Annotated in this window: 47 protein-coding genes, 2 tRNA genes and 1 pseudogene; 21 read left to right on the forward strand and 29 right to left on the reverse strand. The window is 69.4% G+C overall.

Annotation, left to right across the window (positions count from 1 at the left end; genetic code table 11):
* From AC1DXK_RS11125 to AC1DXK_RS11140, 4 genes are all read left to right on the forward strand, one after another.
* A partial coding sequence (locus AC1DXK_RS11125) for an OmpA family protein (RefSeq protein WP_477297766.1) occupies nt 1-1428 on the forward strand: 1428 nt, incomplete at its 5' end.
* Between the two features lie 80 nt (nt 1429-1508).
* Complete coding sequence (locus AC1DXK_RS11130; protein WP_457106970.1) at nt 1509-2717, forward strand: MFS transporter; 1209 nt, start codon at nt 1509-1511, stop codon at nt 2715-2717.
* Nucleotides 2718-2732: 15 nt separating this feature from the next.
* Nucleotides 2733-3509, forward strand: coding sequence for a class I SAM-dependent methyltransferase (locus AC1DXK_RS11135; RefSeq protein ID WP_457106971.1), 777 nt, complete (start codon nt 2733-2735; stop codon nt 3507-3509).
* Nucleotides 3510-3597: 88 nt separating this feature from the next.
* Nucleotides 3598-4884 (forward strand): hemolysin family protein, encoded by a 1287-nt coding sequence (locus AC1DXK_RS11140; RefSeq protein WP_457107014.1) that lies wholly within the window; start codon nt 3598-3600, stop codon nt 4882-4884.
* 1 nt (nt 4885) lies between these two features.
* Here AC1DXK_RS11140 and gltX read toward each other — a convergent pair whose 3' ends face one another.
* Nucleotides 4886-6226, reverse strand: coding sequence for a glutamate--tRNA ligase (gltX, locus tag AC1DXK_RS11145; protein ID WP_457106972.1), 1341 nt, complete (start codon nt 6224-6226; stop codon nt 4886-4888).
* A gap of 136 nt (nt 6227-6362) precedes the next feature.
* Between gltX and AC1DXK_RS11150 the strand changes: the two genes are divergently transcribed.
* Complete coding sequence (locus AC1DXK_RS11150; RefSeq protein ID WP_457106973.1) at nt 6363-7640, forward strand: NAD(P)/FAD-dependent oxidoreductase; 1278 nt, start codon at nt 6363-6365, stop codon at nt 7638-7640.
* A 3-nt stretch (nt 7641-7643) separates the two neighbouring features.
* Here AC1DXK_RS11150 and AC1DXK_RS11155 read toward each other — a convergent pair whose 3' ends face one another.
* On the reverse strand, nt 7644-8114 hold the full coding sequence (locus AC1DXK_RS11155; RefSeq protein ID WP_477297769.1) for a hypothetical protein: 471 nt from the start codon (nt 8112-8114) through the stop codon (nt 7644-7646).
* Nucleotides 8111-8512, reverse strand: a complete 402-nt coding sequence (locus AC1DXK_RS11160) for a hypothetical protein (RefSeq protein ID WP_457106975.1) — start codon at nt 8510-8512, stop codon at nt 8111-8113. Before AC1DXK_RS11160 ends, AC1DXK_RS11155 begins: the two co-directional genes overlap by 4 nt.
* A 250-nt stretch (nt 8513-8762) precedes the next feature.
* Between AC1DXK_RS11160 and AC1DXK_RS11165 the strand changes: the two genes are divergently transcribed.
* From AC1DXK_RS11165 to AC1DXK_RS11175, 3 genes are read left to right on the forward strand one after another with little or no spacing between them, the layout of a single operon-like run.
* Nucleotides 8763-9365, forward strand: a complete 603-nt coding sequence (locus tag AC1DXK_RS11165; protein WP_457106976.1) for a TadE/TadG family type IV pilus assembly protein — start codon at nt 8763-8765, stop codon at nt 9363-9365.
* Nucleotides 9353-10009: a TadE/TadG family type IV pilus assembly protein gene (locus AC1DXK_RS11170; protein WP_457106977.1), complete on the forward strand. Its 657-nt coding sequence runs from the start codon at nt 9353-9355 to the stop codon at nt 10007-10009. The genes AC1DXK_RS11165 and AC1DXK_RS11170 overlap by 13 nt, the downstream gene beginning before the upstream one ends.
* Nucleotides 9981-11690 (forward strand): TadE/TadG family type IV pilus assembly protein, encoded by a 1710-nt coding sequence (locus AC1DXK_RS11175; RefSeq protein ID WP_457106978.1) that lies wholly within the window; start codon nt 9981-9983, stop codon nt 11688-11690. Before AC1DXK_RS11170 ends, AC1DXK_RS11175 begins: the two co-directional genes overlap by 29 nt.
* A gap of 48 nt (nt 11691-11738) precedes the next feature.
* Here AC1DXK_RS11175 and dksA read toward each other — a convergent pair whose 3' ends face one another.
* From dksA to AC1DXK_RS11200, 5 genes are all read right to left on the reverse strand, one after another.
* A complete protein-coding gene (gene dksA, locus AC1DXK_RS11180) occupies nt 11739-12158 on the reverse strand; it encodes an RNA polymerase-binding protein DksA (RefSeq protein WP_012322444.1) in 420 nt (139 codons plus the stop codon).
* A gap of 183 nt (nt 12159-12341) precedes the next feature.
* Nucleotides 12342-13349, reverse strand: coding sequence for a hypothetical protein (locus AC1DXK_RS11185; protein ID WP_457106979.1), 1008 nt, complete (start codon nt 13347-13349; stop codon nt 12342-12344).
* 2 nt (nt 13350-13351) lie between these two features.
* The gene (locus AC1DXK_RS11190) at nt 13352-14725 is read right to left on the reverse strand and encodes an MBOAT family O-acyltransferase (RefSeq protein ID WP_457106980.1); all 1374 of its coding nucleotides are present in this window, start codon (nt 14723-14725) and stop codon (nt 13352-13354) included.
* A 181-nt stretch (nt 14726-14906) separates the two neighbouring features.
* Nucleotides 14907-15317, reverse strand: a complete 411-nt coding sequence (locus AC1DXK_RS11195) for a cupin domain-containing protein (RefSeq protein ID WP_457106981.1) — start codon at nt 15315-15317, stop codon at nt 14907-14909.
* A 466-nt stretch (nt 15318-15783) separates the two neighbouring features.
* Nucleotides 15784-17031, reverse strand: a complete 1248-nt coding sequence (locus AC1DXK_RS11200) for an Hsp70 family protein (protein WP_457106982.1) — start codon at nt 17029-17031, stop codon at nt 15784-15786.
* Between the two features lie 154 nt (nt 17032-17185).
* On the opposite strand from AC1DXK_RS11200, the gene AC1DXK_RS11205 reads away from it, so the two are divergent.
* The 4 genes from AC1DXK_RS11205 to AC1DXK_RS11220 all read left to right on the forward strand — a co-directional run bounded on the left by AC1DXK_RS11205 (nt 17186) and on the right by AC1DXK_RS11220 (nt 22926).
* Nucleotides 17186-18682, forward strand: coding sequence for a helicase HerA domain-containing protein (locus AC1DXK_RS11205; RefSeq protein WP_457106983.1), 1497 nt, complete (start codon nt 17186-17188; stop codon nt 18680-18682).
* Nucleotides 18683-18887: 205 nt separating this feature from the next.
* On the forward strand, nt 18888-20636 hold the full coding sequence (locus AC1DXK_RS11210; protein WP_477297775.1) for a heparinase II/III family protein: 1749 nt from the start codon (nt 18888-18890) through the stop codon (nt 20634-20636).
* A gap of 72 nt (nt 20637-20708) precedes the next feature.
* Nucleotides 20709-22307 (forward strand): bifunctional phosphoribosylaminoimidazolecarboxamide formyltransferase/IMP cyclohydrolase, encoded by a 1599-nt coding sequence (gene purH, locus AC1DXK_RS11215; RefSeq protein ID WP_457106985.1) that lies wholly within the window; start codon nt 20709-20711, stop codon nt 22305-22307.
* A 376-nt stretch (nt 22308-22683) separates the two neighbouring features.
* Complete coding sequence (locus AC1DXK_RS11220; RefSeq protein ID WP_457106986.1) at nt 22684-22926, forward strand: hypothetical protein; 243 nt, start codon at nt 22684-22686, stop codon at nt 22924-22926.
* A 634-nt stretch (nt 22927-23560) separates the two neighbouring features.
* Here AC1DXK_RS11220 and AC1DXK_RS11225 read toward each other — a convergent pair.
* From AC1DXK_RS11225 to AC1DXK_RS11245, 5 genes are all read right to left on the reverse strand, one after another.
* On the reverse strand, nt 23561-25195 hold the full coding sequence (locus AC1DXK_RS11225) for an MFS transporter (RefSeq protein WP_457106987.1): 1635 nt from the start codon (nt 25193-25195) through the stop codon (nt 23561-23563).
* A 292-nt stretch (nt 25196-25487) separates the two neighbouring features.
* Nucleotides 25488-27170: a cation acetate symporter gene (locus AC1DXK_RS11230; RefSeq protein WP_457106988.1), complete on the reverse strand. Its 1683-nt coding sequence runs from the start codon at nt 27168-27170 to the stop codon at nt 25488-25490.
* Nucleotides 27167-27538 (reverse strand): DUF485 domain-containing protein, encoded by a 372-nt coding sequence (locus AC1DXK_RS11235; RefSeq protein WP_457106989.1) that lies wholly within the window; start codon nt 27536-27538, stop codon nt 27167-27169. Before AC1DXK_RS11235 ends, AC1DXK_RS11230 begins: the two co-directional genes overlap by 4 nt.
* A 127-nt stretch (nt 27539-27665) precedes the next feature.
* Nucleotides 27666-29612, reverse strand: a complete 1947-nt coding sequence (gene acs / locus AC1DXK_RS11240) for an acetate--CoA ligase (RefSeq protein WP_457106990.1) — start codon at nt 29610-29612, stop codon at nt 27666-27668.
* A 509-nt stretch (nt 29613-30121) separates the two neighbouring features.
* A complete protein-coding gene (locus tag AC1DXK_RS11245; RefSeq protein ID WP_457106991.1) occupies nt 30122-32650 on the reverse strand; it encodes a PAS domain-containing sensor histidine kinase in 2529 nt (842 codons plus the stop codon).
* A gap of 259 nt (nt 32651-32909) precedes the next feature.
* On the opposite strand from AC1DXK_RS11245, the gene AC1DXK_RS11250 reads away from it, so the two are divergent.
* Both AC1DXK_RS11250 and AC1DXK_RS11255 read left to right on the forward strand, forming a co-directional pair.
* Complete coding sequence (locus tag AC1DXK_RS11250; RefSeq protein ID WP_457106992.1) at nt 32910-33398, forward strand: phasin; 489 nt, start codon at nt 32910-32912, stop codon at nt 33396-33398.
* A gap of 131 nt (nt 33399-33529) precedes the next feature.
* Nucleotides 33530-33865: a hypothetical protein gene (locus tag AC1DXK_RS11255; RefSeq protein WP_457106993.1), complete on the forward strand. Its 336-nt coding sequence runs from the start codon at nt 33530-33532 to the stop codon at nt 33863-33865.
* A gap of 90 nt (nt 33866-33955) precedes the next feature.
* Here the strand turns inward: AC1DXK_RS11255 and AC1DXK_RS11260 are convergent, their stop codons facing one another.
* The 5 genes from AC1DXK_RS11260 to AC1DXK_RS11280 all read right to left on the reverse strand — a co-directional run bounded on the left by AC1DXK_RS11260 (nt 33956) and on the right by AC1DXK_RS11280 (nt 38621).
* Complete coding sequence (locus AC1DXK_RS11260; protein WP_457106994.1) at nt 33956-34603, reverse strand: L,D-transpeptidase; 648 nt, start codon at nt 34601-34603, stop codon at nt 33956-33958.
* A gap of 127 nt (nt 34604-34730) precedes the next feature.
* The gene (locus AC1DXK_RS11265; protein WP_457106995.1) at nt 34731-35549 is read right to left on the reverse strand and encodes a transglutaminase-like domain-containing protein; all 819 of its coding nucleotides are present in this window, start codon (nt 35547-35549) and stop codon (nt 34731-34733) included.
* Nucleotides 35550-35613: 64 nt separating this feature from the next.
* Nucleotides 35614-36537: a transglutaminase family protein gene (locus AC1DXK_RS11270; RefSeq protein ID WP_457106996.1), complete on the reverse strand. Its 924-nt coding sequence runs from the start codon at nt 36535-36537 to the stop codon at nt 35614-35616.
* Between the two features lie 201 nt (nt 36538-36738).
* Complete coding sequence (locus AC1DXK_RS11275; RefSeq protein ID WP_477297780.1) at nt 36739-37335, reverse strand: response regulator; 597 nt, start codon at nt 37333-37335, stop codon at nt 36739-36741.
* 119 nt (nt 37336-37454) lie between these two features.
* Complete coding sequence (locus tag AC1DXK_RS11280; protein ID WP_457106998.1) at nt 37455-38621, reverse strand: transglycosylase SLT domain-containing protein; 1167 nt, start codon at nt 38619-38621, stop codon at nt 37455-37457.
* Between the two features lie 230 nt (nt 38622-38851).
* Here AC1DXK_RS11280 and alaS point away from each other — a divergent pair, with 230 nt between their 5' ends.
* Nucleotides 38852-41530: an alanine--tRNA ligase gene (gene alaS, locus AC1DXK_RS11285; protein ID WP_457106999.1), complete on the forward strand. Its 2679-nt coding sequence runs from the start codon at nt 38852-38854 to the stop codon at nt 41528-41530.
* A gap of 87 nt (nt 41531-41617) precedes the next feature.
* Here the strand turns inward: alaS and AC1DXK_RS11290 are convergent, their stop codons facing one another.
* The 6 genes from AC1DXK_RS11290 to mdeB all read right to left on the reverse strand — a co-directional run bounded on the left by AC1DXK_RS11290 (nt 41618) and on the right by mdeB (nt 49090).
* Nucleotides 41618-41779, reverse strand: coding sequence for a hypothetical protein (locus tag AC1DXK_RS11290; RefSeq protein ID WP_457107000.1), 162 nt, complete (start codon nt 41777-41779; stop codon nt 41618-41620).
* A 96-nt stretch (nt 41780-41875) separates the two neighbouring features.
* Nucleotides 41876-42286 (reverse strand): DUF2147 domain-containing protein, encoded by a 411-nt coding sequence (locus AC1DXK_RS11295; RefSeq protein WP_457107001.1) that lies wholly within the window; start codon nt 42284-42286, stop codon nt 41876-41878.
* A gap of 35 nt (nt 42287-42321) precedes the next feature.
* Nucleotides 42322-43071 carry a hypothetical protein gene (locus AC1DXK_RS11300; RefSeq protein ID WP_457107002.1) on the reverse strand — a complete coding sequence of 250 codons (750 nt, stop codon included), beginning with the start codon at nt 43069-43071 and terminating at the stop codon, nt 42322-42324.
* A 180-nt stretch (nt 43072-43251) separates the two neighbouring features.
* Complete coding sequence (gene lpdA, locus AC1DXK_RS11305) at nt 43252-44955, reverse strand: dihydrolipoyl dehydrogenase (protein ID WP_457107003.1); 1704 nt, start codon at nt 44953-44955, stop codon at nt 43252-43254.
* An 11-nt stretch (nt 44956-44966) separates the two neighbouring features.
* Nucleotides 44967-46343 (reverse strand): 2-oxo acid dehydrogenase subunit E2, encoded by a 1377-nt coding sequence (locus tag AC1DXK_RS11310; RefSeq protein WP_477297784.1) that lies wholly within the window; start codon nt 46341-46343, stop codon nt 44967-44969.
* Between the two features lie 71 nt (nt 46344-46414).
* Nucleotides 46415-49090 (reverse strand): alpha-ketoglutarate dehydrogenase, encoded by a 2676-nt coding sequence (mdeB, locus tag AC1DXK_RS11315; protein WP_457107005.1) that lies wholly within the window; start codon nt 49088-49090, stop codon nt 46415-46417.
* Between the two features lie 207 nt (nt 49091-49297).
* Here mdeB and AC1DXK_RS11320 point away from each other — a divergent pair, with 207 nt between their 5' ends.
* Complete coding sequence (locus tag AC1DXK_RS11320; protein ID WP_457107006.1) at nt 49298-49786, forward strand: Lrp/AsnC family transcriptional regulator; 489 nt, start codon at nt 49298-49300, stop codon at nt 49784-49786.
* A gap of 113 nt (nt 49787-49899) precedes the next feature.
* Here the strand turns inward: AC1DXK_RS11320 and AC1DXK_RS11325 are convergent.
* Nucleotides 49900-49975: transfer RNA gene (locus tag AC1DXK_RS11325), tRNA-Ala, on the reverse strand.
* A gap of 151 nt (nt 49976-50126) precedes the next feature.
* Entirely contained in the window at nt 50127-50513 is a 387-nt protein-coding gene (locus AC1DXK_RS11330) for a TIGR02300 family protein (RefSeq protein ID WP_477297787.1), read from the reverse strand.
* 254 nt (nt 50514-50767) lie between these two features.
* On the opposite strand from AC1DXK_RS11330, the gene aroA reads away from it, so the two are divergent.
* From aroA to AC1DXK_RS11355, 5 genes are all read left to right on the forward strand, one after another.
* Nucleotides 50768-52117 (forward strand): 3-phosphoshikimate 1-carboxyvinyltransferase, encoded by a 1350-nt coding sequence (gene aroA, locus AC1DXK_RS11335; RefSeq protein WP_477297789.1) that lies wholly within the window; start codon nt 50768-50770, stop codon nt 52115-52117.
* Nucleotides 52118-52122: 5 nt separating this feature from the next.
* Complete coding sequence (cmk, locus tag AC1DXK_RS11340) at nt 52123-52761, forward strand: (d)CMP kinase (RefSeq protein WP_457107009.1); 639 nt, start codon at nt 52123-52125, stop codon at nt 52759-52761.
* 93 nt (nt 52762-52854) lie between these two features.
* Nucleotides 52855-52930, forward strand: a tRNA-Lys gene (locus AC1DXK_RS11345).
* Between the two features lie 413 nt (nt 52931-53343).
* Nucleotides 53344-53604 carry a hypothetical protein gene (locus tag AC1DXK_RS11350; RefSeq protein WP_457107010.1) on the forward strand — a complete coding sequence of 87 codons (261 nt, stop codon included), beginning with the start codon at nt 53344-53346 and terminating at the stop codon, nt 53602-53604.
* 183 nt (nt 53605-53787) lie between these two features.
* Entirely contained in the window at nt 53788-54045 is a 258-nt protein-coding gene (locus AC1DXK_RS11355) for a hypothetical protein (protein ID WP_457107011.1), read from the forward strand.
* A gap of 229 nt (nt 54046-54274) precedes the next feature.
* Here AC1DXK_RS11355 and AC1DXK_RS11360 read toward each other — a convergent pair whose 3' ends face one another.
* From AC1DXK_RS11360 to AC1DXK_RS11370, 3 genes and pseudogenes are all read right to left on the reverse strand, one after another.
* A complete protein-coding gene (locus AC1DXK_RS11360) occupies nt 54275-54670 on the reverse strand; it encodes a response regulator (protein ID WP_457107012.1) in 396 nt (131 codons plus the stop codon).
* Between the two features lie 146 nt (nt 54671-54816).
* Nucleotides 54817-54993 carry a hypothetical protein gene (locus AC1DXK_RS11365; protein ID WP_457107013.1) on the reverse strand — a complete coding sequence of 59 codons (177 nt, stop codon included), beginning with the start codon at nt 54991-54993 and terminating at the stop codon, nt 54817-54819.
* A gap of 125 nt (nt 54994-55118) precedes the next feature.
* Nucleotides 55119-55253, reverse strand: a pseudogene (locus AC1DXK_RS11370) (IS481 family transposase); the annotation flags it as partial.

Genomic DNA, 55253 nt, shown 5'->3' on the forward strand with positions numbered 1-55253 from the left:
CAACACCCGCCCCCGACAACACCCGCCCCCGAGACACGATCGCCGCCTCCGAACGCCGCCCCCGGCGCGGGTCCGAATGTGGCGCCCGGCGCGCCGGGCCGGCCGGATCGGCGGCCGGATGCGCAGCCCGAAGGCCGTACGCAGCCGAATGCCGGCCCCGGCGCGGAGCCGGGTCGGCCCGTGCCGCCCAACATGGCTCCGGGCATGCCCGGCCGGCCGGTGCAGCGCCAGGACGTCCAGCCCGATGGTCGTCTCCAGACCAATGGCGCTCCCGGCGCGGAGCCCGGACGTCCCGTCCCGCCGAACATGGCGCCGGGCGTACCAGGCCGGCCGTTCCAGCCGTCGGGACAATCACCGGCTCCGGGTCAGGCTCCGGCGCCAGGCGGGGTGCCGCCGGGCGCGGTGCTGCCGGGCCAGCCGGCTCAACCGAGCCCGGGTCGCCCGGCTGATCGCGGCAGTTTCAACGCGCCCGGTCAACCGGGCTACATCCCGGGCGGCTTCCGCCAGGACGACGACGTCCGCAATTACGAGCAGGTCCGGCGCGACCGGCGCGAGTACAGCGAGGGGGGCTACACCTATTATCGGGAGCCGGGCCGGATCATCGTCCGCGATCGCGACACCTACCTGATCCGCCACGACGAGAACGAGCGCTTCCGGGATCTCGACCCGCGCGGCTACCGCTACGAACGGCGCGGAGCCGATTTCTACAGCTTCATCGACCGGCCGGGCGGCGAGCAGATCGTCACCGTCACGGATGATGGAGGCAGGCTGCTGCGCCGCTACCGCCGCTTCCGCGACGGCCGCGAGGTGCTGATCATCGACAACAGCTATGCCGGACCGCCGCGGCCGATCTACGAGGACGTCGTCGTGCTGCCGCCGCCGGACATCCGGATTCCGCGCGATCGCTACATCGTCGAGTACGATCAGGCGGACGAGGGGACGGTGTACGAGGCGCTCACGGCGCCGCCGGTGGTCGCGGTCGACCGCCGCTACACGCTCGATCAGATCCGTTACAGCCCGGATCTGCGCGCGCGGATGCGGTCGGTCGACATCGACACGATCACCTTCGACACCGGCTCGTTCACCGTGACGCCGGATCAGGCGGCGCGGCTGTCGGTCATCGCCGCGGCGATCAACAAGGCGATCCGGGCGAACCCGCAGGAGGTCTTCCTGATCGAGGGCTACACCGACGCGGTGGGGTCCGACATCGACAACCTGTCCCTGTCGGACCGGCGGGCGCAGTCGGTGGCGACCGTGCTGACCCAGCAGTTCCAGGTGCCCCCGGAGAACCTGACCACGCAGGGATACGGCGAACAGTACCTGAAGGTGAACACGCAGAGCCCGTCGCGGGAGAACCGCCGCGTCACGGTCCGACGGATCACGCCGCTGCTCCAGCAAGGTCAGGGACAGGCCCCGCCGCCGCGCTGAGGACGCGGCCCGGCACCGACGGTTGACGGCGCCGGGCTTCAGCCTCACCACCGGGCGAGTATGCGCAGCACGGGACGGCGATGGCGAGCGAGGCGGACGGCGGGCTGATCCGGTCGGGCACACCGGTCTTCCGCCTCACGGCGCTGGCGCTCGCCGCCGCCGGGTTCTCGACTTTCGCGGTGCTCTACGCGGTGCAACCGCTGCTGCCGATCTTCGCGGATGAATTCGGCGTCTCGCCGGCCGAGAGCAGCCTCGCCCTGTCGCTGCCCTGCGGCCTGCTGGCGGTGGCGCTGCTGGCGGTCAGCCCGCTCTCGGAATTCTGGGGGCGCAAGCCGGTGATGCTGGCCTCGCTGGTCGCATCGGCGCTCCTCACCATCGTGGCGGCCCTCGTGCCGGGCTGGTACGGCTTTCTGACCCTGCGCGCCCTTGCCGGACTGACCGCCAGCGGCTTGCCGGCCGTGGCCATGGCCTACCTCGCCGAGGAGATGGACGCACAGGCGATCGGCCTGTCGATGGGACTGCTCGTCGGCGGCAATGCCCTCGGCGGCATGTCGGGCCGCCTGATCAGCGGAGTCATGGCGGACCATCTGGGCTGGCGCGCCGGGCTCGCCCTGATCGGCGGCCTCGCGCTCGCCGCCGCCGTGGCGTTCTGGCGCGGGCTTCCGCCCTCGCGCCGCTTCGTCCCCCGCCGCCTGGCGTGGCGGGAGGTGCCGGGCAGCTTCACCCATCATTTCCGCGATGCCGGCCTGCCGTGGCTGTTCGCCGAGGCCTTCCTGCTGATGGGCGGCTTCGTCTGCATCTACAACTACATCGGCTTCCGCCTGCTCGATCCGCCGTTCTCGCTGAGCCAGACGGTGATCGGCCTGATCTTCTCGGTCTACGTCGCCGGGATGGTGAGCAGCCCTGTCACCGGTGAGCTGGCGAGCCGCTTCGGGCGGCGGCGGGTCCTGTGGCTCGCCACGGGCGTCGGCCTCGCCGGCATCCTGATGACCCTCGCCGACAGCATCCTGCTGATCGTGAGCGGCATCGTGGTCACGACGATCGGCTTCTTCGGAGCCCATTCGGTCGCGAGCAGCTGGGTCGGGCGGCGCGCCCTGCGGGACCGCGCGCAGGCCTCCTCGATCTACCTGTGCCTCTACTATCTGGGCTCGTCGGTCCTCGGCACCGCGGGCGGCTGGTTCTTCGCCCACTCTGGCTGGAACGGCGTGGTGCTGTTCGTGGGCGGACTGTACGGTCTGGCACTGATCATCGCCCTTCGGCTGTCCCGCCTCGCGCCGCTGGCGACCTGAACCGGAGATCCGCCCATGAGCGAGCGCAGCCACGTGCGACACGTCGTCGACCAGTTCGGAGCGCAGGCCGCCGCCTACGTCACGAGCGCCGTGCACGCCGCCGGTGCCGACCTCGACCGGATCGGCGAACGGGTCCGCGCCCGGCCGGGGGCGCGGGTTCTCGACCTCGGCTGCGGCGGCGGCCACGTCTCCTTCGCGGCCGCCGCCGCCGGCGCCGTGGTCACGGCCTACGACCTGTCGGCCGAGATGCTGGCGGCGGTCGCCGCCGAGGCGTCAAGGCGCGGCCTTGACCGGGTCGAGACCCGTCAGGGCGGCGCCGAGGTCCTGTCCTTCCCGGACGCCGCGTTCGATGCGGTCCTGACCCGCTACAGCGCCCATCACTGGCGCGATGTGGCGGCCGCGCTGTCGGAGGCGCGGCGGGTGCTGCGCCCGGACGGGTTCCTCGTCGTCAGCGACATCGTCGCCCCAGAGGATCCGCTGCTCGACACGCACCTGCAGGCGCTGGAACTGCTTCGCGACTCGTCGCATGTGCGCGATTACCGGGTGTCGGAATGGCGCGCCTTGCTGGAGGTCGCGGGCTTCGATGTCGACAACACGACCCCCAGCCGGCCGCGCATGGAGTTCGCGAGCTGGATCGCCCGGATGCGGACGCCCGCAGCCCATGTCGCGGCGATCCGGTCCCTTCAGGCGGTGGCGCCCGCGGAGGTCACCGCCCATTTCCGCATCGAGTCCGACGGCAGCTTCCTGCTCGATGCCGCACTGATCGAGGCGCGCCCGAGGCTTGGCCGTTGACCGGCCGCAGACGCGCTCCCATGTTGCAGCCTCGCGCCACCAGAGGGAGCCGCCCCCGCCCGGCAGGGTCGCGGCTCAATGATCCGGCCTGATCGAACTCGTCGTCGTCATCCTGCTGATCGCGCTCAACGGCGTCTTCTCGCTGTCGGAGCTGGCCGTGGTGTCGGCGCGCAAGAGCCGGCTTCGGGCTCTCGCCGAGGATCGCCGGCCCGGTGCGCAGGCCGCCCTGGCGCTGGCCGAGGAGCCGGGACGCTTCCTGTCGACCGTGCAGATCGGGATCACCCTGATCGGCATCCTGTCCGGTGTGGTCTCGGGGGCGGCCTTAGGCGACCGCCTCGCCCTGGTGCTGATCGACCTCGGCCTGAGCAAGGGCTTGGCGGACACGCTGGGCTACACCCTGGTGATCGCGGTGATCACTTACCTGTCGGTAATCATCGGCGAGCTGGTGCCGAAGCATCTCGCCCTGCGCGACCCTGAACGGATCGCCTGCGCGGTGGCGCCCGGCATGCGCGTGGTCTCCCGGGCCGCCCTGCCGGCCGTGTGGCTCCTCGACGCCTCGACCAGGGCGGTGTTCCGGCTGATCGGCCAGGAGACCGAGAGCGCCAGCGCGGTGACCGAGGAGGAACTCCGCAGCCTCGTTGCCGAGGCGGAGACCGCCGGTGTCATCGAGGGCGACGAGCGGGCGATGATCTCCGGTGTCCTGCGGCTCGGCGATCGGCTGGTCCGCGGCGTCATGACCCCGCGCACCGACGTGGTCTGGATCGATCTCACCGACGATCCGGAGGTCGTCCGGGCACGGGTGCTCAGCAGCGCCTATGCGCGCCTGCCCGTGGCCGATGGCGGTCCCGACGCGATGATCGGCGTGCTGCAGCTGCGCGACCTGATCGGCCCTCTTGCCCGGGGCGAAGCGCTCGACCTGCGCGCGCATGTCCGCCGCGCCCCGGTCCTGCCCGACACCCTCGACGCCCTCGATGCCCTGGAGGCCCTGCGCAAGGCGCCGGTGCCCATGGCGCTGGTGCACGACGAGTACGGGCACTTCGACGGCCTCGTGACGCCCGCCGACATCCTCGACGCCATCGCGGGGGCGTTCCCGGCCGAGGATACGGAGCCGGACGCGGTCCGCCGCGCGGACGGATCCTGGCTGATCGCCGGCTCGATGCCCGCCGACGAACTGGCCGATCGGCTGAGCCTGCGGCTCCCGCCCTCGCGCGACTACGCCACCGCGGCCGGCCTCGTCATCGCGATGCTTCAGCGTCTCCCGGAGACCGGCGAGACCTGCGACATCGCCGGCTGGCGCTTCGAGGTGGTGGATCTCGACGGACGGCGCGTCGACAAGTTGCTGGCGACCAAGCTGGCGGACGCCGAGGCCGGGTAGCTCAGGCGGTCTCGCCGGCCAGCCGCCGCGCCGTGCGGTCCGGCCCGATCAGCGGCAGCAGGCCCGCGAGGTCCGGGCCGTGCTCCAGACCGGTCAGGGCGAGTCGGAGCGGCATGAACAGGCCCCGTCCCTTCGCGCCGGTCCGGCTGCGGATCTCAGCCGTCCAGGTCTTCCAGGTGTCGGGGCCGAAGGGCGCGGGCGGCAAGGTCTCGCACGCGGCCGCGATCACCGTGGGCTCCGACAGCACCGGCGTGACCGGGCCGGCAACCACCTGCCACCATGCGGCAGCATCCGGCACCCGTATGAGATTGGCCCGCACCGCAAGCCAGAAGGCCTCCGCGGAGTCCTGCGGGATGCCGAGAGCCGTGAGGCGCTCGGCCACCGCGGCGTAGGGCAGGGCGTGGACGAGGCGGGCGTTGAGGCCGTCGAGTTCGGTCGGGTCGAAGCGGGCCGGCGCCCGCGAGATTTCGCCGAGATCGACGAGGCTCGCGAGGGTGTCGAGGTCGGGCACGGCCCGCACCGATTCGGCCGAGCCGGTGAGCACCGCCAGCGAGCGCACCGCCGCGGGCTCGTAGCCCGCCTCGCGCAGGCCGCGCAGCGACAGATGTCCGAGTCGCTTCGACAGACCTTCCCCGTCGGCCGTGGTCAGCAGATTATGGTGCCCGAAGATTGGAACGGCCGCGCCCAGCGCCTCGAAGATTTGCACCTGCACGCCGGTGTTGGTGACGTGGTCCTCGCCGCGGATGACGTGGGTCACGCCGAGATCGGCGTCATCCACCACGGAGGGCAGCGTGTAGAGGTAGCTGCCGTCAGCTCGGATCAGCACCGGATCCGACAGGGACGCGCAATCGACATGGGCCGGACCACGGACGAGATCGTCCCACGTCACGGTCCGCGCCTCCAGCAGGAAGCGCCAGTGCGGCCGGCGGCCCTCGGCCTCCAGCGCCGTGCGCTCCTCGGCGGTGAGGCGCAGGGCCGCCCGGTCGTAGATCGGCGGCTGGCCCCGCCCGAGCTGGCGCCGGCGGCGGCGCTCCAGCTCCTCCAGGGTTTCGTAGCAGGGATAGAGCCGGCCCGCCGCGCGCAGGCGCTCGGCCGCGGCGTCGTGCTGGGCCTTGCGGGCGCTCTGCCGGGCGAACAGGTCGGGCTCGATGCCGAGCCAGGCCAGATCCTCCCGGATCGCGGCGGCGAAGGTCTCCGTGGAGCGCTCCGCGTCGGTGTCGTCGAGACGCAGCAGGAAGCGGCCCCCGGTCCGGCGGGCGAACAGGGCGTTGAGCAGGGCCGGCCGGGCGTTGCCGATGTGGAGATAGCCGGTCGGCGAGGGGGCGAAGCGGACGAGGGTCATGCCCGCTCTCTAGCCGATCTCCACGGGAATGTGCGCGGGACTTCGCGCCGGTAAAGGCCTCCGTCCGCGCTCCGCTACCCAGGACCGCGAAAACCCGTCAGAAGGTCGCCCCTGGTGCAGGGCGGACTGAAGCGGCATGGCGACGGGTGAGACAGCCGACATCGTGGTGGTCGGCGGCGGGATGGTCGGCCTCGCAAGCGCCATCGCGTTGCGGGACCGCGGTTTCGACGTCGTCCTGTGCGATCCCGGCGAGGCGCGGGCGCGGACCTCCTACGGGAATGCCGGCGTTGTCAGCCGCGGGTCGATCCTGCCGATGTCGAGCCCGGCGCTGTGGGGCAAGCTCGCGGCCTACCTGTGCAATGCCGATCGGGGCCTGCGCCTGAACCACGCGCATCTCCCGCGCATCATCCCCTACACGGCGCATTTCCTCGCGGCCGCGCGGGCCTCCCGATGGCGCCGCGCCGCCGCGGCGCTGCTGCCCCTGACGAGTGCCGCCTATCCGGCCCACGAGCGCCTCGCGGCCCGGGCGGGAACCGGTGATCGGTTGCAGCGGACCGGCTGGCTCAAGGTCTACCGCACGGAGGCCGCCTTCGCCGCCGCGGCCCTGGAGCGCGAGATCCTGGCGGGGCACGGGGTCGCGTTCGAGATCCTCGACCCGGCCGCCCTGCATGCCCTGGAGCCCGCGTTGGTGCGTCCCTACGCGCGGGCGATGCTGCTCACCGAGACGGGCTCGGTGCGTGAGCCGGGCCGGCTGATCGAGGCCTGCGAGGACCTGTTCGCGGGGCTCGGCGGGCGCCGCCTGCGGGGCAGCGTCGCGCGCCTCGAGCCCGGGTCGAACGGATGGCGCGTGGCTCACGAGGGCGGCGTGGTCCAAACCCGGCAGGTCGTCCTGGCCGCCGGCGCGGCCTCCGGCGCGATCGCCAGAACCCTGGGCTACCGCTTCGCCGTGGCGGAGGAGCGCGGCTACCATCGCCACTATGCCCTGCATCCGGATAGCCCGCCGCTGACGCGGCCGGTTCTCGATACCGGTGCCGGCTCGATCCTGTCGCCGATGGGCGACCGGCGGGTGCGGGTCCTGTCGGGCGTGGAACTCAACGCCCGTCAGGCCGCCCCGGACCACACCCAGATCGAGGCGGCCTCCCGCGAGGCCGCCGGAACCCTCCGGCTGGGCGGCCCCCTCGACAACGAGCCCTGGCTCGGGTCCCGTCCGTCGACGCCCGACGGGATGCCGGTGATCGGCCGGGCGCCCCGGCACGAGGGTCTGCTCTTCGCCTTCGGCCACGGCCATATCGGCCTCTCGACCGGACCGATCACCGGAGAGATCATCGCCGACCTCGCCGCCGGGCGGGATCCGGCGGTGCCGGTGGCGGCCTTCGCGCCCGAGCGGCTCCTGCGGTGGCCGCGGCTGATCTGATCGTCAGCGCCAGTCGTAGGGGTTGTACGGCTCCAGCGCCGCCTGGATCTTCCGCAGTGCGTCCGGCTGCCGCTGGAGATCGGCCTCGCGGGCGAGCGCCCGCAGGAACGCCTGCGGGCCGTGCTCGAGATCGCGCGACAGGCCGTTGAAGCGGTCGGCCGGCTCGACATGGGCGGGATTGACGGCGACGCGGTAGTCGAGCCCGCAGGTCGGCGGGTCKATCCCCAGGCGGTAGCAGATCCGCACCCGCGCGAAGGGCGCGCCCGGGCGATAATCGACCTGGTACCCGCCGAAACGGAAGGCGCCTCCGGTCGCACGCTGCGCATAGGCCAGCGTCCGCGCCACGGTGGTGAAGCCGGCGGTGCGCCGGTCCTTCACGAGGTCGATCGCCGCGCGTTCCGACGGAACGAACGACTGCGCGCAGGCGGCGCCGGACACCGATGCCGCTAGGACGGTCGGAAGGAGGAATCTCATGGCGTCTTCATGCAGACCGCGACGGGCTCGGCATCCTTGGCGGCTTTGGCGGTCATGTCCAGGCAGCTGACCGTGGAGACGCCGTCCGTGACGGTTACGGACGGCAAGACGGCCATGCCCCGGCAATAGGCGCCGATCAATTCCTCGTCGCGGCGGCAGGCGACGTCGAGGCGCACTTGGCTGTTCATGGCCGGGCCGGACGGTCCCGGCGGTCCGACCGGTCCGGTCTCGCCCGTCGGACCCCGGGCGCCCGTGGCGCCGTTGAGTCCCGCGGGTCCCTGCGGCCCCGGCGGACCTTGATCCCCCTTCGCGCCCGGAGGCCCGGCCGGCCCGGGTTTCGGGGCCTCGCAGCCGGTGAGCGCGAGCGTCGCCGCCGCTCCGGCGACGATCGCGATCAAAGAGGCTCTCTTGCGGTTCTCCGGCCACGCCTGCGGAGACCGAACTGGTGCGGGGCCACGATGCGTCAACGGATCCGGCCGATCGCGACACTGTGTACACAACCCATAGTGAAAACACCGTAGCGCGCCGGGTCTGCGCGATCAGATTAAGGCTTTCGCAAAGACTTGTGGCCACATCAGTCGTGATGTTTGGATTGAATCGCTCTGTTTGCTCATGAACGGCCGAGGACCAATACGCCTAGCGAATAGAGTGACGTCAGGTTGTCTTCTCAAGGCGCTCGGGCGTGATGCCGGCGGCGCCGCCGCCGTGGAGTTCGCCCTCGTGGCRCTGCCGTTCCTGGCGCTGTGCGGCGCGATCATCCAGATCGCCTTCCAGATCTGGGCCACGCAGAACTTCGATCGCGCTCTGCAGAATGCCGTCCGAACGATCTTCACCGGTCAGTTCCAGCTCGATACGGCGGGTCAGACCGATCCCGCGACGTTGCTCGCTGCGCTGAAGACGCGGATGTGCGGGCCGGCCAACGCGCCCATCGCCAACGTCTTCAATTGCCAGAACGCCAAGATCGACGTCGCGACGGCGAGCACCTTCTCGGGCGCCAGCGCGAGCAAGTCGATCGACACCGCGACGGGCACCTGGAGCACCAGTTTCGGAACCAACTACCGGTGTGCGCAGCCGGGGACGATCGTGATCGTCACGGCGGCGGTGCCGTTCCCGACCTTCTTCAACCTGATGGGTCTGAACACGCGGCAATTCACCAGCGGGTCCAGCACGGGATCGAGCCTTCTGACCTCCACCGCGGTGTTCCGGACCGAGCCTTACCAGATCGTCGGAGCGAGCCCATGCCCGTCCTGACCCGCCGGGCCGCACGGCTGCGGCGCGACAGGCGTGGCAGTGCGATGGTGGAATTCGCCGTCATCCTGCCGCTTCTGCTCGCGATCTGGGCGGGCATGACCGAGGTTGCGCACGCCATCGACGAGTGGCGCAAGCTCACGCAGCTGGCCCGTACCGTCGCGGACCTGACCGCGCAGGGCGACACGCAGAACCCGATCAGCCCAACCCTGATGAACGACATCATCGCCTCCGCCACGGCGGTGATGCGCCCGTTCGATACGTCGAAGGTCAGGATCGTGGTCAGCGCTATGGGCGTCGACCTGAAGAATCCGAGCCCGGTGCCGCTGGTCTGCTCCAGCGTCGCCAATGCCAACGCCACCGCGCGCAGACCCGGGACCGCGACCGGCCTCACCGTCCCGGACGGCTACCAGACGGCAGGGATGCGCTACGTCCTGGCGGAGGTCAGCATCACCTACGCACCGATGATCGGAAGCGCCCTGGTCAAGCTCGCCAGGGGCGTTGGCGACACGATCACGTTCACGAGCAGCGCGCCGTGGCCGACCCGTGGCGGAAAAACCTACGGCACCAACACCTACACCGAAGTCGTCCTTCCGGACGCCAATCACGCGAATTGCGATGGCACGACGATCAATCGCGCGTCCTGACGGCGCGGCCAAGCGGTGGCGACACCGCCTCGTCCAGGATCGCGGCGGCAATGTCGCCATGCTGTTCGCGTTCCTCAGCGTGCCGATGCTGATGCTCGGCGGCGCTGCGATCGATTACGGTTTCGCCACGCGGCTGGAGACGAAGCTGCAGGCCGCGACCGACGCCACGGCGCTGCTCCTCTGCCAGACGCCGCTCGCGACCCCGCAGGCCGACCTCAACACCCTCGCCGTGACGACCATGGCGGGCGCCATGGGGACGGCGAACCTGGTGGTCGATCCCCTGGCCATCACCAGCAACCCCCGCAAGATCACCCTCACCACGCACAAGCTGTCGACGACCTTCTTCGGCGCGCTTACCGGCACCAAGCGGATCAACCCGGGGGCCGTCGCGCAATGCGCCACCCCGCTGCCGAAGACCTTCGAAATCGCGCTGGTGCTCGACAATACCGGTTCGATGGCGGAATCCAGCGGCGGCCAGTCGAAGCTGAAGGCCGTTCAGGTCGCGGCGGCGAACTTCGTGGACTACGTCTACACCAGCGCGGCCTTCTCCAGCGCGACCAAGATCGCGATCGTGCCCTTCGCGGGTGCCGTGGCGGTGGATCCCACCGCCTATCGCTACGCCTCCTGGATCGATCTGAACGGCGTATCGAGCTACCACTGGACGAATATCATCCAGTCGCCTCCGACGCCGTTCAAGAGCCGATTCGACGTCTTCGCGAAGCTGCAGGCCGTCAATCGCGCCTGGGGCTGGGCCGGCTGCCTCGAGTCGCTTGCGTACCCGCTCAACGTGCAGGACGGCGCCCCCTCCGCCTCGAACAAGGATTCCTACTACGTGCCGCTCCTGGCACCGGACGAGCCAGGGGATGGCACCTCGCAGGTCGCTCCCTTCCCGGTCGGCAGCCAAAATCCGACGGCCTACAGCTACAACAGCTACATCGATGACCGCACCGGCGGCAGCTGCCAGAACAGCAACTCGTACACCACGGCCCTCGGGCAGGCGTGCAAATACGTCAACCCGACGGACGCCGTGTCCGCATCCCCCCTCGGCATCCCGAACGGCCCGAATTTCGGCTGCACGACCCAGCCGCTTCAACGGCTGACCAACAGCACGTCGACCCTGAAGACCCTCATCAACAACATGGCGCCCATGGGGTCGACCAACATCCATGAAGGCTTCATGTGGGGCTGGCGCACGCTCTCGCCCAACAGCGTCTTCGCCGACGGACAGCCCTATGCGCCGAGTTCGAGCAGCTCGTCCGCGACGACGATCAACAAGGTCATCATCCTGATGACCGACGGCACCAACAGCTGGAGCGCCAACCCGTACGCGCCGACCGGGTCGCTCTATTTCGCGGCCGGCTACTTCAAGAACGCCAACGGCTCGACCGCCAATCCGCGCATGCCGCCGAAATATCAGAACATCGCGGACGCGAACACGGCCCGCTCCGCCCTCGACGCCCTGACCGCGGAGGCCTGCAGCAACGCCAGGGCGGTGAACGTCTCGATCTACACGATCGGGTTCAGCATTCCGTCCGACCCCATCGACGCGGCCGGTCAGACCCTGCTGAAGAACTGCGCCTCGACGCCCGACCAATACTTTCTCGCCAACACGTCGGACGACCTGATCAAGGCCTTCCAGACGATCCAGGCGAGCATCGGCGCTTTGCGGCTGACGCAGTAGAGCCTGCGGTCGAAGAGAGCGGCATCCCGGCCCGCAGCCGGGGCCGGATCAGTCGTCCCGATAGACGCGTTCGCGCCGCTCGTGACGCTCCTGGGCCTCCAGGGAGAGGGTGGCGATCGGCCGCGCGTCCAGCCGGCGCAGGGAGATCGGCTCGCCGGTCTCCTCGCAGAAGCCGTAAGAGCCGTCCTCGATGCGGGCCAGCGCCGCATCGATCTTGCCGGTGAGCTTGCGCTGGCGGTCCCGCGCCCGCAGCTCGATCGCCCGGTCCGTCTCGGACGAGGCGCGATCGGCGAGATCGGGATGGTTCTCGTTCTCGCTCTGGAGCGCCACCAGCGTATCCTGCGCTTCGCGCAGGATGTCGTTCTTCCAGCTCAGCAGCTTGCGCCGAAAATATTCGCGCTGCCGGTCATTCATGAAGGGCTCGTCGTCGGACGGGACGTAGCCGTCCTCCAGCTGCACCTTCGCCATGCGTCACCCTCGACTGGCTGGTAAACCGCCCACCAGGGGATGGCCGGTGTGCGGCGATAACGTGAGGTGCCGTATAGTCGAGGTGCCTCAGCGCTACAACGCACACGGATGCAGCGGTTGTAACTGGCTGTCACTGCCTCGGTGCGTGCGGCAAACAGGCCACGGTACAGAAGTTTTGCTCTGTCATCTGGCCCGCAACCGGATGATCGCGGCCGCGATCTCGCTCGTCAGCGTCCGGGCGAGCGGCAGCCTGTAATGGGTCTGGTCGAAGAACTCGTCCGGATCCGCCGCCTCGGGACGGCCGTCGCGCCAATCCACCACGGTGCTCAACGGGTGCGTCGCGAGGACCGACCGGACTTCGGTCCGGCAGGCTGCCTCGACCTTCGCACGGGGGCTGCCGGCCGATGGCTCGGCGCGGGCGTAGACGGGTGGAAAGACCACGACCACCGGTGTCGTCGCGGGGATCCGCGCCAGCTCGGCGCGCAGGCGCGTCGCGATCGGGAAGGGGCCGCCGTGGTGCGGCTCGGGCTCGGGACCGACGGGCTTCTCGAGCGCCGCCTTCTTGGCCGGGTCGATGCCGAAGCCCTGGCTCAGGTAATTGCGCTCGTAGTCCCACCACCCGTCGGCTGCGGCGATCTTGCGGTGCCGGTTCAGCAGCCAGCCCAGACGGTTGATGGTCTCCTGCGCGGCCGAAAAGCGGATCAGCCCCCTCAGATAGGCGGGCCAGTCGCCCACGAGCCAGTAGGGAAATCCGTGCTCGCTCGGAAACGTCGGGTCGTCCGCGCACCAGAACGAGTCGGCCGAGAGCACGATCACTTCCGGTCGGGGATGGTGCAGCAGGTACCAGCCGAGCAGCGCGAACTGCTCGGCCGGGCCGGTGGCCGGCACCGACAGCTGGAGGAACGGCACACCGGTGAGCCGGGTCAGGGCCGCGGGCTCGATGAGCTGGATATGCGAGTTGCCGATCACGACGCCCCTGTAGGCCGGATCGCGCCCGCGTACGGCCGAGGCGGTGCGGGGTCCCTGCGGCCGCACGGCGCCACGGGACAGCAGCGTCGACCGGCCGGTATCGTAGGGGTCGACCAGAACCGCGAGGGCAAGGTAGCCCGCAAACAGGCCGGCCATCGTCAGGAACAGGGTGCGGGCGAAGCGGCGCCAGTCCCGGTCGGTCGTGGGGGGAGCGGACGCCATCCTCAGAACTGGAAGTAGATGAACTCGTAGTTCGCATCGTCGCCGATCTTCAGCAGGACGAGCACGAACACCAGGGCGAATCCGGCGGCGAGGAGGCGCCGCGGCGGCAGGCGGTGCACCGCGTTCCAGGCGGTGGGTCCGACCGTGGCGACCAGGGCGGCGATCGCGATGGTGCGCCACTTGAAGCCCGCGCCCCTGGGCGCCAGCCCGAACAGGCCCTTGAAGATCACCAGTGCCGCCTCGAAGCTCGTCGCCCGGAACAGCACCCAGGTCAGCACCACGAACAGGCTGGTGAGCAGCCATCCGACCGGCGCCGGGATCGCGATCCGGGTCCGGCGGACCAGCAGGCCGGCCCCGAGGCCGATCCCGTGGAGCGCACCCCACGCGAGGAAGGTCAGGCCCGCCCCGTGCCACAGGCCGCCGAGGGTCATGGTGGCGGCGAGCGCCCCGACCTGCCGCGGCAGACCGCGGCGGTTTCCGCCCATCGGGATGTAGAGGTAGTCGCGCAGGAAGCGCGACAGGGTCATGTGCCAGCGCCGCCAGAAATCCTGCAGGGACGTGGCGCGGTAGGGGGCGTCGAAATTCTGCGGCAGGACGAGGCCGAACAGCAGGGCGATCCCCAGCGCCATATCGGTGTAGCCGGAGAAGTCGAAATAGATCTGGAAGGTGAAGCCCAGCGTCGCCTGCCACGCCTCCACCACCGTGACGGCCTTGCCGGCGGCGGCGGCCTGGAAGACCGGGTTCACGTATTCCGCCAGCGGATCGCCGAGGAACACCTTCTTGGCGAGCCCGACCGTGAGCAGCATGAGCCCGCGGGCGAAGCGCTCGGCGGCGTCGGGCCGGGCATACGGCGCCTCGTCGAACTGGTGCATGATCTCGCTCCAGCGCACGAGCGGGCCGGCGAGAACCTGCGGGAAGAAGGCGATGTAGAGGGCGTATTTCACGAGCCCGAAGCTCGGCGCCCGGCCGGCCCGCAGGTCGGCGAGATACATGATGTGGTGGAAGGTGAAGAACGAGATGCCGAGGGGCAGGGCGAGGCCGAGCCGCGGCGTCTCCAAGCCCGGGATCAGGTTGGCGAGGTCGGCGGCAAAATCGAGGTACTTGAAGACCCCGAGCAGGGCGAGGTTGGCGGCGATGGCGGCCGGGATCAGCCAGGGGCCGGGCCAGCGGCGGTAGAGGCGGGCGACGCACCAGTTCGCCAGGATCGAGCCGGCGAGAAGAGGCACGAATCGCACGTCCCACCAGCCGTAGAATACGAAGGACAGGCCGACGAGGAGCGGCAGCCGCCATGCGGGGGCGGCGCGCGCCACCAGCCCATGGAGGATGAGCGCGGCCGGCAGGAAGGCGAGGAGGAAGACGAAGGAGTTGAACAGCATCGGGCGAGGCGGCGCGGAGGAGCCCGGATGGGCCGCCGTTGTCTCCGAGCGAGAGGGACCGCCTTGTCGAGGATCGGCGCCGGCCCGTCAATCGCCGCCCGAAAGCCGTCATGGATCGCCGACCGCCGACGGGTCGCGGGCGATGACGGTTCGAGGATCTGAAGCGCGGTGGCCGGGACGCTCAGGTCGGAGCCGGGACCGGAGTCGCCAGAGGCTTTCCCTTCTGAACGGTGAATGTGACGAACAGCTTGGCCGCGTCCGCTCCGTTCTTCAGCGTATGCGGTGTCTCCGGTGCCGTCACCCAGGCGGTGCCGGGCTTGATCGTCCGCGCCGCCTCGCCCTTGATCTGCAATTCGCCGACGCCTTCCAGGGCATAGCCCGCCTCAATGCCGGGGTGCGTGTGCCAGTCGATGACGAAATTCGGCTCGATATCGACGATGACCTGGAGCGTCTCGTAGCCCGGGGTCGGACCATCGATGCGCGAAGTAATCGTTCGCTTCAATCCGGCCGGTGCCTGTGCCGACGCGTCATCCGCGACGAATCCGACCGCCGCGCAGATCGCGCAGCCCGTGAACATCCGTCTGGTCAACATGCGTTTCCTTCCCGCCTGCGTACCGCAGATCTTCGAAACAGGTTGTTCGGACCGAGGAATGACCTCGGGACGCCAATTTTGTATAAAAACCAGATTTTACCTGATCGTCACACCAAATTGATCGCGATTGACAGAGTTTAAAAATGTAAGCGCAATTTTTCAGTATGACAACGCAATTGATCGCAGGCGAAGACGGCCGGCACTTTGCTCCTGATGGACAGTTGGGGGTCGGCCTGGCGGCCGTGACTTGGCGGGCGACGTCCGTCGGGAGACGGGCGCGGGTGGCTGCGGCGACCCGGCAGGGTCTGCCGAACAGCGGCGTTCTCCGGATCCGTCCTGCCGGCCAGAGGGCGGTGGTTCCCGGGACGACACGGGCAACGCCCTGCGGCGGCGATGACGAGCGGAGTGCGGTGACGACCGGCGACCCGCGCAAGGCTGTCGGCCCGGTGCCGACCGGCGAGAGCAACTACGCTGCGCGCCGGGCCGCCTCGATCGTCAGGCCGAGGCCCACCGAGCCGAACGTGTCGCCCTCTACGACACGCGCCGCCGGCAAGGCGGCCGTCAGCGCGGTGCGCAGATGCGGCAGCCCGGTGGAGCCGCCCGTCAGGAACAGGGCGTCGATCCGCTCGGGCGCCAGTTCCGCCTGCGCGAGGCAGCGCCCGATCCGGGCTGCCACCGCCCGGGCGAGGTCATCCGTCTGCGCGGCGAGCGTGCCGCGGTCGACCGGCACCGCGAGCCCGCGCTCCACGAGGCTGAGATCGAGCAAGGTCGCGGCGTGCTCCGAGGCGGCGATCTTGGCGACTTCCACGGCGCCAGCCAGCGCGTGCCCACGCTCGCCCTCGACCGCTTCACGCAGCCGCGCGACCAGATCGGGCCGGGCGCAGTCGCGGATCACCTCGTCGATCTCGCGCAGCGTCTTCGAATTGTAGAGCCGGTTGATCGCCGACCACGTGGCCAGGTCGTGAAAGTAGGCGTTCGGCACGGCGAGGTCGCCCCGGCGCATCGGGCTGCCGAGGCCGAGGAGCGGCATGACCGTGCCGAGGCTGAGCTGCCGGTCGAAATCGGTGCCGCCGATGCGCACGCCGTCGTTGGCCAGGATGTCGCCGGCACGGTCCGCCTGGCCCCGGCGCTCGGGCGACAGGCGCACGATGGAGAAGTCCGACGTGCCGCCGCCGATATCGGCCACGAGGGCGATCTCCTCCGACCGCACCTGCCGCTCGTAATCGAGGGCGGCGGCGATCGGCTCGTACTGGAACGACACACTCCGGAACCCGACGTCGCGCGCGATGGCCCTCAGGGTGTCCTCGGCACGGCGGTCCGCCTCCTGATCGCCGTCGACGAAGTGGACCGGGCGGCCGTGGACCACGCTGTCGAGGCTCTGCCCGCAGGCGGCCTCGGCCCGCTCCTTCACGGCCGTCAGGTAGCGGGCGATGATGTCGCGCAGGCGCATGCGCTGCCGGCCGACCGGGGTCGCTTCGTCCATCAACGGCGTGCCGAGCACGGATTTCAGGCCGCGCATCAGCCGGCCGGACCGGCCCTCGACATAGGCCTCTGTGGCGGCCCGCCCGATGACCGGCTCTTCGCCGAGTTCGAAGAAGATCGCGCTCGGGATCGTCCGGTGCGCGCCCTCCAGGGGCAGCAGGGTCGGCCCCTCCGGGCCGGCGGCCCCGAGGGTGGTGTTCGACGTGCCGAAATCGAGGCCGCAGGCCGCCATCGTGGGGTGGATCCGGGACAAGCTGGGAGGGGCGTGGCCCTACAGGGTGGCGGCGCCGGGGTCCAGGGCGGATGGCGCACGGGTGACATCGCGGGAAGCGTGGACAGCGCCGCGGCGGGCCGCCCGGAGCCGCCGCATCGTGCTATGAGGCGCCATGCGTTCCGACATCGATCTCGGCCTGACCGGCGAGCGCCCCGCGCTCCTCGACCTCACCGAACTGCTCGCCACGCGGCTCCTGGTGCAGGGCAATTCCGGCTCCGGCAAGTCGCACTTGCTGCGGCGGCTCCTGGAGCAGAGCGCCGGCCTCGTGCAGCAGGCGATCATCGACCCCGAGGGCGATTTTGCCAGCCTCGCCGACCGCTACGGCCACGTGGTGGTGGAGGCGGACGGCGACGACGTCGCCCTGCAGCGGATCGCCGCCCGCGTGCGGACCCACCGGGTCTCGGTGGTGCTGTCGCTGGAGAACCTCGACGCCGACGGGCAGATGCGGGCGGCCGCCGCCTTCCTGGGCGGATTGTTCGATGCTGACCGCGACCATTGGTACCCGATGCTGGTGGCGGTGGACGAGGCGCAGCTCTTCGCGCCCGCCGCAGCCGGCGAGGTCTCGGACGAGGCGCGCCGCCTCTCCCTCGGGGCGATGACCAACCTGATGTGCCGGGGGCGCAAGCGCGGGCTCGCCGGCGTCATCGCTACGCAGCGGCTGGCCAAGCTCGCCAAGAACGTGGCGGCCGAGGCCTCCAATTTCCTGATGGGCCGGACCTTCCTCGACATCGACATGGCCCGCGCCGCCGACCTCCTCGGCCTGGAGCGCCGGCAGGCCGAGACGTTCCGCGATCTGCCGCGCGGACATTTCGTGGCCCTAGGGCCGGCCCTGTCGCGGCGCCCGCTCACCATCGCGGTCGGGCCGACCGCGACGGTGAGCCGGAGTTCCTCGCCGGTGCTCGTCCCCCTGCCCGAAGCCACGGAGGATGCGCGCGCGCTGATCCTGACGGCGAGTCCCGAGGAGGTCGCGACGCCGCTGATGCCCCGTCCGAGGCCGCGGCCGACCCCGGCCCCCGACGTCCTCGTCCAGCTCGCCAACTATCGGCCGCCGGCACCCGCGGAGGACCCGGAGGAGGAGCCGATGGATCCGGAGGCCCGCGAGACGGCGCTCGCCGAGGTGCTGGCCTCGGTGCTGGCGGATGCCGACGCGGCGGCCTGTACCCCGGCGACGCTCTATCAGGACTTCACCGTCCGCTGCCGGATCCGACGCCTGCGCGGCGACACGATGGGTTTGCCGGAGTTCAAGCGGCGGCTGGCGGTGGCGCGGGCCGAAGCGGGAGGAGAGGTGGCCGACAATTCCGGCTGGGAGCGGGCGCAAAGCATCGCGGCCGGCCTGCCGGATGACCTCGCCGGACTGTTCCTGGTGGTGGCCCGCGCGGCGATCGAGGGTGCGGCCTGCCCCACCGACGCGATGCTGGCCGAGGCGTACGGCACGAGTTCGGGCGGCCGGGCACGGCGGATGCTGGCCTATCTCGAGGAGCGCGGCGCGATCATCTCCCGCAAGGACCTGCGCGGGGCGCCGATCATCGCGGTGCCGGATCTCGGCGTCGAGACCGGGCCGGGCGAGCCGCAGATCCTGCCGACGGGGCCGAAGCGGCGGGCGGTTTAGGGGCCGGCGTCCTCCAATCGGTGACGTCGTCCACCGCAGGGTGGGAGGGCCGGACAGGCTTCGCTTGGACGGCGCCGGACATGACAGAGCGTAAACCGACGGTTAAGAGGCCCCTTCTAGCCTTACGTAACGGGTGCCAGCCGATCCTCGGACATGAGGGCTCAAGGCCATGGGGCCTTGTGAAAACGCGTAGCTCGGAGATCGCGTGGCTTGGGGGCCTGACCGCTGGCGCTTCTATCGGCTCGTCGCGCGCGAGGCCGCGCGCGCGGTCCGCGCCGTCGGTGCCAGCCTCACCGCCTCGCCCGACATCCTCGCCCGGATGCGGGTGACCGGACTGGTGATCGCCCCCCAGGACCTGCGTACCTCCGACGCCACCTTCGCGGACGATATCTATGCCGGCCTGTTCGTCTTCGCCGGCCGGTCGCTGGCGGCGAGCGGCGGGTCGCCCTTCGACTACGCGGCGCCCTCACCGGAATGGGCCGACGAGCTTTACGGCTTCGGCTGGCTGCGCCATCTGCGCGCCGCCGACACGGCCCTGGCCCGGGCCAATGCCCGTGCCTTCGTGGCCGACTTCATCGCCGGTCGGGGCGACGCCGCGCTCTCCCGCCAGACGCCGGTGGCAGCCCGCCGGCTGATCTCGTTCCTGTGCCAGTCGCCCCTCGTGCTGGAGGGCGCCGACCATGGCTTCTATCAGAACTTCCTCAAGGCCATCGGCCGCAACGCGCAGCAGCTCGAGCGCGACCTTCGGCGCGGGGTGCCGCCGCAGTGGCGCCTGAACGCCGCGGTGGCGCTCTGCTACGCCGGCCTCTGCTGCGACGGCATCCAGCCGATCCTGCGCCGGGCGACCCGGGTGCTGACACGGGAACTCGACCGCCAGATCCTGACCGATGGCGGCCACCGCTCCCGCGACCCGCGCTTCGCCATGGAGCTGCTGCTCGACCTCTTGCCGTTGCGCCAGAGCTACCTCAGCCGCAGCGTCGAACCGCCGATGGCCCTGCTGCGCGCCGTCGACCGGATGCTGCCGCTGTTGCGGCTGCTGCGCCATCCCGATGCCTCGCTGAGCCACTTCAACGGCATGGGGGCCACGGACGCGGACCATCTCGCGACGCTCCTGGTCTATGACGGTGCGCTCGCCCGGCCGCTGATGCACGCGCCGAATTCGGGCTACGAGCGCCTGGAGGGTGGCCGGGTCGTGATCGTCGCCGATGTCGGTGCGAGTCCGCCGCTGCCCTACTCGGTGAACGCCGCTGCCGGCTGTCTGGCCTTCGAGATGTCGAGCGGTCCGCAGCGCATCGTGGTCAATTGTGGCCTGCCGGCCAGCGGTGCGGATCTGCGCCTCCTCGCCCGCTCGACGGCCGCCCACTCCACGGCCGTGGTCGCCCACACCTCGTCGTGCCGGTTCCTCACCCGCACCGGATGGTGGGGCGAGCGGCAGCTGGCCGACTGGCTGATCCGGCGGCGCGGACCCGTGGTGCTCAGCGGCCCGTCGGCGGTGGCGTCCGAGCGGGCCGAGGAGGCGGACAGCATCGTCCTCGCCGCCCGGCATGACGGCTACGGGCCGGACTTCGGCATCGTCCACGAGCGCCGGTGGCAGCTGTTCCACGCCACGGCACGCCTGGAAGGTCGCGACGCCTTCCTGCGCCAGGGCAAGGGGCTGAGCCGCGGGCGGCGTCTGCGTCCGCAGGACGTCGCGATCCGTTTCCACCTGCATCCCGGCATCGCCGTGCGCAGCATCCCGGAGGGGCTCGAACTCGCCTCGGCCCWCGGCGAGGTCTGGGTCTTCCGTTCCGAGAACGCGGAGACTGCCCTGGAGGAGAGCGTCTACTTCTCGGGCCTGACCGGGCCGCGCCGCACCGATCAGATCGTGTTGCACCTGCGCGTGTCCGAGGATGTCGAGGTTCGCTGGAGCTTCGAGCGCCTGGCCTCTGCACCCCTGCGCGGGGTGGCGCCCTGACGGAGTCGGCTGGCCGGGCTCACCCGTTCCATGCTACCGCGCCGGAAAATCTCGAACGTTCGGCTCGAAGCTATGGCGCACGATCAGGTGCGGGTCTCCCGCGCGCTCCTCTCGGTCTCCGACAAGACCGGTCTCGTCGACTTCGCCCGGGCGCTCCACGCCCGCGGCATCGCGCTGGTCTCCACCGGGGGCACCCATCGCACCCTGCGGGAGGCCGGGCTTCCGGTGACGGAGGTCGCTGACCTCACGGGCTTCCCCGAGATGATGGACGGCCGCGTGAAGACCCTGCATCCGGCGGTGCATGGGGGCCTCCTCGCCATCCGCGACAACCCCGAGCATCAGGCTGCGCTCGCCGCCCACGGAATCGGCGCGATCGACCTTCTCGTGGTGAACCTGTATCCGTTCGAGGCGACCATCGCGGCCGACAAACCGGACGAAGACTGCATCGAGAACATCGATGTCGGCGGCCCGGCGATGATCCGCGCGGCGGCCAAGAATCACGCGGATGTCGCCGTCGTCACCGACGTGTCGGACTACGCCGGCGTGCTCGCCGCCCTGGAGGCGGATGACGGCGCCCTCGGGGCGCAGCTGCGCCGCCGCCTGGCGCAGAAGGCCTTCGCTCGCACGGCCGCCTACGACGCCGCGATCGCGAACTGGATGGCCGGCCGGTTCGGAGCCGACGAGCCGGCGCCGTTCCGCGCCTTCGGGGGCACCCTGGGGCAGGCGCTGCGCTATGGCGAGAACCCGCATCAGTCGGCCGCCTTCTACCGGTCGCCGGGCAAGGCCCGCCCGGGCATGGCGACGGTCCGACAGCTCCAGGGCAAGGAGCTGTCCTACAACAACTTCAACGACACGGATGCGGCCTTCGAATGCGTCGCCGAGTTCGACCCGGCGCGGACCGCCGCGGTCGCAATCATCAAGCACGCCAATCCCTGCGGCGTCGCCGAGGGCGCGAGCCTGCTCGAAGCCTACGAGCGTGCGCTGAGCTGCGACCCGACCTCGGCCTTCGGCGGGATCGTGGCGCTGAACCGGACGCTGGACGCCGAGGCGGCGCACCGGATCGTCGAGATCTTCACCGAGGTGATCATCGCCCCGGATGCCACGCCCGAGGCCGCGGCCATCGTGGCCGGCAAGAAGAACCTGCGTCTGCTTCTGGCCGGCGGCCTGCCCGACCCGCGGGCGCCGGGCGAGACCGTGCGGACGCTCGCCGGCGGCCTGCTCGTCCAGGGCCGGGACGCGGCGGTCGTCGACGACATGCCACTCCGGGTCGTCACCAAGCGCGCGCCGAGCGAGGCGGAACTGGCCGATCTCCGGTTCGCCTACCGGGTCGCCAAGCACGTGAAGTCGAACGCCATCGTGTATGCTAAGGCCGGCGCCACGGTCGGCATCGGGGCGGGACAGATGTCTCGGGTCGATTCCTCGCGCATCGCCGCCTGGAAGGCCGCCGAGGGTGCGAGGCGCCTGGGCCTCTCGGAGAGCCTCGCGGTCGGCTCGGTCGTGGCCTCGGATGCCTTCTTCCCGTTCGCCGACGGGCTGATGGCCGCCGCCGAGGCGGGCGCCACGGCGGTAATCCAGCCAGGGGGCTCGATGCGCGATGCGGACGTCATCGCCGCGGCCGACGAGGCCGGCCTCGCCATGGTCCTGACGGGCCATCGTCATTTCCGGCACTGACGCCCCCGCGCCGCAACCCCGGCGCGACGGTCTTCCCCCAACCTCCGCTGGGAGAGGGGCTCGGGGCGCATCACCGCCGCGTCGATCGACCCGTTAACGATCCGGGACGATCCGGCTTGTCGCCCTGATTTTTCCAGGTGAACGGCGGTCCGGTCCAGCATCGCTGCGAACAATCGCCGTTCAAGTCGAGTCGCGACAATAGATCCGCGGTATCATTCAATGCTGTCATTCGAGCATTGTTGCCGGAAAAATATCCCCGTCTTTGCGAATATATGCGGCACAAGCGGCGCGGGTTGATATTTTCTCGGCCGGGCGCCATCATCACCGCAATGTGCGCCGGAAGCTCGTGTGAAGAACTTCCTGGATTGGCTCCGGGTTGGGTGACGAGATGTTGGTCGCTGCGCTGTTGTTCCTCGTCGGCTGGCTGATCGGCCGGTCCTACTCGGCGATCGTGATCGCTATGACGTCCTCCGTCGTCATGTTTACTGCGATGACGATGTTCATGTCCGTCTACGGACTCGATCTGCTGCATGTGCTGATCATGCTGGGATATCTGACCGCGCATCAGGCCGGGTATCTGTTAGGTGCCTACCTCACTGGGTATCCGGAAAACAATTGACCAGGTCACTCAATCCTACCAAAGCCAGACCAGTCGACCGGCAACACTGTTGATCGCGATCCACAACGCGAAGGCAAGCAACGACCAGATAACAACAATTCGAATCGGCGGTCGTCTTCCTGTCTGACGGCCCAGGCGTATCAAGACGTCGCTCACGTTCACGTTCCGAGTGCCTCAGAGTGGAGAAAACTTGATACGGCTTCGTACCGCTTCAGGTTCCTCCGGTTCATTTGTAGGACGGATGAAGTTTCTTCAGGGTCGAATAATTCATGCGACCCTCATGCGGTCTTCGATAGAATCGATCTTTACTGTAAGTTGCAATAACCGGCTCTCTTTAGGGCGCTGCATCCGGATCCGAACAATCGATATGGCGCCGTCTGAGGAGACTTCGGCCCTCGCCGAGGTCGATCTTGTCTATGTCTGTAGGCGATCCGCAGAAATGCAATCCGTGACGAACCGCACCCGGCGCTATTCAGCGGTGGCGTTGCGGGCGCGTCACAAGCGGTCCTGCCGCCGTATCGGCCGCCTTCCGCGGGCGCGGCCCGATGATGGGAGACCTCGAACGGAAACGCCCGGGCAGCGTGCGCTGCCCGGGCGTCGATGAGATGCGTTCGTTTGGGTCGGCCTGCGCCGCTCAGGTGTCCGCGAAGATATCGCGATCCTTGGTCTCCGGCACGAACAGCACGCCGATGATCACCGTCGCAACGGCGATGACGATCGGGTACCAAAGGCCGAAATAGATGTCGCCGGTCTGCGCCACCATGGCGAAGGCAGTGGCAGGCAGCAGACCGCCGAACCAGCCATTGCCAATATGGTAGGGCAGCGACATCGACGTGTAGCGGATCCGGGTCGGGAACAGCTCCACCAGCATGGCGGCGATCGGGCCGTAGACCATCGTGACGAACAGCACGAGGATGAACAGCAGGCCGATCACCTGGGCGACCTGCGGCCGGAAGATGTCGAATGGGTTCGACATCTTCACGATCTCAGGGTCGCCCGCCTTCGGGTAGCCGGCGGCCTGGAGCGCGGCGAGCGTGGCCTTGTTGGCCTCGGCGTTGCCGCCCTGGGGGTACGGGACCTCGGTGTCGTTGATCCGGATCGTCGTGGGTTGACCGGCCGCGCCGGGGGCGGTCGCGTAGCGCACGGACGACTTCGACAGGAAGTCGCGGGCCAGATCGCAGGGGGCCGAGAAGACCCGCGTGCCGACGGGGTTGAATAGGGTCCCGCAGCTTGCCGGGTCCGCCGTGACGGTGACCTTCACGTTCTCGATCGCCGCCTCCAGCCTCGGGTTCGCCGTGGATGTGATGCCCTTGAAAATCGGGAAGAAGGTCGCGGCCGCGATCGCGCAGCCCGCCAGGATGATAACCTTGCGGCCGATCTTGTCCGACAGCCAGCCGAACACGACGAAGAAGCCGGTCCCGAGGAGCAGCGACCACGCGATGAGCAGGTTGGCCGTGTAACCATCGACCTTGAGGATCGATTGCAGGAAGAACAGCGCGTAGAACTGACCGGTGTACCAGACCACGCCCTGGCCCGCGACGAGGCCGAACAGGGCGATGAGCGCGAACTTGGCGTTCCGCCACTGGCCGAAGGCCTCGGTGAGGGGCGCCTTGGAGGTCTTGCCCTCGTCCTTCATCTTCTTGAAGGCCGGCGATTCCGAGAGCTGGAGACGGATCCAGACCGAGATGCCGAGCAGTAGTACAGAGACCAGGAACGGGATGCGCCAGCCCCATTCGGCGAAGGCCGCCTCGCCGGTGAAGCTGCGCGTCGCCAGGATGACGAGGAGCGACAGGAACAGGCCCAGCGTCGCGGTGGTCTGGATCCAGCTCGTATAGAAACCGCGGCGTCCGTTGGGTGCGTGCTCCGCCACGTAGGTCGCGGCACCGCCGTACTCGCCGCCGAGGGCCAACCCTTGTGCGAGGCGCAGGACGATCAGGATGATCGGGGCAGCGATCCCGATGGTGGCGGCGTTGGGCAGAACGCCGACAATGAACGTCGACAGGCCCATGATCAGGATGGTGATCAGGAAGGTGTACTTACGCCCGACCAGGTCGCCGATGCGGCCGAAGACCAGGGCGCCGAACGGGCGGACGATGAATCCGGCCGCGAAGGCTAGAAGAGCGAAGATGTCGCGCGTGGCCGGCGGGTATGCCGAGAAGAACTGCGCGCCGATGATCGCGGCCAGGGATCCGTACAGGTAGAAATCGTACCACTCGAACACGGTGCCGAGCGAGGACGCGAAGATCACCCGCTTCTCGGCCGAAGTCATCGGCCTCGCGGCGTCCCCCGTCCGCGGGATTGCGGTTGCCACAGCCATAAAACTGGTCCTCCCAGACGCATTTCAGGCGACCCGAGACGCGGATCGTCCCCACGGCCCGTTTTTCGGGCGGCCCTGCGTGAAGCGCGGGTCACATATGCGTTATCGCAAGGGGGCGGCTGGTCAACCGGTAAAGCGATCGTGAACGGCGCGATCAACATGGGTGCGTGCGGAGTGGCCCCAAAAACGACGAAGGGCGCGGCCAGCGCCGCGCCCTTCGCCCGTCAGGCCGGTGCGAGGTCGGTCAGTGCGCGTGCGCGCCCGAGGCACCGATTCCGGTCTCGGACCTCACGAACTGGGCCTCGAAGGCCGCGCGCTCGCGCTGGGCGCGCCGCGACCTGTCCATCAGGGACACGATCCAGATCGTCGCGAAGGCCAGCGGCATCGAGAACAGCGCCGGGTTGTCGTAGGGGAAGAGCGGGACGGGATTGCCCAGCGTCGTCACCCAGACGGCCTTCGACAGAACCACCATGATGACCGCTGCGAGCAGGCCGACGAGGCCGCCGGCCAGCGCGCCCCAGGTCGTGGTGCCCCGCCACAGGATCGACATGGCCAGAACCGGGAAGTTGCAGCTTGCCGCCACCGCGAAGGCGAGGCCGACCATGAAGGCCACGTTCTGGTTCTCGAACACGTAGCCGAGAACGATCGCCACGATTCCGATCACCACGGCCGAGATCTTCGACAGGTTGACCTCGTGCTTCTCGGTGGTCCGCCCGCGGGCGATCACCTGGGCGTAGAGGTCGTGGCTGATCGCCGAGGCGCCCGCGAGCGTCAGGCCGGCCACCACCGCCAGGATGGTGGCGAAGGCCACGGCGGAGATGAACCCGAGGAAGTACGGGCCGCCCACCGCGTTGGCGAGGTTGACCGCCACCATGTTGGTGCCGCCGATCATGTCCTTCAGCTTGTCGAAGGTGCCGGCAGCGCCGAGCTTGAAGTAGCTCGGATCCGACATCAGCAGCGCGATACCGCCGAAGCCGATGATGAAGGTCAGGATGTAGAAGTAGCCGATCAGGCCGGTGGCGTAGAACACCGACTTGCGCGCGGCCTGGGCGTCCGAGACCGTGAAGAACCGCATCAGGATGTGCGGCAGGCCGGCGGTTCCGAACATCAGGCCGACGCCGAGGGAAATCGCCTCGACCGGGTTCGACACGAGGCCGCCCGGCGCCATGATGGCGTCGCCCTTCGGATGGACCTGCACGGCGTTCGCGAACAGCACCTCGGGGTTGAAGCCGTACTTGTAGAGGACCGCGCCGGCCATGAAGGTGGCGCCGCCGAGCAGAAGGCAGGCCTTGATCACCTGCACCCACGTGGTCGCCTTCATGCCGCCGAAGGCGACGTAGACGATCATCAGGACGCCGACGATGATCACCGCGTAGAGATAGGGCAGGCCGAACAGGAGCTGGATCAGCTTTCCGGCCCCGACCATCTGGGCGATCAGGTAGAAGGCCACCACCACCAGGGTGCCCACCGCCGAGATGATGCGGATCGCGGTCTGGTCGAGGCGGAAGCTCGCCACGTCGGCGAAGGTGAACTTGCCGAGGTTGCGCAGGCGCTCCGCGATCAGGAACAGCACGATCGGCCAGCCGACGAGGAAGCCCGTGGAGTAGATCAGCCCGTCGAAGCCCGAGGTGTAGACGAGGCCCGAGATGCCGAGGAACGAGGCCGCCGACATGTAGTCGCCGGCGATCGCCAGGGAGTTCGTGCCCGCCGAGATGCCGCCGCCGGCGGCATAGAAGTCGGCGGCCGACTTCGTGCCCATGGCCGCCTTGTAGGTGATGCCAAGCGTCATCAGCACGAAGAACAGGAACATGAGGATCGCCGGCCAGTTCGTGGCCGATTGCTGCACGGCGCCCAGATCCGGGCCGGCGGCGTAGGCCGCGCTGGCGGCCAAAGTGGCGAGCGTCAAGCCGAGGAGGAGGCGGTTCATCGGGCCACGCTCCGCTTGAGGGCGTCGCTCAGGGCGTCGAAGCGCGTGTTGGCGCGGGCCACGTAGATCCCCGTGAGCGCGAAGGCGAAGAGGATCACGAACACGCCCATGAACAGGCCCAGGGATGCGGTGCCGCCGACCTTCACGGCGAGCAGCGACTTGTCGAAGGCGATCAGGCCGATGAAGCCGAAATAGACGACCAGCATCAGGATCGTCAGGATCCAGCCGAAGCGGGTGCGCTCGGCTACGAGCTGCTGAAATTCCGGGGTCCGGACGATCCGCTCGATCTGCGGATCCACCTCCGTGCCGCGTGTACCTGTGCCCGGGGGCGCGGTGCGCCCTCGGAGGTCGAGTGTCCTGCCGCTCATGGCTGTTCCTCCCGCGAGGGCTCCGGCGCCCTCCGGTTCTTCCCGGTGATGGTTCGTGGTTCTTGTTGGAGGCGGACGCCGGACCGGCATCCACCCCAGCGGATTCAGATCCGGCGATCCGGGCCGATCAGGCCCGGTTCTGCCGGTTCTCGATCAGGTCGTCGACGACGGCCGGCTCGGCCAGGGTCGAGGTGTCGCCCAGGGAGCCGAAATCGTCCTCGGCGATCTTGCGCAGGATGCGGCGCATGATCTTGCCGGACCGGGTCTTGGGCAGGCCCGGCGCGAACTGGATCAGGTCGGGCGAGGCGATCGGCCCGATATCCTTGCGGACCCAGGTCACCAGTTCCTTGCGGAGGGCGTCGTCGCCCTCCTCGCCGTCATTCAGGGTGACGTAGGCGTAGATGCCCTGACCCTTCACGTTGTGGGGGTAGCCCACCACCGCGGCCTCGGCGACCTTGGGATGCGCCACCAGCGAGGATTCGACCTCGGCGGTGCCCATGCGGTGACCCGAGACGTTGATGACGTCATCGACCCGGCCGGTGATCCAGTAATAGCCGTCCGCATCCCGCCGGGCGCCGTCGCCGGTGAAGTATTTGCCCGGATAGGTCGAGAAGTAGGTCTGCTCGAAGCGCTCGTGATCGCCATAGACCGTGCGCATCTGGCCCGGCCAGGAATCGGCGATGCACAGGTTGCCTTCGCAGGGACCCTGCAGGACCTTGCCTTCGGCGTCTACCATCTCGGGCCTCACGCCGAAGAACGGACGAGTGGCCGAGCCCGGCTTGAGGGCGGTGGCGCCCGGCAGCGGGGTGATCAGGATGCCGCCGGTCTCGGTCTGCCACCACGTGTCGACGATCGAGCAGCGCTGATCGCCGACGACGTTGTAGTACCATTCCCAGGCTTCCGGATTGATCGGCTCGCCGACCGAGCCGAGCACACGCAGGGATTGCCGCGACGTCTTCTTCACCGGCCCCTCGCCGCCGCCCATCAGGGAGCGGATCGCGGTCGGCGCGGTGTAGAAGATGTTGACCTTGTGCTTGTCGATCACTTCCCAGAAGCGGGACGTCGACGGATAGGTCGGGATGCCCTCGAACATCAGCGTGGTCGCGCCGTTCGCGAGCGGGCCGTAGACGATGTAGCTGTGGCCCGTGACCCAGCCGACATCGGCCGTGCACCAGTACACATCGCCGGGGCGGTAATCGAAGACGTATTCGTGCGTCATCGAGGCGTAGACGAGATAACCGGCCGTGGTGTGGACCACGCCCTTCGGTTGTCCGGTCGAACCCGATGTGTAGAGGATGAACAGCGGGTGCTCGGCCTCCACGGCCTCGGCGGGGCATTCGTCGGTCACCTGCTCGGCGGCCTCGTCGTAGTAGACGTCGCGTCCCGCCTCCATGGCGACGCTGCCCCCGGTGCGGCGCACGACGATGACGTGGTCGACGAGGTCCGAATCGAGGCGCTTGATCGCCTCGTCGACATTGGCCTTCAGCGGAACCTTGCGACCGCCGCGCAGGCCCTCGTCGGCGGTGATCACCATCCTCGAGCCGCAGCCCTGGATCCGCGAGGCCAGCGAGTCGGGGGAGAAGCCACCGAACACGATGGCGTGGATCGCCCCGAGCCGGGCACAGGCGAGCATCGCGTAGGCCGCTTCCGGGATCATCGGCATGTAGAGCGTAACCCGATCGCCCTTGCCGACGCCGCGATTGCGCAGGACGTTGGCCATCCGGCAGACCTGGGCATGCAGCTCCCGGTAGCTGATGTGCTTGGACTCGTCCGGGTTGTCACCTTCCCAGATGATCGCGGTCTGGTCGCCGCGGGTCTCGAGATGTCGGTCGATGCAATTGTAGGCGACGTTGGTCGTGCCGTCCTCGAACCACTTGATCGAGACCTGCCCGGGTTCGAAACTGGTGTTCTTGACCTTCGTGAACGGTGTCATCCAGTCGATGCGTTTGCCGTGCTCGCCCCAGAACGCATCCGGATCGGCCACCGACGCCGCGTACATCTCTTGGTATGCGGCATCGTCGACGTGAGCACCCTCACGCCACGCGGCCTGCACCTCGATCACCTTGCCTTCCATGGCGTCCATCCCTGTTTTGGTGCCCGATCGTATCGCGGTCTCCGCCGCGCAGCCAGGACTTCCAAAGTAACGTAGCCTACATCCAACGATGACGATATCATCGCGGTTTCGAGCGTGCGCTGCTCAATTCCCGTAAGTAAATTGAGCACAATGTAAGGGCTGATTGGGGCCTCGGTGCTGCGCTGTCAAGCGCGGTCGGCAGGCCCTGCGATCACCCGCCGGCCCGATGTCTCCGGCCGCGGCCGGAATCGCGAATCCGCCGACATTTTCGCCCGTTCCAGGCGGCTTCGGGCGGTCCTGCGACGGGGACCGGAAACCGCCGAGGCGGCCACCGTCAATGCGCGCGCTGCGATCGGGAGCGGCAGCGGTCTTCGATCCGTCGAGGCGGCACCTGCGGCGCCGATCTCGGGCAGAGGGCGGTCCGTCCGCCTGATCGAGACATCCCGTATCGGTGTCGTCGCGTGGGGCGGTTCGGCTCCGTCCCATCGCGAAGGCTATCGGGCGGCGCTTCAGCCGTTCGCAACCCGCCGCGTCGGTATGATGATTTCCACGAGGGTGCCGTCCTCCGGGCGTGCCGAGAGCTGGAGGCGGCCCCCATTAGCCTCCACCAGCGCACGCGGCAGCGCCAGCCCGTCCTCGACATCACCCGTCGGCGCGTCGGTCCGCGGTGCGGCCCCGGCTCCGGTGCCGCGCACCCGCAGGGCGACGGTCGCCCGCTCGGTCGAACCTGTGGACACGATGATCTGGCCGCCGGCGGACGAGCGGCGGATCGCATTCTCGATCACCAGGGAGGCTGCACGGCTCACCGAAAGCTCGTCGGCCTCCAGATCGCCGAGGTCGGTAGAGAAGCTCGTCCGCACCACGATCCGGCCCCGCGCCGCCTCTCCCTGAAGCCGGGCGACACAGCCGGCCACGACGTCGTTGAGATCGATGGCGCGGGGCTCAAGCCGCAACGCGCCCGCCTCGACGGCGGCGAGGTCCAGAAGTTGCCCGACGCGTTCCAGCATCGTCTCGCCCGAGGCCCTGATCTCGGCGAGGCACCGCCTGTAGCGCGCGTCGCCGAGGGGACCGAACGGCTCCTTCAGCATCGCGTCGACGAGGTGGACCATGCCGGTCACGGGTTCCCGGACGGCGCTGCCCAACCGTGCGAGGGCTCCGCTGCGGACCGTTGCGGATCCCGGGCCGGCATCTCCGCCAAGGTCGCCGAACCTGCGACCGCCGCTTTCCAGAAGCGCCACGCGTCGCCCGTCCGACCGTGCTGCCGTGACGGCGAGCGAGACGGGCGCACCGGTGAGAAGCACGGCCTGCTGCCCCGGAACCGCGCCGCGCAGGGCGTCGGCGACCGCCGGCACGCTTTCCCGGTCGAACAGGGCGACGAAGCTGTTGCCGACGACCTCGCGCGCTTCGCAGGCGAACAGGTCGGCGGCTGCGCGGTTGATCGCGACGATGCGCCCGACACCATCGATCGTGACAACACCAGTTTCCAGCGCATCCAGCGCTGCCTCGGCGCCGGCCGTTCGCTCGATCTGCGCCGCGCGGGCAAGTCGCTCGGCCGTGAGCGCGTCCGCGACATCGGCCTCCTCGACGGGACGCACGATCAGGCACGCAGCGGCTTCGCCCGCCCAGGTGACGGTGCCCGCCTGCAGTTCCACCGGGCGTACACCCCCCTCGACCGTTGCGATCGTCGTCCGGCGCGAGGACGTATCGAGCTCCAGCGCCGGCGAAAGGCCCGGGAGCAGCCCGGAGAGCCCCGTGCGGGCGAGGCTCCGCAGATCGGGATGACCGGCGAGGTCCAGCAATCGGCGATTGGCCGCGACAATCGTACCGGCGCGAGTGACGAGCATGGGCAGCGGTAGCCCGGCGAGGAATTCCGCTTCCGGAGCCGGTTCCGCGTCGGTGCTTGGCTCGACGTCCGCGACGATCGGCGGTGCGCCCACCGCGTCGGCGGCCGCACGTGTTTCCGCGGCTTGCACCTGTGGAGCGGGGAACGGCATCACAGCACCGCCCTCGGTCTTCGCCGCCTGTGCCCCAGCATCAGCCTCGTCGCCGGCATAGCGCGCGCCCAGCGCCCGGGCGATTTCCCGGAAGGCGGCATGCTCGTCGTTCGACAGCGGCACCGCGACCGATTCGGCATCGCCGGCGACCGACTCGCGAACCTCCGTCGGTCGGAGCGCGGCCACCACCGCCGGGACGATCTCCACCGATGATTTCCGGGGTTCCGCTGGCACCTGGATCGGCGTACCGGGCTGTGCCGGCGCGGCGCTCATGGCCGGGGCGCTTCGAATCAGCCCGAATCCGCCGAATCCGGAGAAGGCGGCGTCGCCCCGGCCGAGGGGGGCGCCGGACAGATCGACCCGGAACGGCCCGGCGCCGACATCGATCACCGCCGGCTCGCCGCGGAAGGTGCGCCGATCGCGCAGGGCCGCCAGAACGGCGTCGGCGCCGGTGATGCGTCCGCCCTCGGCCAGATCCTGCCAGCGCTGCCCGACCAACCCTGCAAGCCACTCAGGTCCGCTGAGCGTGGTGACGACGCCGGCGGCATCGATCCGCCACAGGAAGCGGTCGCCGCGCTGGACGGGCGACTCCTGTGAGGCGGGTGCATGCACCGGTGGCGTGAGTGTCTCGGAACCGGATTCGCCCGAGCGGTCGGAGCGGGAGGTGCGCAAGGACGTCACCGGCGCGGTCGGCACGAGGAGGATCGCGGGCCGGCCATCGGCCTGCTCGCCGCGAGCCAGCCAGCAGAGCACCGGCGGGGAGATCCGCCGGGGATCCAGGCGGAGACGGGCGAGGCGCGGCGCGGCGTCGGCCGCGACGGCGGTCGCCACCTGCCGGATCAAGCCGGCGAGGGTTGAGCCGGTCATCGCCGCGGCCAGAGGCGTCGCCGCCTCGGACGCGTGGAGGATCGACCCGGCCGTGGGATCGATCACGAGATGGATGGACCCACGCAGCGACAGGCCGCCGGCGAGGGCCGGCAGCCGCTCCCAGGCCGCGTAGGCGGTTGCCAGCCCGGGCTGGGCTGCACCGGCCGTCCGTGTCACTGTCGTCTCCAAAGCCCGCGACCTCGAACCCGTACGCTATCCTGACCCGTCGTAAGCCCGCTCTGCCCGAGAAAGGCCCACGACCGAAGCCCTATTGTAAACTCCCGGGCGCCGCGACGCTGGACTCTGGGAGCAACCGTCACACGTTTACGGTATGTCAACCTTAACGCCATGAGCGCGGGTGGCATATGGTGGCGAATCAGTTATTGTGCGCCGCACAACGCGCCATCCACAGGCCAAGCAAGAGAGGAGACGACGCATGAGCAATCCCCCGAATTATGAGGTCCCGGCCGAAATGCGCGATTTCGCCGAGAAGAGTGTCGAGCAGGCCCGTAAGGCGTTCGACAGCTTCATCGGCGCGGCCCGCCGCACCGCCGACACCGTCCAGGGCTCGGCCGAAGTGGCCCGCTCCAATGCCCTCGACGCATCCTCGCGCGGTTTCGAGTATGCCGAGCAGAACGTGAACGCTGCGTTCGACCTCGCGCAGAAGATGGTGCGCGCCAAGGACATGCAGGAGGCCATGCAGCACCAGGCCGAGTTCGTCCGCAGCCAGTTCGCCGCCATCCAGGCGCAGGCCAAGGAGTTCAGCGGCCTCGCGCAGAGCGCCATGCAGCAGGGTGCGGAGCGCGCCAAGTCGGCCATGCAGCAGGGTGCCGACGAGGCCCGCAAGGCGATGGAGCAGGGCCAGGACGCCGCCAAGCAGACCGCTCAGAACGCCCAGGACGCTGCCGAGCGCGCCACGCACTGAAGCGCATCGGACGACGTCGCTGCGGCGGCCCGCTCCCGGACTCCGGGGCGGGCCGTCTCGTTTTCGCCGGTATTGCCGTCGAGAGCCGCGGCGCGGACAGGTTGGAGCCGCGCCGAGCGAAGGATTCAGGAATGCGCCTCACTGTTTCCGGCCGATCCGGCCTGCGTGGAACGCTCCGCTGGACGGTCGCCGCGCTGGCCCTCGCGACTTTGCTGCCGACCTGCGCGGCGCAGGCGCAGTATTACGACGATCCCGGCTATGACGGTGGATACCGTCCGGCCCCGCGGCGTGCGCAGCGCGCGCCCGTCGGCTTCAACTGCGACGCCGTCCAACAGGGAATCACCGGGCCGAAGCCGTTCTCCTGTCCGCTGCCAGGACCGCGACCCCTCGGGGCGCGCTGCTTCTGCGATATGCCGATCGCGTCGTTCAGCCCGCCTCAGACAGCCGTCGGGCGCGTCGTCCCGTAACGCGACAGACCGCGCACCCGGTTTGGGTGACGCGGCCCGCGCGGCAGTTCACGTCCCGGCCCGCGGTGCCCGCGGGCCGGAGGTGGGCGCTCAGTTCAGAACGACGACCTTGGCGCCGACCTTCACGCGCTCGTAAAGATCGGTGACGTCGTCGTTGGTCATCCGGATGCAGCCCGAGGACACCGCCTGACCGATCGTGTCCGGCTCGTTGGAGCCGTGGATGCGGTACTCGGTGTGGCCGATGTACATGGCGCGCGCACCGAGGGGGTTCTCGATCCCGCCGGCCATGTAACGCGGCAGGTCGGGGCGGCGGGCGATCATGGCCTTCGGCGGGGTCCACGACGGCCATTCGCGCTTGGCCGTGATCGTGTTGCTGCCGCTCCAGCTGAAGCCCGGACGGCCGACGCCGACGCCGTAGCGCAGGGCCTGGCCGTTGCCGAGGACGTAGTACAGGCGCCGCTCGGCCGTGGAGACCACGATGGTGCCCGGCGTGTAGGGCGCGTTGAACGCCACGACCTCACGGGGGATCGGCTGCACCTGAGCCTGCGGCGCGGCCTGCACGCCCTGGCCGTAGCCCGGGGCATAAGTACCCTGGTAACCGTACTGTCCCTGATCGGAGTAGTACTCGTCGGCATTGTCGGTCCCGAAGGGATCGTACGACGAAGCCGCGAGCGCAGGCGTCGCGGCAAGAACAGACACGCCGAGGAGTGCGGCGAGTGCGGTGACCGTGGTCTTCATGGGTGGCCTGCCTGTGCAATAACCTTTGCCATTACAAGCGTGAGCATAGGCAGGCAGTTCCATTCGGCCGCCGAGAATTTGCGTCCCGGCGGAATACGCAGGATGGCTCGGCCGTATGGGCCGGCGCTCAGGTCACCTCGTCGGTGTGGACGTCGAACCGGGCGAGGTGCGCGTAGCCGAAATTCGTCGAAATCGCGCAGTCGGTGGCGTCGCGGCCGCGTGCCATGACGATGCGGCCGATGCGGGGGCGGTTGTGCCGCGCGTCGAACGTGTACCAGCGCGGGCCGTCCGGCCCTTCGAGGAAGACCTCGAACCAGGCGGAGAAGTCCATCGGCGCCGGGTCCTTCGGCACGCCGATGTCGCCGAGATAGCCGGTGGCGTAGCGGGCCGGGATGTTCATGCACCGGCACAGGGCGATCGCCAGATGGGCGAAATCCCGGCACACGCCCTCGCGCTGCATGAAGGCGTCGTGCGCACTTCGGGTCGCGTCGGCGCGCTGGTAGTCGAAGCGGATCCGCTCGTGGGTGTAGTCTACGATCGCCTGGACCCGCGCCCAGCCCTCCTGTGTGTTCCCGAACAGCGACCAGGCCGTCTGCGACAGCCGGTCGGTGTCGCAGTAGCGCGAGCCGAGCAGGAACAGCAGCGCCGCGTCCGGCAGATCCTGCACGGGGATCTGGCGCGCCTCCGGCACGACCGGATCGGGCAGGCCGGAATCCTGGACCGTGAAATCGGCCGAAATCGTCAGCAGCCCCGGCGGCGCGACGATTCGGTGGCAGATGTTGTCGAAATCGTCCCGGTACTCGTGCGCCGTCAATGGCGGATCGAACACGAGATGATGCGGCGTCAGAACATCGGGCATCCGCGAATGGTGGACGCTGAGCATCAGGACCATCGGTGTCGGCTGCGACAACGTGAAGGCGATATCGAAACCGGTCCTGATCTTCATCGCGGCCACCTTGCTCTTTCGCCTTCCGCGCAGGCTCGCCGCGCGTGTTCCTGATCCCCGGGTCTCAACGCGCCAGAAGCGGCGGCGACCCCCATGCGGTCTGAGCAGCGGCCCCGTCCTGTTCGATCACGTCGACCTCGACGCGCATGCCCAGATCGTCGCTGGCGAGACCGAAGAAGGACCCGTGCAGCGGTACGGCCTGCGCGGGGTCGCGGGTCACCGCGACGCGGATGAGATCGCGGTTGCCGACGATGCCGTTGGTGGGGTCGAACTCCACCCAGCCGGCGCCCGGGAGATAGACTTGCAGCCACGCGTGGGTGGAACCGCCGCCCACGTGCCGGGCACGGTCGTTCCGCGGGTTGTAGAGGTAGCCGGAGACGAACCGAGCCGCCATGCCGAGCGCCCGCACGCCCTCCATCATCAGCACCGCGAAGTCCCGACAGGAGCCACGCTTGCTGCGCAGGGTGGTCAGGGGATCCTGCACGCCCTTCTCGGAGCGGGCCAGATAGGTGAAGTTCGCCCGCACGCTGCGGGTCATGGCGGCCAGCAACTCCAGCGTGGGGATGCGGCCCTGCTCCGGCAGAAAGCTCCGCGCCCAGGCATCGACTTCGTGGCGCGAATCGCGCCACTGCCGCTCGATCGATCGGGCTAGGTCCGGCATGTCCTCGGCGCCGTATCCGAACGGATAGTGGGTCGCGTGGGGTGCGAGCGGGAAGTCGGGGGCGTGTTCCGGGGTATGTTCGAGGGTGATGCTGCAATCGAAGGTCAGCGTCTCGGCGCGCGTCTCGAAGGTCGTCACCGCCACGCAGTTCCCGAACACGTCGAACAGCCAGCGCAGGGTCGCGGGCGCGGGGGTGACGTCGAGGGTCGCCTCGATCAGCCGCTGATCGTAACTGTCGCGCGGCCGGAACATGATCCGGTGCTCGCCGAAGGCGACCGGACGCCGGTACCGGTAGACCGTTCGGTGGCGGACGGAAAGGATCGGCAACTCTGCAGGCTCCGGGCTCGCGCCGACGCGGTCATCGGCAATGCAAGGGCTAGGCCCAATTGCGCGGACGAGACGCGCGGATGCTGCAGGACCGACCGTCCGCGGTGCTCTTCGCAGAGCCTGGCGCGCCGGGCCGTGCGCGACGGTCGGCCCGGATCGAAAGAGACGTCACGCACAGTCGGGGACTTCTTGAGTGCGCCTTCAGAGCACCGGCGGAGCCGGCTCGGCGGCGGCGCGCTCGGCCTCGACCAGCACGTCGAAGGCGCGCCAGGGCTTGGCGATGAAGACGGCCTCGGCCGGCAGTTCCGGGCGCGACAAACCATGGCCGGAGGTCACCACCAGCCGCGCCCGGGGCCACAGCGTCGACACCGCACGGGCCAGCTGGAGGCCGTCCATTCGGCCGGCCAGCCGGACATCGGCGAAGACCAGCGCCACGTCGCCGCCGCGCGCCTGCAGGACCAAGAGGGCAGCCTCGGCGCTGTCGCAGCCGACGACGTCCAGCTCCGTCTCCTCCAGAAGGGTTTCGGCCAGGGCGCGGATCTCGGGATCATCCTCGACAACGAGGGCGAGGCGCGGCGGGACGGCCTCGGCCGCCGTTTCGCGCGAAATCTGCTGCACGGAATCCCCGCCGTCGGTCTGGCGGACCCGACGGACCAGGGAGGCGAGATGCTCGGGCACGCCCTCGGAGACGAGATTATCGTAGAATGACGCGAGTGTCCGGCCGATTTCATCGAGCGGAATACCAGGCGAAAGCGTATCAGTGAGCGGCAGGGGCGCGCTCGTCTCGTGCTTCTTCAAGGACTCCCCCCGAAGTCGAGTGTCACGCCGGCCGAGGACGCGGCGCTTGAGGAGGAAAGTCGGCAATCCGCCGCTGGTTGCGCGAGGCGTCCGGAATCCCACCGGCCCTCACTGAGCCGTTACTGCGTGGCGAGGCCGGAATCGGCATCCGCGTAGGCCATGATCCCGGAGACCGCGCGGACGTTCTGGTAGCGTGTCCCGCGCGTGCTCATCATTGCCTCGAACTTCTCGTGGACCTGGGCGACGGACAGGCTCAGCGGCTTGCGGTGGCGGCCGCGGCCGACGAAGCGCCCGGCGGCGAAGAAGATCGAGCGGTTGGCCCGGGCGGGACCCGGGAGGAGGGCGGCTGCGGCGGCGGCCGGCTTGTTGACGACGTTGGCGAGAAACTCCCCGGCATCATCAGGTCCGAGGAAGTGCGCCAGATAGACCTCGCCGAGGGTCAGCTCGCGGCCGATCCGCAGGGCGATGCGCGCGGCGTCGCGCTTCAGCATCTCGCCGGCCATCAAAGCCGACAGGTAGGGGTCGCGGCGCAGCTCCAGCACCCGGATGCGCTCGGCCGGATCGGCGATGATCGGCCGGTCGTTGCCATCGGCCGTGATCAGCGCGGCCTCCTTCTCCAGCCCGTACTTGGATCCGAAATCGCGGATCACGCCGAGCCATGTCCGCTCGATGAACTGGTAGAGGCCGGTGGCCGAAGAGGTCTTGGCCTGGACCGCGGTGACGAAGCTCGATTCCTTGTCGGCCACGGCCATCAGCAGCACCGGATCGGTCTGGACAGTCTGGGCGGCCCGCACGATCGTCTGCACGAGGTGGCGCCGGATCTTCATCGGGCCGAATTCCAGGATGTCGTTCGGGTCGCCGGCGGCGCTCTCCGAGAGCAGGAAGTCGTACGACACGCGGTCGACCGTGTTGGAGCCGATGTCGGTGTCGAGATCGTGCACGGCGGCGAAGCTGGCGGAGGCGCGCAGCGGCGTCTGCGCGAGATCCGTTGTGAGGGCGACGGTGTGGATGCGCGGCCGGGGCATCGCCGGTTCGGTGGCCGCTTCCGCGGTGGACACGGCCGGCGACAGGCCCACCTTGCCGAGGTCCACGCCCGATCCGATCAGGGCCGCGCTGAGACCGCCTGCGATGAGCGACATGGTGAGCAGCGAGCGGAACAGCGCAGGGCGACTGCCGTGGGCACGGCCCAGCATGGGCTGTGCGGCGATCACGTCGGCACGGCCGGAGCCGAACTGGCCCTGCTTGCCGGTGATGGTCCTCTGCGATCCGACCGTACGGCCTTGCATCGTTATCCCGACTCTCCACACGCCCTGATGGCGCCACGGATCGATCATCGCTTGACAGATGTGGCGACAACACGGCCGCGCTCGTGGCCGAGCTGCGGCGTCCCGGGGAGATTTCGGGGCAGGGCGCCCGTGACTCGCGCGGCATCCCTCCTTAAGAGGGCGCCATGCGGGTGCCACGCAGACGACGCGCGGCCGCCCAGTCCCCGTGTGTCCTGCCAGAGTCAGCCCCGATGAGCGGCGTCAACGAGATCCGGTCGACCTTCCTCGACTACTTCGCCAAGGCGGGGCACGAGGTCGTGCCCTCCTCGAGCCTCGTGCCGAAGAACGACCCGACGCTGATGTTCACGAACGCCGGCATGGTGCAGTTCAAGAACGTCTTCACCGGCGTCGAGAAGCGCGCCTACGACCGGGCGACGACCGCGCAGAAATGCGTGCGGGCCGGCGGCAAGCACAACGACCTTGACAATGTCGGGTACACGGCGCGCCACCACACGTTCTTCGAGATGCTCGGCAACTTCTCGTTCGGCGACTACTTCAAGGATCGCGCCATCGAGCTGGCTTGGACGCTGATCACCAAGGAATTCGGCCTGAAGGCCGACAAGCTCCTTGTCACCGTCTACGCCGACGACGACGAGGCCGCGGCCCTGTGGAAGAAGATCGCCGGGCTTCCCGAAGAGAAGATCATCCGGATCGGGAACTCCGACAATTTCTGGCAGATGGGCGATACCGGCCCCTGCGGCCCCTGCTCGGAGATCTTCATCGACCAGGGACCGGCGCTCCAGGGCGGCCCGCCGGGCTCTCCCGACGAGGACGGCGACCGGTTCCTGGAATTCTGGAACCTCGTGTTCATGCAGTACGAGCAGCTGGAGCCGGGTGCCCGCAACCCGCTGCCGCGGCCGTCGATCGACACCGGCATGGGCCTGGAGCGCATGGCGGCGATCCTCCAGGGTGTCCATTCGAACTATGACACCGATCTGTTCCGCGCCCTGATCGATGCGGTGGCGCACGCCGTCTCGCGGGCGCCGGAGCCCGCCACCATGGCCTCCTACCGGGTGATCGCCGATCACCTGCGCGCCGCGTCGTTCCTGGTGGCGGACGGCGTGCTGCCGGGCAACGAGGGTCGCGGCTACGTGCTGCGCCGGATCATGCGCCGCGCCATGCGTCATGCCGAGATCCTGGGCGCGCGGGAGCCCACGATGTACCGCCTCGTGCCGACGCTCGTGCGCGAGATGGGGCAGGCCTATCCGGAACTGATGCGGGCCGAGAGCCTGATCGGCGAGACCCTGAAGCTGGAGGAGACCCGGTTCCGGCGAACCCTCGAGCGCGGCCTGTCGATCCTCGACTCCGAGAGCCGCGACCTTCAGGCGGGCGACAAGCTCTCCGGCGAGACCGCGTTCACGCTCTACGACACCTACGGCTTCCCCCTCGACCTGACCCAGGACGCCCTCAAGGCCCGGGGAATCGGCGTCGATACGGACGCTTTCGCGGCGGCGATGCAGCGCCAGAAGCAGGCCGCCCGCGAGGCCTGGAAGGGCTCCGGCGACGCGGCCACCGAGACGGTGTGGTTCGGTTTGCGCGAGCGCGTCGGCGCCACCGAGTTCCTGGGCTACGAGACCGAGACCGCCGAGGGGATCGTCACGGCGCTCCTGCATGACGGCGCCGAGGTCAACGGCCTGGACGCTGGCCAGACCGGACTGATCCTGGTCAACCAGACGCCGTTCTACGCCGAGTCGGGCGGACAGGTCGGCGATGCCGGACTCATCCTCGCGCCGGGCGTTCGGGCGCGGGTGACCGACACCCAGAAGAAGCTCGGCGACCTGTTCGTCCACCACGTCACCGTGGAAGAGGGGCGCTTGAGTCTCGAACAGCCCGTGGAGCTGAGGGTCGACCACGCCCGTCGCCGGGCGATCCGGGCGAACCACTCCGCAACCCACCTCCTGCACGAGGCCCTGCGGCAGGTTCTGGGCGACCACGTCGCCCAGAAGGGTTCGCTGGTGAGCCCGGACCGCCTGCGCTTCGACATCAGCCATCCGAAGCCGATCGAGGCCGACGAACTCGCCCGGGTCGAGGATATCGCCAACGCGGTGCTGCTGCAGAACGCACCCGTGGTGACCAAGCTGATGGCGGTTGACGATGCCATCGCGTCCGGCGCCCGGGCGCTCTTCGGCGAGAAGTACGGCGACGAGGTCCGGGTGGTCTCGATGGGCCTGCCGGTCGGGTCCAACACCGGACAGGGGCGGCCAAAGAACTTCTCGGTGGAACTCTGCGGCGGCACTCACGCCGCGCGGACCGGCGATATCGGCGCGATCACCGTCGTGGGAGAGAGCGCCGTCGGCGCGGGTGTCCGCCGGATCGAGGCGCTGACGGCCGACGCGGCCCGCCGCCACCGCGCCGAGGAGGCCCGCACCCTGGCGGCGCTGGCCGGCATCCTCAAGGCGCCTGTCTCGGAGGCGCCCGACAGGCTCACGGCGCTGATGGAGGATCGGCGGCGCCTGGAGCGCGAGCTGGCTGAGACGCGCCGCAAGCTCGCCATGGGCGGTGAGGGCGGCCCGGGTTCCGGGGCTCAGCAGATCGAGGTCGGGGGAGTGGCGTTCCGACGCTCGGTGATCGAGGGGCTCGACATGCGCGACCTCAAGCCGATCGTCGACGAGGAGAAGAAGCGCCTGGGTTCCGGTATCGTGGCGGTGGTCGGCGTGGCGCCGGACGGCAAGGCGGGCCTCGTCGTGGGCGTGACCGACGACCTGACCGGTCGCTACGACGCCGTCGGGCTGGTCCGGGCCGGTGCCGGCGCGCTCGGGGGCAAGGGCGGCGGCGGCCGCCGCGACATGGCCCAGGCCGGTGGCCCGAACGGCGCCGGAGCCGAGGCTGCCCTCGATGCCATCGCCCAGGCTCTGACCGACGCCGCCTAAGTCACCCCGCGAAGCGGACGGCCGCATCCTCTCCGGTGCGGCCCGATGGTGACCGACGGGACCGGTGAGGTCCCGTCGCGCCCGGCTTCACGTTTTGCCGCCGCCCCCGCCGCCCTGTGGGGCCACCCGTGACGGCTGGTTGGCGTTGCCGGCGGCGGCCGAATTGTCGGAGGTCGTATCGGCCGCCCGGCCGGTCGGCGCGTCGGTGACCGCGGCATCGTTGCCGGTGGTGTCGCCCCGCTGGCTCATCACACCCGCCGCGGCCGGCGCCGGAGCGACCGGCCTCTTGACGCCCTGCGCAGCGGCCGGCGCGATGGTGGCAAGAGCGAGGCGGCGTTCGACCCGTCAGTGCACGCGCGTCCAGGTCTGCCGCTTGCAGAAGACGCTCATCACGCACCCTGAGACCTCGAGCGCGTTGGGACCCGTGAGCTTCAGGGACCCGGAATAGGTCTTGCCGTCATTCGGGTTGTAGAGGGAGCCCGAGAAGCCGCCGCCGTCGGGCTGGCGTGCGTCGAGGATCTGCACGCCCACGACGCTGCGGCTGCGCAGCGCCGGATCCGGATTCTTGGCGTCGAGCCCCTTTCCGGGCGCACTCACGATCGTACCGCAGAAGCCGCCCCCGCAGGGGATGACGCGGACGCGGGAGCTTCCGGTCTCCGTCAGCCAGAGCCCGGCCGGATCGGCCCCCAGAGCCGGGCCGCAGGCCGTGCCCGTCGCGAGCAGTGCCAACATCGTGCGACGCAGCCTCGAACCCATCCCTGTTCCTCCTCACTCAGCATCCGAACGTGGTCTTACCGCGAGGCCCGGGGCAGCGCGCCGCCCAGGTATGTCTCGATCACCTCGCAGAAGGGTTGGCCGGCGCCTGTCGAGAGCACCGCATCGACCTCGAAGAGCGGGTCGTTGGGACCCGGATCCGCCTGCTGGACCGGCGCGCGCACGTCGATGGTGCTGCGCACCGGGGCCAGCGGGCGCACGACCCGGCCGAACGGGGTGCGGGTGCCGTCCAGGGTCGCGTTCATCTCCGGCGTGAGGCGGGCCGGCACATACCAGTTGTCGGCCTCCGACAGGACCCGGTCCCCGCAGGCGAGGCGGACCCGGCGATAGCGCACCGGTTCGTCCGGTCCGATCGCCAGGCGCGCGCGCTGCGCCGGGGTCAGAGGCTTGTCGACGATGGGTATGCGCTCCGCGACGAGACGGGGCTCCCCGGCCAACTTGTAGTCGGCGCACCAACCTTCGAGCGCGAGCGTCGCGCTGTGCGCGGCCAGTATGCGGCTCCGCAGCGCCGCGATCATCGCCTGCGGATTGTCCTGGAGGACGCGCAGATCGGCCGGCTCCGCCGGCGCCGATGAATCGAGCGCCCAGCTCGGAGGCGCGATCACCGGCACCAGTCCCAGTCCAAGCACGGCCAGGCAGCGCGGCCATCGCCCGTCGGCCGATCCGGCGGGGTGAGACACGTCGCACGACGGCGTCGCCCATCTCCAAACCAGCAATAGCGAAGTGAAAATGCCATCGCAGCAAGACTTTCCGGTGCGCCAGAGCATCTCGGGGGTCGTTCTCCCAGATGAAACACCAGATTGTCGCCGCATGCCGAAGCGTCGAGGCCCGGCAGAACGCCATGACCAGGGCGAATCCTGCCGACCCGGTCGCGTCAGGCAGGATCTATATAAGAATCGTCGCTCCGTCGAGCCGCGCCGTTCGCGGGAGCCTTCGACGGAAGCCCGTCAGCGCCGCGCCACCGGGGGCAGATCGGTGCAGAGGCCGAGGCCGGCCTCGGCGGCCAGCCCGATGGTCTCGCCCAAGGTCGGGTGGGGATGGATCGTGCGGCCGATATCGGTGGCATCGGCCCCCATCTCGATCGCGAGCGCGACCTCTCCGATCATGTCGCCCGCGCTCGGCCCGACGATGGCGCCGCCGACGATGCGCTTCGTCCTAGCGTCAAACAGCAGCTTGGTCAGGCCGTAATCGGCGCCGTTGGCGATGGCCCGGCCCGATGCCGCCCAGGGAAATCGCGCCACCTCGACGGCCTGGCCCGCCGCCTTGGCGGCCGTCTCGGTGATGCCGACCCAGGCGATCTCCGGATCGGTATAGGCGACCGACGGGATCACCGCGGCGTCGAAGCCGGCCTTGTGGCCGGCGGCCACCTCGGCGGCGACATGACCCTGGTGCACCGCCTTGTGGGCCAGCATCGGTTGTCCGACGATGTCGCCGATGGCGAAGATGTGCGGAACGTTCGTGCGCATCTGCCCATCCACCGGCACGAAGCCCCGCTCCACCGAGACGCCGGCGGCATCGAGGCCGAGGACGTTACCGTTCGGGCGTCGACCCGCCGCCTGGAGCACGAGGTCGTAGATCTGCGGCTCCGCCTCGGCCGCCACGGTGACGGCGATGCCGTCCGGGGTGGCTCGGGCGGCCACGACCTCGGTGCCGGTCAGGACGCGGTCGAAGCGGTGCCCGTTACGCTTCGTCCAGACCGCCACAAGATCCCGGTCGACGCCCTCCAGCAGGTTCGGCAGCCGTTCGATCACGTCGACCCGGGCGCCCAGCGCGCTGTAGACCGTCGCCATCTCCAGGCCGATGATGCCGCCGCCGATCACCAGCATCCGGCGCGGGACGAATGGCAGTTCCAGCGCCCCCGTCGAGTTCACGATGCGCGGGTGCTCCGGCAGCATCGGCAGCGCCACCGGCGACGATCCCGCGGCCACGATGGCGCTCGCGAAGGCGATGGTGCGCGTGCCGCCATCGTGGAGCGCCACCGAGGCCGTTTCGGGTCCGTCAAAGCGCGCGGTGCCGCGCAGAACCTCGACCTTGCGCTGGCGCGCCATCTGGGCGAGCCCGTCGGTCAGGCGGCGGATGGTTCCGGCCTTGAACGACCGCAGCCGCTCCAGATCGACGGTCGGAGGGCCGAAGGTGATCCCGTGCGCGGCGAGCCGTACAGCCTCCTCGGTTACGGCCGCTACGTGGAGCAGCGCCTTCGACGGGATGCAGCCGACGTTGAGGCAGACCCCGCCCAGAGTCGCGTCGCGCTCCACCAGCGTGACCCGTTGCCCGAGATCGGCCGCCCGAAAGGCCGCAGAATAGCCGCCGGGACCGCCGCCTATCACGAGCACGTCGCAGGCCGCGTCGGCGTCGGTGCTCCGTGGCGTCGGTGTCGGCGCCGGTGCGGCTTCCGCCCGCGCACCCGGCGACTCGACGGCCAGCCGCGCGACGAGGGTGCCGGCCGAGACGGTGTCGCCGAGGCCGACCAGCATCTCGACGAGGCGCCCGGCCGCCGGGGACGGGATATCCAGGGTCGCCTTGTCGGATTCGACCACCAGCAGGGTCTGGTCCTTGGCGACCGGCTGGCCGGGGGCGACCGGGATCTCGATGACGGGGACGTCGGCGTAATCCCCGAGGTCCGGGACGCGGATGTCGAGGGTGTCTGTCATGGCGCGGACCGTTAAAGGAGGGCGCGGCGCAGGTCCGAGAGGACCGACGCCACGTGACCGAGGAAGCGGGCGGCGGCGACACCGTCCACCACGCGGTGGTCCCACGACAGACTCAGGGGCAGGATGAGACGCGGCTGGAATGCCGTGCCGTCCCAGACCGGCTCCATGCGCGAGCGCGTCGCGCCGAGGATGGCGACCTCCGGCGCGTTGATGATCGGCGTGAAACCGTCGCCGCCGATGCCGCCCAGTGACGACACCGAGAAGCAGCCGCCCTGCATGTCGGAGCCCGGGAGGGTCCCGGCCCGCGCCTTCTCGGCCAGGGCGGCCATTTCGGTGGCGATCTCGATGAGGCCCTTGCGGTCGCAATCGCGCACCACCGGGACCATCAGGCCCTTCGGCGTGTCCACGGCGAAGCCGACATGGACATAGTCCTTGAGGACGAGATCGCCCCCCGCGAGGGAGGCGTTGAACCGCGGATAGGCGCGCAGCGCCGAGGCCGCGGCCTTGATCAGGAACGCCACCATCGTGACCCTCGCGGGCGGTGTGCGCGTCTCCTTGTTGAGCCCGACGCGAAACGATTCGATCTCGGTGACGTCGGCCCGGTCGAAGTTGGTGACGTGGGGGATCGTCAGCCAGTTGCGACTGAGGTTGGCCCCCGACAGGCTCTGGATGCGCGAGAGCGGCTCGCGCCGGACCGGGCCGTATTTCGCGAAATCCACCTCCGGCCAGGGCGGCAGGCCAGCGCCGATCCCGGAGGCGGCGACGGGCGCCGGGGCCGGCGCGCCCAGGGCCGCCTTGACGAAGGCGTGCACGTCCTCGCGCAGGATCCGCCCCTTCGGTCCGGTGGCGGCGATACGCTCCAGCCCAACGCCGAGTTCGCGGGCGAGCTGGCGGACAGACGGGCTGGCATGCACCTCGCCCCGTGCTGCCTGGATCGGATCGGAGTTTGTCGAGTTCGGCAGGGTGGGGCGAACTCCCTCTACCGTGCGGGAGAGGGTTGGGGTGAGGGATGTGCCCTCTCCGGAAGACCCTGATCCCTCACCCTGTCCCTCTCCCGCACGGGAGAGGGGAACCGCGCTCCGCTCGGAGGTCGACGAGGCCGCGGCTGCGGGTGCTGCGTCCGGCGTCGGTGCAGTTCCGCCGCCCTCCGCCGGCTCTACCGTGAGGATCGGCGTCCCTTCGGACACCTTCGTGCCGACCGAGACCAGCAGCTCGCGCACGATCCCCGCGACCGGGGAGGGGACCTCCATGGTGGCCTTGTCGGATTCGATGCTGAGGATCAGGTCGTCCACCGCGAGGCGGTCGCCCGGCTTCACCAGAAGCTCGATGACCGGCACGTCCCGGTAGTCGCCGATATCCGGCAGGGCGATCTGCAGCGCGGCGCTCATGCGGGCGGATTTCCGTAGGTCGGGCGTTCGGAGGGTGGGATGGAAAAGCGCCGATCGGCACGCGCCGAGCCTCAGACGGTCCAGGGCGCCGGCGCGTCCGCCGCGATGCCGTATCGGCGGATCGCCTCGGCCACGGTGGCGCGCGGCACCGATCCGGTCTCGGCCAGGGCGTGCAGGGCGGCGATGACCACGTGCTGCCGGTCGACCTCGAAGAATCGGCGGAGCGCGTTGCGGGTGTCGCTGCGCCCGAACCCGTCGGTGCCGAGGGCGACGAAGCGGGCGCCGACATAGGAGGCGATCAGTTGCGGATAGGCCCTGACGTAGTCGCTCGCCGCCACGATCGGGGCCGCGCCCGGCAGCAGCGCCGCCACGTGGCTCACCGGCGCCTCGGCCTCCGGGTTGAGCATCGCCTGCCGCTCGGCCTCGCGGGCGTCGCGGGCCAGCTCGCTGAAGCTCGTCACGCTGAACACCTCGGCCGCGACGCCCCAGTCCTGCCTCAGCAACTTCGCCGCCGCGATCACCTCCGGCAGGATCGCGCCGGACCCGAGGAGCCGCACGGCTCCCGCTCCGCCCTCCGGCCCGGACAGGCGATACATGCCCTTCAGGATGCCGGCTTCCGCCCCCTGCGGCATGGAAGGCTGCGCGTAGTTCTCGTTCATCGCGGTGAGGTAGTAGAAGGCGTCCTGGTCCTCCTCCATCATCGCCCGGGCGCCCCGGTCGACGATCACCGCCATCTCGTACGCGAAGGCCGGATCGTAGGCCCGGCAGTTCGGGATCGCGGCCGCCTGCATGTGGCTCGACCCGTCCTGGTGCTGCAGGCCCTCGCCCCCGAGGGTCGTGCGACCCGCAGTGGCGCCGATCAGGAAGCCTCGGGCGCGCTGGTCCGCCGCCGCCCAGATCAGGTCGCCGACCCGCTGGAAGCCGAACATCGAGTAGTAGATGTAGAACGGCAGCATCGACAGGCCGTGGACGCTGTAGGACGTGGCCGCCGCCGTCCAGGACGAGATCGCCCCGGCCTCGGTGATGCCCTCTTCCAAGAGCTGCCCGTCCCGCGCCTCGCGGTAGTAGAGCATCGAACCGGCATCCTCCGGCTCGTAGAGCTGCCCCTGCGGCGCATAGATCCCAACCTGCCGGAACAGGTTGGCCATGCCGAAGGTCCGGGCCTCGTCAGCGACGATCGGGACGATGCGCGGTCCCAGATCCTTGTGCTTCAGGAGATTGCCGAACAGGCGCACCACCGCGGTGGTGGTCGACATCTCCTTGCCGCCCGCCTCCAAAGCGAACCCAGCATAGGTCGAGAGCGCCGGCACCGTGACGGTCGGCGCGGTGCGGCGGCGGGCCGGAAGCACGCCGCCGAGCATCTCGCGGCGTTCGCGCAGGTAGCGCATCTCGGCCCCGTCCTCGGCCGGCTTGTAGAAGGCCAAGCCCTCGACCTGGGCATCCGACAGCGGCAGGGCGAACCGGTCGCGGAAGGCGCGGAGCGCGTCCACGTCGAGCTTCTTGGCCTGGTGGGCGGTCATGCGCGACTCGCCCGCGCCGCCCATGCCGTAGCCCTTCTTGGTCTTGGCCAGGATCACGGTCGGGCGGCCCTTGGTGGCCTTGGCGGCCGCGAAGGCGGCGTAGAGCTTGCGGAAATCGTGGCCGCCGCGCTTGAGGCGATCCACGTCGGCGTCCGACATGTGGGCGACGAGCTCGCGCACCTCCGGATCCTCGCCGAAGAAGTGCGCAAGGTTGTAGGCACCGTCCTTGGCGCCCAGCGTCTGGTACTTGCCGTCGACGGTGTCGGCGAAGCGGCGCAGCAGGGCATGGTTGGTGTCGCGGGCGAAGATCCCGTCCCACTCCGAGCCCCACAGCACCTTGATGACGTTCCAGCCCGCGCCCCGGAACAGGCTCTCCAGCTCCTGGATGATCTGGCCGTTGCCGCGCACCGGCCCGTCCAGCCGCTGCAGGTTGCAGTTGATGACGAAGGTGAGGTTATCGAGGGTCTCGCGGGCCGCGAGGGCGAGGCCGCCGATCGATTCCGGCTCGTCCATCTCGCCGTCGCCGAACACGCCCCAGACGTGCCGGCCGCCGGTGTCGGCGAGGCCGCGATCGGCGAGGTAGCGCATGAAGCGCGCCTGATAGACCGCGTGGATCGGACCGATGCCCATGGATCCGGTCGGGACCTGCCAGAAATCCGGCATCAGCCAGGGGTGCGGATAGGAGCAGAGGCCGTCGCCGGCGATCTCCTGGCGATAGTGTTTCAGCTGCTCCTCGGAGAGGCGCCCTTCCAGGAAGGCCCGGGCATAGACGCCGGGCGCCGAGTGCGGCTGGAAATAGACGAGGTCGCCGTCCGCGCCGCCCTTGAAGAAATGGTTGAACCCGACCTCGAACAGTTCCGCCGCCGAGGCGTAGCTCGCCACGTGGCCGCCGAGTTCGCCGTAGGCCATGTTGGCGCGCACCACCATGGCCAGCGCGTTCCAGCGCATGATCGAGGTCAGGCGTTCCTCGATGTCGAGATCGCCCGGGTAGCGCGGCTGCTTCTCCAGCGCGATCGTGTTCCGATAGGGCGAGTAGGGCAGGGCCTCGTCGAGGATGCCGATCTCCTTCGAGCGGCGCTCAAGACGGTCGAGGATGAAGCGCGCCCGGGCAGCGCCCTCGGTGCGGAACAGGGATTCCAGCGCCGCGAGCCAGTCCTGGGTTTCCGCCGGATCATGGTCGACCTCAGCGGACCGCGCGATGGTGGCTTTCGGCGGTATGGCATTCATCGGCGCGGCCTCCCTGTTTGATCCGGATGATACGGCTATCAGAGCGGCGGGACATGCCGGACATTTGCTCTGTGACGCGATTTGTCGGATTGATCATCCGCATAATGGGTTGTAGGAGGCAAATCATGCCGCTCGACGCCCTCCGAGGCCTCTCCTGATGCCGCGATCGGCGCCGGACGCGGCCAGCGCAGACCCGGAGGTCGGCCAATGCCCGTGCGCCAAACCCAGCTCGATGCCGCTAGCCTGCGCATCCTCGAATGCCTGCAACAGGACAGCGAGATCAGCATCGCGGAGCTCGCGGAGCGGGTGGGTCTGTCCACCTCACCGTGCTGGCGTCGCGTCAACGACCTGAAGGAGGCCGGCATCATCCGGGGCTGCGTCGCGGTGGTCGATCCCCTCAGCGTGGGGCTCGCAGTGAACGTGTTCGTCCACGTTTCGCTGGAGAAGCAGACACAGGTCGCGCTTCGCGCTTTCGACGAGGCCGTGCGCAGCCGCCCGGAGGTGATGGAGTGCTATCTGATGAGCGGCGAGGCCGACTACATGCTGCGCGTCGTGGTGGAAGATCTCGGCCAGTACCAGAAGCTCGTCCTCGACCACCTCACGCGCATCCCCGGGGTGGCCAACATCCGCTCAAGCTTCGCGCTGGGGCAGGTGAAGTACACGACCGCGCTACCCCTCGCGCACCTCAGTCGCTAAGGGATCCACGCGCTTACCGGATTCGGTTCGCATGGATCGGGCAAGTTTGAGGGTTCGCGTCTTCGAACTCAAGCGCGGAAGGCCTGCATAGCCGCATCGCGCCGAGATAAAAATGGTGGAGCCTAACGGGATCGAACCGATGACCTCTTCCATGCCATGGAAGCGCTCTCCCAGCTGAGCTAAGGCCCCACTATGTCCACCGCGGTTTGGGTCCCGCGGGGGTCTCGCCGGTCCGACTTGCGTCCGGCGAGGCCGGTTCTATAGGCGGCTCGCGCCGCGGACTCAACCCCTTTTTTTCGCGATGTTCGGGGTTTCGTCGGGGGAGGCGGCCGGAGCCGCCTCAACTCTCTTCGTCGTTCTCGATGTCGCCGTCGATCAGGTCCGAGACATCGTCGTCGCCGGCATCTTCCTCCTCGAGGAAGGTATCGTCCTCGGTGGAATCTCCGTCCTCGACCGACTCGTCCTCGGGCGTCGGGTCCGCCTCGTCCTCAGCGGCTTCCACCTCGTCGAGGGAGACCATCTCCGGACCCTTCTCGTCCGTCTCGTCCTCGTCATCGGTGTTCACCGGCGCCCGCGACAGCGCCGGTGGCGCTGCGCGACTGGAGGTGGCCACCGCCTGATAGACCGCCCCGCATTTCGGGCAGACGGCGGGGTCGCGGGCAAGGTCGTAGAACTTCGCGCCGCAGCTCATGCACTGGCGCTTCAAGCCAAGTTCCGGTCGGGCCACGGGCGGACACCTCGTCGTCAGTACTGTCTCGGGGGAGCGGCCCCGTTAGTCGGGGTGGCCGCCCCTGTCAATCGAGCCGGTGCGAGGCGCTGCGCGGCGGTGTGGTCCGCGGGCGTCCGTGAGATCGAACGGATGACGCCGATCGGTGCCCGTGTTAACCGCGCGGCGATTTCACCGTCCGATTGCAACGCCGCGGCATAGCCGCCCGGCGCGCCGGATCCAGGCCAACCCGCAAGAGCCCGAACGGACGCCCCGTGTCGCACGATTCGAGTCCCGAGCCCCTCACCGCCGTGCCCGGCACGTCCCTGCGGGGGCGCCTGCGCCCGCCGGGCGACAAGTCGATCTCGCACCGGGCGATGATCCTCGGCCTCCTCAGCCAGGGGGAAACCCGGGTCGAGGGCCTACTCGAGGGCGACGACGTCCTGCGCACCGCCGCCGCCGCGAAGGCGCTCGGTGCCGGGGTCGAGCGCCYCGGCGCCGGGCGCTGGCGGGTCCAAGGCGTCGGCATCGGTGGTCTCAGCGACCCGGCCGCGGTTTTGGATTTCGGCAATGCCGGCACCGGCTCCCGTCTGATGATGGGGGTGGTCGGCGGCCAGCCGGTGACCGCGACCTTCGACGGCGACGCCTCCCTGCGCTCGCGGCCGATGCGCCGCATCCTAGACCCGCTCACCCGAATGGGCACGCAGGTCCTCGCTGAGGCACCGGGTGGACGGGTTCCCCTGACCCTGCGGGGCCTCAAGGAGGCGATCCCGATCACCTACGAAACGCCGGCGGCCTCGGCGCAGATCAAGTCCGCGGTGCTGCTTGCCGGTCTCAACGCCCCCGGCACCACCACGGTGATCGAGACGGCGGCGACCCGCGACCACACCGAGCGAATGTTGCGCCTGTTCGGCGCCGCGGTCAGCGTCGAGCCGCATGGACCCGGCGGGCACGGCCGCAGGATCGCGCTCACCGGCCAGCCGACGCTGCGCGGCACCGACGTAGTGGTTCCGGCCGATCCGTCCTCGGCGGCCTTCCCGCTGGTGGCCGCGCTGATCGTCCCCGGCTCCGACGTGGTGATCGAAGGCGTCATGATGAACCCGCTGCGCACCGGGCTGATCACGACGCTGCTGGAAATGGGCGCGCAGATCGAGCGCTTGGCCGAACGGGAGGAGGGCGGCGAGACCGTCGCGGACCTGCGTGTCCGCGCGAGCCGCCTCACGGGCGTCGACGTCCCGGCCGAGCGGGCGCCGTCGATGATCGACGAGTATCCCGTCCTGGCGGTGGCGGCGAGCTTCGCGGAGGGCCGGACCCGGATGAACGGTCTGCACGAACTGCGGGTCAAGGAATCGGACCGCCTCGCGGCCGTGGCGTCGGGGCTCGCCGCCAACGGTGTCCGCCACACGGTCGAGGGCGACGACTTGGTCGTCGAGGGTGATGGCACAGCGGCGCCGGGGGGTGGGACTGTCGCGACCCATCTCGATCACCGCATCGCCATGGCGTTCCTGGTGATGGGGCTCGCCACCCGGAACCCGGTCACGGTGGATGACGGTGCGATGATCGCCACGAGCTTCCCGAGTTTCCTTCCGACCATGCAGGCCCTCGGCGGCCGGATCGGGGCGTGATCCGCATGCCGCTCCTCATCGCGATCGACGGCCCGGCCGCATCCGGCAAGGGCACGCTGGCCAAGCGGTTGGCCGAACATTACGGCCTGCCCCATCTGGACACCGGCCTGCTCTACCGGGCCGTCGCCCTGACCCTGATCGATGCGGGGGTGTCGCTGGAGGATTGCGCGGCTGCGGCGCGGGCCGCCCAGGCCCTCGACGCCGGCAGGCTCGACGATCCACGCCTGCGCGAGCGGGCGATGGGCGAGGCGGCCTCGCGCGTCTCGGCGGTCCCGGACGTCCGCGCCGGCCTGCTCGCATGGCAGCGCCGGTTCGCCGCCGATCCGCAGGGTGCCGTCCTCGACGGGCGCGACATCGGCACCGTGGTCTGTCCCGATGCCCCGGTGAAGCTGTTCATCACCGCGTCCTCGGAGGAGCGCGCCCGTCGCCGGCACCGGGAGCTGGCCGGCCGCGGCGAGGCGGCGACCTTCGCGGCGATCCTGGCCGACATCGAGGCCCGCGATGCCCGGGACGCCTCCCGGAGTGCCGCTCCCCTGCGCATGGCCGACGATGCGGTCCGGCTCGACACGACGGAACTCGACGCCGATGCCGCCTTCAACGAGGCCCGCGGCATCGTGGAGCGGAGCCGTGGCGACACCGCCTGAGGGTTGTCCCCGCCGTCATGTTGACCCCCCGAGCCCGCTCACCTATTGCGGACCCGCCGTCTCGGACGCGCCGCAGCGAGCGGCCCGGGACGCGAGCGCGTAGCTCAGCTGGTAGAGCAACGGACTTTTAATCTGTAGGTCCTGGGTTCGAGTCCCAGCGCGCTCACCAATTTACCAGCAAAATCAGGACTTTAGAGCGTATAACAAATCCGGTTTTGCCCCGCGGGAAGCCCGGGTTGCGCCGGAGCGGCACGCTCACGGTTCGGAGCTTGTTGTCGCCTCCACTCGCACAGCCCATTGAAGCCCGCGCGGTTGAGAGCGTCGCCAATCGGGGCGAGCGAGATCGCATCTAAGCGCGCAGGCTAGCCGACGCTCAACTGGTCGGTAGGCATGCGTTCGGCCGCTGTGGGATGTTCTCCGCAGCGCATTGTGAGGCCGACCGAATCGAAAATCCGTCGCAGGCCTGAGCACGCATGTCTGCCGTGCCGATGCAGCCGTGGCCGTTTTCGCAAGCCGCGATTAAGCCGTCCGGCCCGACCAGCGGCGCGATACGTGCGCCGGACTTGGGCCATCAGGATCCCCATGAGAAAGTTGCTCGCGTTCGCCGTGGCCATAGTCGTGTGTGCGGGATCCACACTTGCTCTGGCCGAGCAGCCGGCGCGTGATTGTAGCCAAGACCCCGAGACGACAGGCGCGTTATCCGGCGACCCCCGCAGCCTGTATTTGCCCGGCCAGCGACCCGGGAAGGCCGACCCAGACCCGCCCGAGGCGAGCTGGCAAGACGAAGCCCGGGAGAATTCCGAGCAGCGCCGGCGCTATCTGCTCGAATGCGGGGTGGACTGACGCTGCAGAAGGGCTGCCTCGGCCTCACGGCAGGTCGCTTTAGCGCCAGCCTGGGACAGTTCCGGCCCGACGTGGGTGACGGTCGCCTAACCGGCCCCAGGCACCATGGTTATGGGCCACTTTGCGTATCGGCCCACCGCTGGTGAGATCGGACGCTCCCCCGCCCCGTGAACGGATCGGGGCGTGGCCGAGCGGCCGGTGCTCGGCAAGGGGGCGCCTATGACGGATGAGCCAGACCGGAACGGCCAGACACTATCGGATGAGGAACTCGACCGATTGGCGCGTGAGCTGTTTGCCGAGGTGCGGGGTGAGTTCACGGAAGCCAAAGTGGACCGAGCCCTCAAGACCGCCGGTGAGGTCGCGGGGGAGGTGATCCCTGGTGTGCCCGATTGGCTGCTGGACGTTAGCGACGCCGACGCGGGGGACAGCAGCGCTGATTGACAGCCCTGCATCCCCGTCTTGTTCGAGAAGGGTCCCGGGCGCTGGGCGGATATGCACGTCAGGACCGCAACTGGACGGGACTATCGGGCATTAGGGGAGCATAGCCATTCGGCACTCTCAAGGTTTCCCATGCTGCTGATCTCGTCACTCGTGGCGGGCACGTTCGTGCTCGCCACATCGTTCTCACTCATCGCCGTCCTCACGGATTAGGCCGTGGCGAGGGGTCGGTTCACGAGCCGATCCCTCGCGCCGTCAGCAGGGTATGAAGGGCGTCGGCAAGCCCTTCGAGCGCGAACGGCTTGCGCAGGAATCGCGCTCCCATGGGCATCTGCTGCTCGCCCGGCCACTCCACTCCCGACACGATCAGGATAGCGAGTTCGGGCCAGCGCGCCGCGACGGCTTTGGCCAGCGTGAAGCCACTCAGGGGCTCGCCAGCGAGATCCACGTCCGCAACCATGGCCACAAGCTCGGAACGGGACGCCAGATGGGCCTGAGCGGTCTCGACGGTCAGAGCCTCGACGACCTCGTACCCCGCATCCCTCAACGCCGCAGCCGCTTCCATCAGCTGCACGGGATCGTCCTCAACAATCAGCACGGCACGCCGCGGCGCGAAGGCGTCAGCCATTGAGCCACTCCACGAGAACGATGCCCTACAACGCCGCTCGGATTGATACCGTCTCAACCAGAAGCGTGACCGGGCGACATCCATTTGGAGTGAGTGGTGCGCAAGATGCGGACTTCCGCAACGGGGTCCGGACCGGAGCCTAACTCCTAAACCCGGACCTCTTCCGCTTGCAGTCCGCCTGCTCGCAGGTGGTCTGGGATGTCGGAGTGATCGTAGTAGCCGGCTTCGTGCGCCATGGCGTCCAGGGCGGCAATCGGGTCGGCGGCCGAACCTGTCCAGAGGATTGCGCCTGTTGCACCCTGGCGGACCTGAAATACCTTCATCGAACCCTCCCATGCCTGGCAGTGCATCAAGCATAGCGCTGCCCTTGGCGTTCCGGCGCTACCTCAATCGGTGAACATGCCGCATGGCCGGGTCGGCTGCCTCTTCAAGAGGGCGCAAGCGCACGCTAGGTGTTCAGTCCCGAGGTGAGATGGGTTGGGTCGTATCTGAACCGGCCTGGGTCGTCTGCCCAGGCTCGGCAGGTCGCTTCGTATGGCGTGAGGCCGCGTAGGGTCTTGAGCCGCCGGGCGAAGTTGTAGGC

Source organism: Methylobacterium sp. P3_A11 (assembly GCF_056403155.1).

What these genes read in the sequence shown, in the direction of transcription:
- AC1DXK_RS11360 (WP_457107012.1), bottom strand. Translation starts at nt 54,670, where the DNA reads ATGGCTGACGCCTTCGCGCCGCGGCGTGCCGTGCTGATTGTTGAGGAC.
- AC1DXK_RS11235 (WP_457106989.1), bottom strand. Translation starts at nt 27,538, where the DNA reads ATGAGCGGCAGGACACTCGACCTCCGAGGGCGCACCGCGCCCCCGGGC.
- AC1DXK_RS11150 (WP_457106973.1), top strand. Translation starts at nt 6,363, where the DNA reads ATGGCGACGGGTGAGACAGCCGACATCGTGGTGGTCGGCGGCGGGATG.
- AC1DXK_RS11195 (WP_457106981.1), bottom strand. Translation starts at nt 15,317, where the DNA reads ATGTTGACCAGACGGATGTTCACGGGCTGCGCGATCTGCGCGGCGGTC.
- AC1DXK_RS11260 (WP_457106994.1), bottom strand. Translation starts at nt 34,603, where the DNA reads ATGAAGACCACGGTCACCGCACTCGCCGCACTCCTCGGCGTGTCTGTT.
- AC1DXK_RS11185 (WP_457106979.1), bottom strand. Translation starts at nt 13,349, where the DNA reads ATGGCGTCCGCTCCCCCCACGACCGACCGGGACTGGCGCCGCTTCGCC.
- AC1DXK_RS11130 (WP_457106970.1), top strand. Translation starts at nt 1,509, where the DNA reads ATGGCGAGCGAGGCGGACGGCGGGCTGATCCGGTCGGGCACACCGGTC.
- AC1DXK_RS11200 (WP_457106982.1), bottom strand. Translation starts at nt 17,031, where the DNA reads ATGGCGGCCTGCGGCCTCGATTTCGGCACGTCGAACACCACCCTCGGG.
- AC1DXK_RS11175 (WP_457106978.1), top strand. Translation starts at nt 9,981, where the DNA reads ATGGCACGACGATCAATCGCGCGTCCTGACGGCGCGGCCAAGCGGTGG.
- AC1DXK_RS11230 (WP_457106988.1), bottom strand. Translation starts at nt 27,170, where the DNA reads ATGAACCGCCTCCTCCTCGGCTTGACGCTCGCCACTTTGGCCGCCAGC.
- mdeB (WP_457107005.1), bottom strand. Translation starts at nt 49,090, where the DNA reads ATGAATGCCATACCGCCGAAAGCCACCATCGCGCGGTCCGCTGAGGTC.
- purH (WP_457106985.1), top strand. Translation starts at nt 20,709, where the DNA reads ATGGCGCACGATCAGGTGCGGGTCTCCCGCGCGCTCCTCTCGGTCTCC.
- dksA (WP_012322444.1), bottom strand. Translation starts at nt 12,158, where the DNA reads ATGGCGAAGGTGCAGCTGGAGGACGGCTACGTCCCGTCCGACGACGAG.
- AC1DXK_RS11320 (WP_457107006.1), top strand. Translation starts at nt 49,298, where the DNA reads ATGCCCGTGCGCCAAACCCAGCTCGATGCCGCTAGCCTGCGCATCCTC.
- AC1DXK_RS11255 (WP_457106993.1), top strand. Translation starts at nt 33,530, where the DNA reads ATGCGCCTCACTGTTTCCGGCCGATCCGGCCTGCGTGGAACGCTCCGC.
- AC1DXK_RS11310 (WP_477297784.1), bottom strand. Translation starts at nt 46,343, where the DNA reads ATGAGCGCCGCGCTGCAGATCGCCCTGCCGGATATCGGCGACTACCGG.
- AC1DXK_RS11250 (WP_457106992.1), top strand. Translation starts at nt 32,910, where the DNA reads ATGAGCAATCCCCCGAATTATGAGGTCCCGGCCGAAATGCGCGATTTC.
- cmk (WP_457107009.1), top strand. Translation starts at nt 52,123, where the DNA reads ATGCCGCTCCTCATCGCGATCGACGGCCCGGCCGCATCCGGCAAGGGC.
- gltX (WP_457106972.1), bottom strand. Translation starts at nt 6,226, where the DNA reads ATGACCCTCGTCCGCTTCGCCCCCTCGCCGACCGGCTATCTCCACATC.
- AC1DXK_RS11290 (WP_457107000.1), bottom strand. Translation starts at nt 41,779, where the DNA reads ATGAGCCAGCGGGGCGACACCACCGGCAACGATGCCGCGGTCACCGAC.
- AC1DXK_RS11205 (WP_457106983.1), top strand. Translation starts at nt 17,186, where the DNA reads ATGCGTTCCGACATCGATCTCGGCCTGACCGGCGAGCGCCCCGCGCTC.
- AC1DXK_RS11170 (WP_457106977.1), top strand. Translation starts at nt 9,353, where the DNA reads ATGCCCGTCCTGACCCGCCGGGCCGCACGGCTGCGGCGCGACAGGCGT.
- AC1DXK_RS11280 (WP_457106998.1), bottom strand. Translation starts at nt 38,621, where the DNA reads ATGCAAGGCCGTACGGTCGGATCGCAGAGGACCATCACCGGCAAGCAG.
- AC1DXK_RS11295 (WP_457107001.1), bottom strand. Translation starts at nt 42,286, where the DNA reads ATGGGTTCGAGGCTGCGTCGCACGATGTTGGCACTGCTCGCGACGGGC.
- alaS (WP_457106999.1), top strand. Translation starts at nt 38,852, where the DNA reads ATGAGCGGCGTCAACGAGATCCGGTCGACCTTCCTCGACTACTTCGCC.
- AC1DXK_RS11350 (WP_457107010.1), top strand. Translation starts at nt 53,344, where the DNA reads ATGAGAAAGTTGCTCGCGTTCGCCGTGGCCATAGTCGTGTGTGCGGGA.
- acs (WP_457106990.1), bottom strand. Translation starts at nt 29,612, where the DNA reads ATGGAAGGCAAGGTGATCGAGGTGCAGGCCGCGTGGCGTGAGGGTGCT.
- AC1DXK_RS11300 (WP_457107002.1), bottom strand. Translation starts at nt 43,071, where the DNA reads ATGCTCTGGCGCACCGGAAAGTCTTGCTGCGATGGCATTTTCACTTCG.
- AC1DXK_RS11135 (WP_457106971.1), top strand. Translation starts at nt 2,733, where the DNA reads ATGAGCGAGCGCAGCCACGTGCGACACGTCGTCGACCAGTTCGGAGCG.
- AC1DXK_RS11225 (WP_457106987.1), bottom strand. Translation starts at nt 25,195, where the DNA reads ATGACTTCGGCCGAGAAGCGGGTGATCTTCGCGTCCTCGCTCGGCACC.
- AC1DXK_RS11365 (WP_457107013.1), bottom strand. Translation starts at nt 54,993, where the DNA reads ATGAAGGTATTTCAGGTCCGCCAGGGTGCAACAGGCGCAATCCTCTGG.
- AC1DXK_RS11190 (WP_457106980.1), bottom strand. Translation starts at nt 14,725, where the DNA reads ATGCTGTTCAACTCCTTCGTCTTCCTCCTCGCCTTCCTGCCGGCCGCG.
- AC1DXK_RS11265 (WP_457106995.1), bottom strand. Translation starts at nt 35,549, where the DNA reads ATGAAGATCAGGACCGGTTTCGATATCGCCTTCACGTTGTCGCAGCCG.
- lpdA (WP_457107003.1), bottom strand. Translation starts at nt 44,955, where the DNA reads ATGACAGACACCCTCGACATCCGCGTCCCGGACCTCGGGGATTACGCC.